Below are 57,671 nucleotides of genomic sequence, written 5' to 3'. Positions count from 1 at the left end.
AACTACTACGGTCAATACTTTTATTAGTCAATTTTATCTTTCGTAAATGTAGTGTTTGTTTTTATAAGCGTTTATGCATTTTAACTCATTTATATAGAATTCATATGCTTCATTATTAATTTAAATGTTATTTTAGTAACTTAATTTATAGATTTTTAAAAGTAGGCTTGATAGTAAAAAGGAAGAACTGTTGAATATAAAAAAAATATTAAGTTACTCGTTTGGGCCTTTTGGCGCAGCGCTAATAGGTTTTATTACATTACCTATTATGACTTGGTACTATACGCAAGAGGATGTTGGTAAGTATAATCTATTTCAAATAATGATATCTCTTTCAATAATAGTTGTTAGCTGTGGGATGCATCAATCTTATGTAAGAGAGTACCATGAATTAGAGAATAAGAATGAATTGATTAAGCCCTCTTTATTCCCTGGAACTTTAGCTATTATTTTATTAATTCTGGTTAGTTATTTTACAAAGTTCAGTCTTTCCTTTATTTTATTCGATGTTTACAATAAAGAGCTAGAGCTTTACTTATTTCTAGCTATAGTGTGTTCTTTTTATATAAACATCCTCACGCATATTTTAAGAATGAAAGAAAGGGCTATAGCTTTTTCTATGACTAAGTTACTTCCTAAAATAACTTTTTTTATAGCGTTAATTTTGATTGTAAGCTTTGATAATTATCGAAGCTATTTGGAACTTATTAAATTAACAGCTTTTACATTGCTTATTTCGCTTGTCATTTTTATTTATTTGTTACGGAAGGATTTAACTGCAGGTTTAAAAGCTTCATTTAGAAATGTTTTAATGATAAAAATGCTTAAATTTGGCTCACCGCTAATTATTGGTGGGTTAGCTTATTGGGCCTTAACAGCAGTAGATCGTATATTACTAAAGGAAATGTCAGGCTTTGAAGAAGTAGCAATCTACTCTGTTTCAACCAGTATTGTTAGTGCTCTCAGTATTTTAACAACAATATTCGCAAGTATTTGGCATCCAAAAATCTATCATTGGGCGAGAGAAGGGATTGATAAAGCGAAAATAGAACTGATTGTTAATACTACATGTATAACAGTGATTTTGATTTGGACTTTCGTTGGCATTTTTTCTTGGGTAGTTGACTGTTTTCTTCCTTCTGATTATTCTCAAGTTAGTAGTTTAATAATAGGGTGTGTTGCAATGCCATTAATCTATTTACTCTCTGAAACTACTGTAATTGGAATCGGAATATCTAAAAAAACAATCTACTCAGTTTACTGCTCTGTTACTGCATTTTTAATTAATATTGTACTCAATTATCTTCTTATTCCTGAATATATGGCTTTGGGGGCTGTAGTGGCCTCATTAATATCATTTTTAGTGCTCTTTATTCTTAGAACTGAGTTTAGTTGCTTAACGTGGATGTCTATAAAAAGAACTAAAGTTTATATTAGTGTATTATCACTATGTCTTATAACAATTATCCATATAAGTGATTTGATAGCTTATAAATATATGGTTGCAATTTGGATTATGAATTTATTAATGTCTATTTATTTCCACAAGAAAACAATAAAAGTTTTATATAAGGTCCTAATCAGTAAATATATTGGCCAAAATACATGAGTAAAAAAAATAAAGTTATGCATTTAAGTTCAAACTCTGGACTTTATCCAAATAAATTTGTTCCAGATTATTCAGAGTTTGTTATGAATAACATAAAAGGTTCAGTTCATCATTTCTATTATGTTGGAGACGGAATTGGTATAGAAAAACATCAAAAATGGCGCGTTTACAATAACTCATTCATGTCCGGTATTAAGCTTTTAATTTGTATGTGCTTTTATGATTTAATTGTTTTTCATTCTATTCCTTCGGCAAAGGTTACTCTAATCCTAGCTTTTTTTATTAAGTATTTTAAAAAATGTGATCTGGTTGTTTGGGGGGGGGAAATCCATCATCAAGCTGTTAGAAAAGCAGGAATTAGAGAGTGCCTACTCCCTTACTTTAACAAACAGTTTATTAAAGGATGTAAAGGGTATATTACGTATATAAAAGAAGACTTTGATTATATAAAAAATAATATAAACCCTAAAGCAAAATGGCTAGACTTAGGCGGTTTCTACCCAAGTAATATACTAAAAAGTTCAATTAGCAACTCATATGCAGAAAAGGTAACTGATGAAGCTATAAATATTCTTGTTGGTGTATCTGCACTGAAAAGGAATAACCACTTTGAAATTATAGACACGTTAGGAAAATCATTTTCACATGAATGCAAAATACATATCCCTCTCTCCTACGGAGATAAGGAATATGCTTATCAAGTAGAAAAGTATGCAAAAGAAATTTTAGGAGAAAAAAATGTATACGCTATCTATGAACATGTAGATTATGCTACCTACTTAGATTTTCTCAAAACTATTGATATCGCAGTATTTTCGCATGAAGGGCAGCAAGGAATGGGGAATATTAGAAATTTGATAGGTATGGGTAAAACTGTATATTTAAATCCTAAAAGTGTTACATGGAGTTATTTATATAACTTAGGTTTTGAAATTTATGACTATAAGACAATGAAAGACTTTGACTTCTACATATCAGAGAAAAATATTGAAATTGCGAGGAAAGAATTCTCTTTCGAATCAACCTTAACTACGCAAATAAAGTATTATACATTTAACTAAGCATTTATTGTTTAGAGGGTATAGTTCTTATTACTATATAAAGTTGAATTTATGTATCTGATATCTATAATTTTAATAATTTCATCATTGATTCTATTTAAGAGTCGATTTATTCAGTTGATATTGATCTTTATGATCTATCCTATCGTTATTTTAGCTTTTATTAATATTAATGGTGAAAGCTCTCGAATCATAGCTAGTGTAGGGGAAAGTTATTATTCTCAATATTTTGATTATGCATTCCAATGCCAAATTTTAATATATATTGCTATTTTAATACCTTTATTAACCATCAGAAAAAAAATATTTACTTGCTCACCTTTACCTATAGGTAATGGTATTCGCCTAATATTTTTGGGAGCTCTTTTTTTAACCTATCCAGTTGCTTATCCTGCAATTTTTGGTTTTAGTAATGATAGATTTGGGAGTGGAGGCAGTTTACTACTAATATTTAATGCAATACTAATTTTATCAAGGCAAAGTAAACTTAATATAATAGATTATTTGACTATCGCAATTAATCTATTTGCACTGTTTTCAGGTGAGCGAGCAGATACAATTTTAATTTTATTTTCATATTTTCTTCTGACATCTGATGGAACACACATTAAAGAGAAAAACTTATCAAACTTAAAGCTATTCTCAGCGTTATTAATTTTATTCATTGTAGGGTTAATTTCAGGGATTAATAGGGTCGGAGGGGAGTTTTCCCTAGGTTATTTAGCATATTATTTACTAAATCAAGGGACCGCAGTTGATGTAATTCATGTGTACTTGAGCTCCTTTTGGTATGTAGAGAATATAGGCTTCAATACAGACCCTTTGATTAACTTTATTTATAGCTTCTTCCCATTTAATTCAATTGGAGGGGCGTCGTCCGAATACAATGTTACCTCTATTTTACGAGAGCATATACCTAGCGTAGGCGGTGGCTTATTCTACACCGCTGGATATGTAAGTTTTGGATTGTTCGGTGCTATACTTTGTTCCTTCTTTTATGGTTTATATATTAAATTATGCTTTAACGCAGGTACAATATTGTCAACTTTATTTATAGCTATATTCATTCAGCAATTACGATTACAGTGGTATGGCCTAACGTATATGGGAAATGTAGTCTCATTTGGAATAATTGTTTTTTCAGTTATTTACTTTTTTAAAGTGTTTTTTAGTAAAAAAGGACGTTATGAATAAGTCTTATCCTAAAATTTCCGTTATATTGTGTGTTTATAATGGTGAGAAATATATTATTGATTGCTTGGAATCAATAAGTCAACAAACTTATGACGACTATGAAGTTATAATTATCAATGATGGCTCTAGTGATAAAACTCTCCATTTAATTGAAAGTTATTATGCTAATAAAAGTGAGAGCGTTACAGTAGTTAATCAGTCTAATCAAGGTTTAACTAAATCATTAAATATTGCAATTTCTATTTCTAAGGGCGAGTATATAGCAAGAGTTGATGCCGATGACATTTGTCATAAATTTAGATTTGAAAAAAGTATACAATTTATAGAAAGTAAAAAATTAGACTTCATAACTACAAGAGCAGAGCGATTCACAAGTACTAAATCTCAAGGCGTTGTCCCCAATTATATTAAACTAAAATCAGGCATCATTGAGTTTCTATTTTTACGGTATGGGAACCCCTTTGTACATGGAACTTTTTTTGGAAAAAAAAGAATTTTTACTTTATTAAAGTATGATGAAAGCTATCGCACGGCCCAAGATTTTGATTTTTTGTGCAGGCTGTTGAAAAATAAGATGTTTAAGGTTGGCTATCTAAATGAAGTAACTTATTACTTAAGAATATTAGAAAACTCACTTGGTAGGGCTAAAGGAAGTACTCAGAGAGATAACGCCCTAGCAATAGCGAGGAAACACTTTGGTACAGATAAGTATATGATTATAAAGTATGGAACTATTCCAAGGTTAATACTTTCTTTTCATAAGCGTCTTTTTTCATAACAGTATAGGTTGGAGTCTTAGATATCTATGGGTAAAAAAATATTAATTCTTTCTGATAATAATACAGGAGGGGCTGGGGTCGTTGCTGCAGAATCAAAGAGGGCTTTAGAGGAAGCAGGGTTTATTTGTGATTTTTTTTTCGCAAGCCAGTTTTTTAAATTTAATCCAATTAGATATTTGTATAATCATAAAGCACAAGTCCTGCTCAGGAATAAGTTGAACCTGTATAAGCCTGATTTTATAATGCTGCACAATTACGATAACCTTTTCAGTCCCTCAATCCTGTTTGAATTAAAAAAATATAAGCATAGAAATTCTACTCCAATAATAATGACACTTCATGATTACCATGTCGTATCAGCGTCAAATTCTTTAACTTATTTTGAAAAATCAAAGAAAATGTTTTTTAATGAGCTTCCTAACCTTTATACACTGCTTTCAAAAAAACTGGATAAAAGGAGTTATATACATGGGCTTGCCAGAATCTTGCAATGGTACATCTATTATAAGATTTTTAAGTTAGACAAAGAGATAGATGTTTTTTTATGCCCGAGTAAATTTATCGAAGGTTTTTTAATTGAGAGGATTGGAAAAAATAAAGCGTTATTTTTACCTAACCCTTGCCGTGTTGATTATAAACCTATTAGAAAACAATTAGATGTAATAAATGTAACTTTTGCTGGTAAGCTATATTATGAAAAAGGTATATATGAATTTTTAAAAGCGATTGAAGGTTATAAAAGTAGAAAGTTAATTAACATTAATATAGCAGGCGAAGGGGAGTATTATGATCTGGTTAAATCTCTTGCCTATATAATAAATAAAAATAAAAAGCTAAATGTTAATATTAACGTCTTGGGTCGTGTAAATAAAGAAAAGTTAATTGATTTGCTTGATATTTCTCATTTTATATTATTACCATCACTGTGCTATGAAAACTCCCCTCTAACTCTCATAGAAGGTGCTTATCGTTCATGTAGAATCATTACTATGAATTATGGAGGGATGAAAGAAATTGGTAACAATATTTCAGGCTCAATATTATTAGATCGTATTGATAAAGACTCCGTTAGAACAATGTTAGATGAAATTACTAGTCGCGATGATACTAGCTTTACTCATAATGAAAAAGATATGAAATTTTTAAATCTTTATTCTAGTAATTTGTATTCATTAAAGTTATTCGAAGTACTTAGGTCTAAGGGGAATTTTAATTTAGCTGAGAAATAACTTCGTCTGAAACGAGTAATGTATGCTACAACTGCTAACTGTTTCATTGGATAAAGCAGTACAATGAAATCTGATTACTTTATAATTAAGTGAAATTCAAATAGGCATAAATTTAATATGAGTGTTGCAATCACAGCTAATACTAGTTGGTATCTATATAACTTTAGAAAGAATACTATTTTAGAAATACTTAAGACTAGAAATAAGGTTTATGCTATAGCACCAAAGGATGGATATTCAAAAAAGCTTGAAGAACTAGGCTGTGAATTTATTAATATAAATATTGATAGTGGTGGTACAAACCCAATTAATGATTTAGGCACTTTTTATAATTTTTATAAAATATATAAAAACTATAAAATAGATGTGGTTTTAAACTTTACCCCTAAAAACAATATTTATAGCACTTTGGCAGCAAGACTTACAGGCGTTAAATCTATTAATAATATTGCTGGTTTAGGTACTTTATTTATAAGTGAAAGCTTTGCGTCAAAAATAGCTAGAGTTTTGTATAAATATAGCCAAAGCAAAGCTGACTTTATTTTTTTTCAAAATGAAGATGATAGAGCATTATTTAAGTCCCATAAAATAGCCCAGAATGTTAAGTCGGATAGACTCCCTGGTTCTGGCGCTGATTTATCCCGTTTTATTGTATCCCCAGCACCTGATGATGGTATTACTCGCTTTTTACTTATTGCTCGTATGCTTTTCGATAAAGGTATAGGGCAATACGTAGAAGCTGCGCGAGCACTTAAAAGAAAATATGGTAATAGTGTTGAGTTTAGGTTACTAGGCTTTTTAGATGTTGATAACCCTTCAGCGGTTTCAAAAGCACAAATGAATACTTGGGTAGATGAAGGTGTAGTTAATTATTTAGGTACTTCTGATAATGTTGAAGCTGAGATAGCGCAGGTTGATTGTATGGTTTTGCCATCGTATTACCGCGAAGGCGTTCCAAAGTCTCTGCTCGAAGCTGGCGCTATGGGCAAACCCATAGTGACAACCGATAATGTAGGTTGCAGAGAAACTGTTGATAATGGCTTTAATGGTTTTATTTGCGAACCAAGAAGCATTAAAAGCTTAACTGATGCCTTAGATAAAATAATAACCATGTCACATTCTGAACGCCTTAAATTTGGTATGAACAGTCGCTATAAAATTGAAAATGAATTTGACGAAAAAATAGTGATAAAAAAATACCTACTTGCTTTGAAAAGCCTTTAAAACCTAGTTATTAATTTTAGTAAGTACTTACCTACCTTAATATCGGAATACTATATGTTTTTAGATCTCTCGTTTACCTTTTTTATTGCTTTTGCCAGTTTGTTTTTAATGAGAAAAGCAGCTCGAAAAATAGGGTTAGTCGACAAGCCCTCTGGCCGTAAAATGCATACAGGTAATATACCTCTTGTTGGTGGTGTAGCTATATGTATTACCATAGTGCAATACATATATTCTCACCCAGGAATGATTAACCATGCTAACTTGTATATGTGCTGTATTGTAGGTTTAACAGCTGTTGGTGCATTAGACGATAGGTATGACTTAAGCGTAAAAATACGCATGCTGGTACAAACTATTATATCTATAGCTATGATTTACTTTGCTAAAGCAGAGCTTGTAACACTTGGAAATATATTGGGGTTTGGCGACATTAGCTTGGGCTATGGTTACGTAGGTGGCTTAATTACTATATTAGCTGTTATAGGCTGTATAAATGCCTTTAATATGGTTGATGGCATAGATGGTCTTTTAGGTGGGTTGTCGGTAGTTACATTTGGTGCCATTGGTATTTTGCTAAGTATAAGTAATGAGCAAAGTTTAAGTTACTTATGCCTCTTACTCGTCGTATGTATGATTCCTTATATCATTATGAACTTAGGCCTAATAGGTCGTGAGCGTAAAGTATTTATGGGTGATGCTGGTAGTATGATGATTGGCTTTACTGTTATTTGGCTATTAATTGGCGCAAGCCAAACCCCAGGGAACCCTATGATACGTCCAGTAACCGCATTATGGTTAATTGCATTACCATTAATGGATATGGTTGCAATAATGGTACGTCGTTTAAAGCAAGGTAAATCGCCTTTTAAGCCCGACCGCGAACATTTACACCATATTTGCCAGCGTCTAGGTTGTTCGCCAACACAAACACTTATTTTAATATGCTCAATTGCATCTGTATTTGCTGGTGTAGGTATAATTGGTGAGGTTTTTGTAATACCAGAATTTTTAATGTTTTATAGTTTTTTAGTTGTATTTGCAGGTTACTTACTTGTACTAATTAACTACTGTAAAATTATAAACTTTTTTAGACGTAAATTAGACTTACCAGAAAAACAATATTCTGCGAGTAAGTAAATTACATAAGCGCTAAGTAAATTCGCACCTTCAGGGGGTATTGTAGGTGAGGTTTTATACCTCGCTTTTATAAAGTTAGATTATTTGAACGCGAAGTAAATTTGCACTTACAAAGAGCGTTTTCATCAGGATATTCATCCACTTTTATTTTACAATTAAGCAAAAAATCTTAGGTAATTTACTCACAAATAAATTAAAGGGTTAATGCACTTTAAAAGCGCAGCTTAGGTAACGTTCTGAGGCCGTTGAGTAATATCATTCGATGTTACACTTTGGCTTGAGCCTTTTTGCCTAGAGCCTAATTTATAACTCTGGTAGAATCATTTTATTAATTATTGACTAATCTTAAAGGATTAATATGAAAATTGCCGTAGTAGGTACAGGCTATGTAGGCCTTTCTAACGCTATGTTGCTAGCCCAGCACAATGAAGTGGTTGCATTAGATATAGATGAACACAAAATAGCACTTTTAAATGATAAAAAATCACCGATTGTTGATACCGAAATTAGTGAGTTTTTAACACGTAGTGATTTAAATTTCACAGCAACTACCGATAAAGTAGCTGCCTATAAAAATGCTGATTTTGTAATTATTGCGACTCCAACCGATTATGATGTAGAAAATAATTACTTTAATACAAACTCAGTCGAAGCTGTAATTAAAGATGCCATAGCGCATAACCCAAATGCAGTTATGGTTATTAAATCAACTATACCAGTTGGTTTTACGCAAAGTATTAAAGAAAAACTTGGCATTAATAACTTAATGTTTTCACCTGAGTTTTTACGTGAAGGTAAAGCGCTACACGATAATTTATACCCATCACGTATTGTAGTAGGTGAGCAAAGTGAGCGCGCAACTGTTTTTGCTAACTTACTTAAGCAAGGTGCTATAAAAGAAGATATTGAAATTCTTTTTACTGATTCAACTGAAGCCGAGGCTATTAAGTTGTTCTCAAACACTTATTTAGCTATGCGCGTTGCTTATTTTAATGAGCTTGATAGCTACGCTGAAGCTCATGGCTTGAACAGTAAGCAAATTATACAGGGCGTTAGTTTAGATCCTCGAATAGGTAGCCATTACAATAACCCATCGTTTGGGTATGGCGGCTACTGCTTACCAAAAGACACTAAGCAGCTACGTGCAAACTATGCAAACGTACCTAATAATATTATTGGTGCAATTGTTGATGCTAATACTACACGTAAAGACTTTATTGCCGACTCAATAATTAAGCGCAGCCCTAAAGTGGTTGGAGTGTATCGTTTAGTAATGAAAACTGGGTCTGATAACTTTAGAGCCTCTGCTATTCAAGGCATTATGAAGCGTATTAAAGCTAAAGGTATTGAGGTAGTAGTTTACGAACCTGTGCTTGAAGAAAATGAGTTTTATCACTCACGTGTAATTAAAGACTTAAATGAGTTTAAGCAAATATCTGACGTTGTTGTGTCTAACCGCATGGTTGAAGAGCTCAGTGATATTGCTGACAAAGTTTATACTCGCGACTTATTTGGTAGTGATTAATAAACAAAGTTTAAAGGCTAGGTATAAGCTACTAGTAGTAGCTAAGCCTGCGCGGTGTTTTCTGAACTATTTTTGTGTCACTGAGTTTTTAGTAACTTATTCACAAAGAGGTTTAGAGGGCGCTGCGCTTTAGAGAAGCCAAAAGTAGGTAATATATTAGTTATAAATATTAAAAGCTGAGCTTTTCGGGTGAACAAGCTCGACGCCTGCAGGTAAAATTTGGCGCTGTGGTTAAATTTACTTGTAGACGCACAGCTTGCTGGCGTGACGAGCAAAGCTCGTAATTTCTATGCTTTAGTCTGTTCTCATTTACTCCTCTTTTGCTTCTCTTTGTGCAATAAAGTTTTAAGTAATTTATTCACAAAGAGGCTAAGAGGGTGCTGCGCTTTAGAGAATTAAAAACAATTATTTGAGAATATTCACTTTGTTCTTTCGTTAAATTTATCTTGTGCGAAAGGATTGAGTAAATTTATTCATAAAAATGTTTACATAGTACTTTGTCGTACTATGTAAAAGTAGCTATTTAGGTATCTACTCATATATCCCCATTTACTTCTGTTTGTGAAATAAATGCGGCTTAAATTTCGGAATTAAGGTGTTTATGAAATATTTAGTAACAGGTGCTGCTGGTTTTATTGGCGCGGCAACATGCCAAAAATTGTTAGCGGCCGGCCATGTTGTAGTCGGTATTGATAACCTTAACGACTATTACGATGTAAATTTAAAATTAGCTCGTTTAGCGCAATTTGAAAGCCATGAAGCGTTTACATTTATTAAGCTTGATATAAGTGAACGCCCAGCAATGAGCGAGTTATTTAAAACACAGCAGTTTGATAAAGTAATACATTTAGCGGCGCAAGCCGGTGTTAGGTATTCAATAGAAAACCCTGATGCTTATGCAGACTCTAATTTAGTAGGGCATTTAAACGTACTTGAAGGATGTCGTAATAATAAAGTTAAGCACTTGGTTTATGCTTCATCTAGCTCTGTATATGGCTTAAACGAAAAAACACCGTTTGAAACAACCGACAGTGTCGATCACCCCGTGTCGTTTTATGCTGCAACTAAAAAAGCGAATGAGCTAATGGCGCATAGCTATTCTCATTTATATAGATTACCTACAACAGGCTTACGCTTTTTTACTGTTTATGGCCCATGGGGTCGCCCAGATATGGCACCGTATATTTTTACTAAAAAAATACTTGCCGGCGACACTATTGATATAAACAACAACGGCGATATGTGGCGTGACTTTACTTACATTGATGACATTGTCGAAGGTGTTGTTCGTGCTGCCGATGTTATACCTGTTGCAAACCCTGACTGGAGGGTTGAATCTGGTTCGCCTGCTTCTAGCTCTGCTCCTTATGCGGTTTATAATATTGGTCACGGTAGCCCAATAAACCTAATGAAGTTTATTGAAGCCATTGAAGCTGAACTAGGTACTGAAGCTAAAAAGAACTTCCGTGAAATGCAAGCTGGCGATGTTTATAAAACTTATGCTGATACTACGGATTTATTTAATGCAACAGGCTATAAAGCGCAAGTTGGTGTTAAGCAAGGCGTAAGTGAGCTTATCAAGTGGTATAAAGACTTTTATAAATAAAGGTTACAATTTGTAAGTCATTTAAAAACACTGTTTTCATTTGAGACAGTGTTTTTTATTGGCTTAAATAAAGTAAGGTTAGATGAGCGCGGAATCAATTCGCACCTACAGGGTGCATATGTTGTAGGTGAGGTTTTACACCTCGCTTTTGGTAACGTTAGGTTAGATGAGTACGAAGTAAATTCGCGCTTACAGGGCGTGCATATTGTAGGTGAGGTTTTACACCTCGCTTTTTGTAAAGTTAAGTTAGATGAGCGCGAAATAAATTCGCACCTACGGGGTGTGTGTATGTTGTAGGTGAGGTTTTATCCCTCTCTCTCGTTGCTTTATAGAGTATTAAAAATTAGCAAATACACCTAACCTAGCAAACGTTTCCCCGTATACATCCTTTCCTTGATACAGCTCAGCTCCCCAACTTTTAGCGCCCATTATTGGTTTGCTTAATTTCCGCGTATAGGCTGTTTGTAACTCATAACTTGTTTTATAACCATCACGTTTATTTTCAAGCATACGAATAGTGGTATTTAAGCTCTCTATTTTACTTAATTGCCAATGCCAGTTTACGCTCATCGATTTAGCCGGTGTGTAATCGGTGTAGTCGTGCTCATCACCTAGCCAATGGCCTATAACATTACCTGAATTACGGTTACCATCTAGGTAAAGTCGATTGCCATACCAACTTTGTTGTAAGTTACTATGCTCAAAACGCAAGCTGTGATTATTGGCAATAAAAGGTAAGTAAAGACCAAAGCTGTATGCGTTATTGCGAGAGCCACCTAAGGTGTCTTCAAGCGCAACCTCGCCATAGAGTTCATAAGGGAGTGAGTAAATACTATTGTTATATGCGAATGTAATTGAACCAAGTTGATCCCCAAGCTCAAAATTTTCTCCAAGCTCATCAGCATCTTCTCTTCCTACGTTATCTTTGCTTCCAGGGCTAAAAAAACCTTCCGCAAAATCTTTTAAAGTAACGCTTCGCGGACCGCCACCAAACTGCATCAAACGGCTTAAGCCTATTGTTAAGTTATCGGTTGCTGCTAAGCTAGTGTGTAAGCCAAATAAATAAGGCTTACCTGGCTCATATACGTTAGCGACTCCTGTTTGTCTTCCTTCTTTTAAAATTCCGCTTTGCTCTGTCATTTTACTAATAAACATATCGTAACGAATATTAAAGCTGGTTATTGGCTCTACATTACTTAGCGTTATTGAAGGGGTTGTTTTAGCTTGTGTACTTAATAGCATCGCGCTGTCGTTAAAAGGTGAGTACCAATGTTCTCGGTAGCCTACATCTAACTGCGCATATTTATTACCAAGGTAAAAAAAGCTTTGTGTAGGTAATATTTCGTCTTCGTTGGCAATACCAGCAACACTTACACCAAAATAACGCCCGAAGTTAGCATAAGCGCCACCTTCAACAATTAAGTTGGTTTTAGTGGTTTGGCCGCGTTGGTTAGGCAGTGTTTTATCTTTTGTGCCAGCAGCGAGTGTTACTTTTGCAAATGCCCCCGCGTCGCTTTGAATGTAAGGGCTAAGTTGGTACGAAAGTGTTTGATATAACTCTGGATAAGTATGCCTTACTGTTTGCAGCACTCTATAAATATCGTGCGCTTTATAAGGCTTACTCATAATATGTGTATTTTTACTCACGGCTAAAAGTCGTTGTACTTGGTGCTCAAGTTCTGGGGCTTGATTTAAAGGTAAGTAAGGGGACACGCCACCTTTAGCAACAGCATTTGCACTGATTGCCATCCCGATAAACAGTGATATTTTTTTGAGCATAATTATTCCGTTAGCAAAAATTTGTTTAAGTAAAAACGTTAACGCGAGGTTAGCAATAAACGCCTAAGTAAGGAAGAAAAAAGCGATATATTAGTGGGGATATATAGGAGTAAGCTATCATTCGCAGGTGATAGACTACCCGTTAAATTCGAGCGCGTTTTGCATGTAGTGTTTTGCTATAAAGCAGGTGGCGAACGCATTTAATAAGTTATACCTACAAAAAATAGATTTGTAAGTTATTTATTCACAAAGAGGTTAAGAGGGCGCTGCGCTTTAGAGAAGTAAAAATACATAATTACTATTGTTTTAATGTCTTCTCATTTACTTCTCTTTGTGCAATAAGGTTTTTAGGTGATTTATTCACAAAGAGGCTAAGGGGGCTTTATTCTCTTCTCATTTACTCCTCTTTGTGCAATAAGGTTTTAAGGGATTTATTCACAAAGAGGTTAAGAGGGCGCTTCGCTTTAGAGAAGCCAAAAGTGGGTAAGTTATTAGTAATAAATATTAAAAACAGCGCTTTTCGCGTGAGCAAGCTTCACGCCTACCGGGAAAGTTTGACGCTGTGGGTAAATTTACTTGTAGACGCGCAGCTTGCTGGCGTGACGAGCAAAGCTCGTAATTTCAGTGCTTTATTCTCTTCTCATTTACTCCTCTTTTGCTTCTCTTTGTTCAACAAGGTTTTAAGTAATTTATTCACAAAGAGGTTAAGAGGGCGCTTCGCTTTAGAGAAGCCATAAGTAGGTAAGCTATTAGTAATAAATATTAAAAGCTGCGCTTTTCGCGTGAGCAAGCTTCACGCCTACCTGGAAAGTTTGATGCTGTGGTTAAATTTACTTGTAGACGCGCAGCTTGCTGGCGTGACGAGCAAAGCTCGTAATTTCTATGCTTTAATGTTTTCTCATTTACTCCTCTTTTACTTCTCTTTGTGCAATAGGGTTTTAAGTAATTTATTCACAAAGAGGTTAAGAGGGCGCTGCGCTTTAGTGAAGGCAAAAGTAGGTAATATAAATGTTTAAAATTGCGTTCTTACGTGAGTAAGAGCGGCGCTTACCGGTGAGGTTTTACACCTCACTTTTAAAGGTCTTATAAACAAAAAACCCGATGGTACTGTGTACCATCGGGGTTTTTTAATTGTTTTAATAAACTTAAACTTAAACTTAAACTTAAACTTAAACTTAAACTTAAACTTAAACTTTAAATTCGTCTACCGACAAGCGAAGCTCTTCAGCAAGTTTTGCTACTTCTGAACTTGAAATATTAGTTTGGTTTGCGCCTTCGGCTGTTTGCTCTGCGATGGCTACAATCGACTCAAGGCGTTCGCTAATTTCTTGTGCTACTTGCTGTTGCTCAAGTGCTGCAGTCGAAATTTCTTCACTTACGTCGTGAGCTTGCGAAACTGCAAATGTAATCGAATCAAGTGCGCTACTTGCTAGGTCGGTTTGTTCAACACACGATACCGCACGTTGCTTACCTTTGCTCATAGCCGTTACCGCAGCCTCTGCGCCTGTTTGTAGCGACTCAATCATTGATTGTATCTCTTGGGTCGACTCTTGAGTTTTACTCGCTAGAGAGCGTACTTCGTCAGCTACAACAGCAAAGCCTCGGCCGTATTCACCAGCTCGCGCAGCTTCAATTGCGGCATTTAGTGCAAGTAGGTTCGTTTGATCCGCTATTCCGCGTATTACATCTAAAATGCTGCCTATTGATGCGCTATCTTGATGCAGTTTATTAATGACTTGTGAGGCGTCGTCTACTTCACGTGCTAGCTGTTCAATCGTGGCTTTATTGTTATTCGAAATACCTTTAACGCGTTCAGCTTCTTTATCAGCATTTTTAATTTCGCTAAGCGCTTGTTGAGCGCTGTTACTAACTGTTTGCGATGTACTGCTCATTTCGGTTGTTGCAGTAGCTGCTTGTTCAACTTGTGCTTGCTGGTTACGAATTGCTTGGCTTGATTCTGAGGTAATGGCCGATGTTTGCTCTGATGCTGCTGCAAGCTGAGTAGAGCGCGAAATAATACCTTTAATTAGGCTACGTAGGCTGTCAATTAGTGTATTACAACTTTTAGATAGTTCGCCAAACTCGTCTTGAGCGCTGTCGTCTAAACGTTGTGTCATGTCGCCACTGGCAACAATATCTAAAATGCGATTCACTTCGGCAAGTGGTTTAGTAATGCGGCTAACAGTAATAATGGCAATCACAATTGCTAAAATGGTGGCTATAACCATACCAACCCAGGTCCATAAATTAGCTGAGTCTACATCGCTGCGCACACCTTGTTGTAATTTAAACGCAACGTCACTCGCTTGATTAACTAGCTCGTCAATTTGGTTAAGTGCCATTTTGGTGGCTTGCTCTGACTGTGCAAGCTCTGATTGCGTAAGCGTAATCGAATCAATTAAACGTTTTTTGTTTGCCGCTAAGCTGTTACTGCCCTTGATGTTATTTTCTAAAATATCAACATACTCTTTTAGGCTTGAATATAAGTCGCTATGCGTTTGCTCTATTGCTGGCTTAATTAAGTCAACGGTACGGATTACTTCTTCAAGGTAATACGTTTGTTCGTTTTTAACAATATCGAGAGTGTTAAGCGTTTTAACAGTCAGCATGTCGGTGCTGTTACTAACTACCGACATAAAGTTGTTTTCTAAATTATTTGCAGCTTGATAAGCGCGAGGGTGGTTTTGTTCAAACCCATCAATGTCGGTAATGTCGAGTACAACAGAGTTAGCATCTTCTGCACTTAGTTCTATATTTTCTAATTGTGCTTTTAATGTTTTATTTAATGCTAGTTGCTTGCCTTTGTCTTCTAATAAATTTTCAACGGTGCTTAAAAAGCTTAAATAAGTTTTTTCTACATTTTGGCTGCTTTGATTAAGTGCAGCATCGTTTTTTACTACATCTTGAAGCTCTCGGTGCAGCGTGTTGAACAATTGTTTTTGTTCAAGGACCTGTGCTTTTATTGGCGCAAGTTCACTGGCTGATGTCGTGTAAAAACTCGCTTGTGCGGCTTTACTCATTAAAATAAATTCGGCTTGTAGCTCAGAGCTTTTATTTAATGCTGGGAGTGATAGTTGGTTCACTTTTTGAGTGGAACGGTCAATATTTGCAATTTTTATTAAGGAATTACCACCAATTATTAATAATAATAGTGTGATAAATATAAAACCACCCCAAATACGCTGGCTTACTGTCAGGTTCATAAGATTTCCACTCAAAAAGTACTTCAATTAAGACTTATCGGCGTTTGTACCAATAAGTTAAGTAATTAAAATCAATTACTTTAATTAATTTTAACTATTAATTGATAAATCTAACAGATGTATTGTTTTTTTTCAGTTTATTTAGACGAAAGGTGGGATTTTTCTACAATTACTTTTTTAGTACTCAGCTCCATTAGGGTCATGGTGTTACCCCATACGCAGCCTGTATCTAGGGCGTGAACCCGTGAATTACCTGTTCTACCTTCAAGTGCGGCCCAGTGGCCAAAAATAATATCGTGTTTAGATTTAGCTATATTGGGGTGGTTAAACCAAGGAGTGAGGGTTTCGCTGTCGGTTATTGCGCCCTTTGCATTAAGCTCGAGTTTGTTATCACTTGTTAAAAAACGCATGCGGGTAAAGTAATTAACTATGTATCTAAACTTTGCAAAGTCATCAAGGGTGTTAGACCACTTTGCGGGGTGAGCCTGATACATGTGTTCAAAAAACGCTTTTGCGTTACTTGATTGATAACAGCTTTGTGCAAATTGAGCTTGTTTTAGCGCATCTTCAACAGGCCAATCGGGATTTAACCCCGCGTGAGATATAAAACAGTTATGTTTTATAAGCTCTAAAGCCAATGGCTGGGTTTGTAAAAAAGCGATGTAGTTAGCCAATTTAGGGCTTTCAAATATTGGGTTTAATTTATCTTTTGGATTAGTGGGTTTGTTAAGAAAGTAGCAGGCAACCATGTGAAGGTCGTGATTGCCTAAAGTGATGGTCATGCTATTTTGATGTTGGTAAATATAGTCTAAGCAGGCTAGGGAGTCTGGCCCGCGAGCAACTATGTCGCCAACTAAATATAGGTGATCTTTACTTGGGTTAAAATCAACCCGTTGTAAAAGGGTGTTAAATTCACTAAAACACCCTTGTAAATCACCTATCGCATAATCTGCCATCTAAGTGCTTAATGCAAAATGTTAGGGCAAGCCAAACGAAACACATTAATAGGCGCCTGAAACTCAGAGCCAAACTCGTTGCGTAATGTGTAATGGCCTTGCATAGTGCCTACAGGTGTATCTAAAATTGCACCGCTGGTGTATTTATAGCTTTCGCCTGGGCCAATATCTGGCATTTCGCCAACAACGCCTTCGCCTTCAACTTCTACTTGTTTGCCATTTGCATCGGTAATTAACCAATAGCGGCTCAGTAATTTTGCACTGCATAAACTATGGTTTTTAATTGTTACCGAGTAAGCAAATACGTATTTTTCAAGCTCAGGTTGAGATTGACCTTCTACGTAAAATGTTTCTACAGATACCTTTACAGGCGATCCAATGTTACTGCTTGTTGTCATAAATCCAGTTAGCTATATCAATAAATTGTTGTAAAGATAAGCGCTCAGCACGCAGCGTTATATCAATGCCAATGCTAGTTAGTTCTTCTGCGGTAAGTAAGTTACCTAAACTATTACGTAGCGTTTTGCGGCGCTGGTTAAATGCTTCTAAACACACGGTGTTTAAAATTTTAACGCTTTTTGCTGTACGTTGCTCTGGCTTTTTAGGTATTAAACGAATAACAGCAGAGTCAACTTTTGGCGCTGGTTTAAAGCACTCAGGTGGTACTTCAACAACCGGCATCGCATTACAGTAGTATTGAGTCATTACGCTTAAGCGGCCAAATGTTTTACTACCTGGGCCTGCTACCATGCGTTTTACTACTTCTTTTTGAAGCATAAAGTGCATGTGCTCAATATGATCTGAAAATTCAAAAAGATGAAACAATAACGGTGTCGAAATATTGTAAGGTAAGTTACCAAACACTTTTAATTTTTTGTCATCGCGAACCAAGCTTGCAAAGTCAAACGTCATTGCATCGCCTTGGTTAACGGTTAATTTAGGACCCAAAAATGGGTGTTCAATTAATCGTTGTGCTAAGTCTTTATCTAATTCAACAACCGTTAAATGGCCGCTTAAGTCGGCTACTGGCTCAGTAATTGCGCCAAGGCCGGGGCCAATTTCTACTAAGTTGTCTTCTGGTTTAGGATCAATCGCAGAGACTATTTTATCGATGATAGATTCATCAAATAAAAAGTTTTGCCCAAAACGCTTACGAGCGCGGTGTCCTAAATGTACTTTATCGGTCATTGATTTTGTGCTTTTTCTTGGGCGAGCTTAATTGCTTCGCGGATCGCTAATTCAAAACTGCCAACGTCAGCTGTACCAGTCCCTGCTAAATCGAGTGCAGTACCGTGGTCAACTGAGGTGCGGATAAATGGTAAGCCAAGGGTAATATTTACCGATTTACCAAATCCTTTGTATTTTAGCACAGGTAATCCCTGATCGTGATACATAGCAAGTACTGCATCTGCTTCAGACAGGTATTTATGTTGAAATAAGGTATCGGCCGGTAGTGGGCCAATTAAATTCATCCCTTCGCTTCTAAGTATTTCAAGCGTTGGGGTGATTGTTTCTATTTCTTCACGGCCTAAATGGCCATCTTCACCTGCATGTGGGTTTAAGCCACACACTAAAATACGTGGTTTTTCTATCCCAAACTTAGTTTGTAGGTCGTGATTTAAAATACCCGCTACTTTAGTTAAGCGCTCAGGAGTAATGGCACGCGATACATACGCAAGTGGAATATGCGTGGTTACAAGTGCAACGCGTAAACCTTCAGTTGCAAGCATCATAACTACATCTGCAGTATTTGATTGCTGCGCAAAATACTCAGTGTGTCCGCTAAATGAAATGCCCGCTTTGTTAATAATGCCTTTGTGAACAGGGCCCGTAACAACCGCATCGAACGTGCCATCCATGTTTTTTTCACTTGCTATACGCAAGGTATCTAACACGTATTGGCCGTTACCATCATTTAGTACGCCAAGCTCTACATCCGCACCTAAATCAACCTGATGAATATACAAACTGCCTGCAGGTGCTGCTATGGCGGGGGCATTATCATCAAATTCAATTAAATTTATTGTTAAGCCTAAATGCTTTGCACGCTCTTTTAATAGTTTGCCATCAGCAATCGCTATTAGTTGAGCGTCCCACGCTTGCTGAGCAAGCGTGAGTAGCAAATCTGGGCCAATACCGGCTGGTTCACCCGGTGTAATAGCAATTCTTAGAGTCATATTTATTGGTCTATAGGGAAAATTTCAACGTGAGCTTGCTCGCGCATTTCTTGCTGCCAGTTAAAACTTTCTTCCTTAAATTTACGGTTAAACAACATACCGTGAGCACGGTTACGTTTAGCTAGTTCAGTTTTATCAGCTACACGTTTGCCAAGTAACTGTACAATATGCCAACCAAACTGTGTTCTAAACGGTTCGCTTATTTCATTTTCTTTAAGAGAAAGTAATGTATCTTTAAACGCAGGTACGTAGGTAGTTGGATCTGTCCAATCGTACTCGCCACCTTTAAGTGCAGAGCCTGGATCTTCTGAGTACTCTTTAGCAAGTTCACCAAAGTCGGCTGTTCCTGCACGTAAGTCTTTTGCAAAGCCTGCAAGCATTGAGCGTGCTTTTTCTTCACTTAAAATAATTGAAGGTTTAATAAGTATATGGCGTGAACGTACTTCAGTTGTTTCTACAACTTGTAGACCACGAACGTCTTGTACTTTAATGATATGAAAACCAGCACCAGAGCGAAGTGGGCCAACAATAGCACCTTTCTTTTGGCCTTTTACTGCTTCAGCAAAAAGCGATGGCATTTCGTTAATGCCCATGTAACCAAGTTGTCCACCTTCAAGTGCTTTAGAGCCGCTTGATGATGAAATAGCAATACGCTTAAACTCTTGGCCATCGTTTAATAGCTCAATAACCTTATCTGCACGTGTTTTTGCATCAGCAATTTCGTCAGCTGTCGCATCGTTAGGGATATCTATTAAAATATGACCAATGTCGTACTCTTCAGCACTTTGACCTTGGGTTTCCATAATTTTTAAAAGGTTATCAACTTCTTGTTCGCTAATATAAATACGACGATCAACGCTTGCACGTGTTACTTGCTGCGTTGTGATTTCTTTACGAATTTCTTCACGGTAAGCTTGAAAGCTTTCGCCCGAACCTTCAATAGTGCGGCGTAAGTCGGCGATTGTTCCGCCTTGCTCTTTTGCCATGTTAGCGAGAGTTTGATCGAGTTGGCTGTCTGAGATTTGTAACCCCATACGCTCAGCCATTTGCATCATAAGCGCTTGATTAACTAAACGCTCTACAGCTTGTACACGAAGTGTTTCATCTTTTGGTAATTGCTGGCCTTGTTCTTGTGCTTGCTTTTTAACACGATCAATTATGGTGTCTACTTCGCTTTTTAAAATTACGCCTTGGTTTACAACGCCAATAACTTTATCTATTTCTACTGGTGCAGCCATTACACTTTGACAAAGGCTGGCACTTAAAACTGCTGATGTTAATAATTTTTTTAAATTCATATTCTTTTTACTACTCTTGCTGATAGTACTCTAGTTACTAAGAAAATACGGTCTACGATAGCCAAAAATACCTTGTTGTAATAATTTTTGTGCATCATAACGGCTTTTACTGCCAAGTCCTTTTAATACAAAATTCAAACTAATACCTGAATCAAAAGTTGCTTGTTCTTGTCCTATTGACTGATTTAAATCAGTTTCAATTTGGCGATGGCCAGTAATTTGGATAGCCCAACAGCATGATTCATACTGTAATCCGCTCAATACTTCGATACTTCTGTTGTTTTCAAGATCTCGATGATAGCTCGCAATAAATTGCCATTCGTCGCTAATAGGAATACTTGTAAATACACCTGCTTGCTCGATTGTATTTCCTGAGACATCATTTGCATAGCGATGGTTCAATTGTACTAGCTGATTATTATCACCTTTATAATCAAGCGTTACATTTGACTGTACCATTTGCTTGCCGTCTGTATCATATTGAATACCTCCAGCGAGGTACCAACGGCGGTGCCAATGTAACATGGTTTGAGCTGCAAATAGTGCATTATAATTAGTGTCTGAGTTTAAGCCTTGCTCTGTTGGCTTAGCATCGTCACTTAAATAAAATATTTGGCCCGCACTAAAGTTAAACACTTCTTCTTGTTTTTTATCAAATAAGCGCGTTGTAGCACCTAAAGTAAACTGATTAGCAGCTGCTATACGGTCAACACCCGAAAAGCGCACGTCTCTAAATAAACCATAATAATCATCTTGCAGTTTGGTTGTATCAAACAAGCCAATATCTGACTGATCTTTATTAGGTGTATATAAATACTGAATTTGTGGCTCTAGTGTTTGTATACCATCTTCAAAAAAGTAAGATGCGTCACGCTCAAAATTAAGCTGAGAATACAAACGTACTTTAGGAATAGTACGCGATACGGTATCGCTATATTGCGTGCCGGTTAAGTTTCCGCTTTGCTTATAATTAGTTTGTAATAAGCTCACTTCAGACAAAAATGACCACGCATGCGTAGCGTAGTTGTAGCGTGCTTTTGGCTCTACGTGTACACGAGTTGCGCTGTCTATGGCCACTTCTGATGAATCATTAGTAAAATGGCTGATTTCGCCCGACACACTAAAGTCAAAATTATCAAAACGCCAAGGCGCTGTTTGCGTAAAATTAACTTGTGGTATTGCAGTGTATGACTCTAAGTGATCGCCGAGTACTTCAAAGTTTTGCACTTTAATATCGGTGCGCCATGTATCACCTAAATGGGTAAGTGAACCAGTACGATACAATTGAGTATCGGTTTTACTTGCGTAGTTTGAAGTTAAGTCGGTGATGTAGTTATCATCGCTCACATTGGTTACATCAACGTTTGCGCGCCAGTTTTCACCTAGGTAGCTTTGCTGTTGCCAATGAAACATGTAGCGTTCATTTAAATCAGGCTCAGAATCATCACTATCTAAGTATTCAATTCCTACTAAGCCTTCGTGTTGCTCTGTTAGGTATCTAAACTCTGTTTGTAATTGCAGCCCTTTGTTAGACATATAACGAGGCGTAATAGTGGCATCAAAATTAGGTGCGATATTTAAATAATATGGCGTAATTGTTTCAAGTCCGTATTTGTCAGAGCTTGAAATAGTCGGGGTAAGTAAGCCCGATTTACGGCGCTCATCCAGCGGGAATGTAAAATAAGGTAAATATAAAACCGGTGTATCTAAAATACGCAATACGGCGTTATATGTTTCGCCCCAGCCTTCTTCGCGTGAAAGGTTTATTTCGTCAGCTTCAATTTCCCATGCTGGGGTGTCACTTGGGCAAGTAGTAAAGCTTGCATTCATGAGTAATAGGCCAGACTGATTAACAGTGAGCTTTTCAGCGCCGCCTTTACCTTGTTGTTCGGTTAGGCTGTAGTCGGCGCCTAACAAACTGACTTCTGAATTATTTAAATCGGCATTTAATCCGGTGCTGTTTACTTTACTTACGTAGTCTTGATAAGTAATTGGCCCCGTTGCATTTAATAAACCACGCTGTTTGTCTATCAACGCAGTTTGTGCGGACAAACTCATCTTAAGGGTGTTAATATCAACATTGCCGGTAAATTCAGCGCTTTGAGTGCCAAGTAGCTCAACATCATCAGCTTGGATATCAACTTCACCAAGGTTAAGGCCTTCAAGTGGTTGCCAAGCTCTGGTTTGCATTGAAATGCCACAAAGGTTGTGTGCCAGTTCAGTTTCGGCAAGCGATGGTGCGCTAACTACGCTTAGCATCAATATGCCCCAGGTTTTGCTCATTTATCGACCTTAATACTTTGTGTTTAATATAATATACACATAATAAAGGAAAATAATGGCAATTACAGTAATTGACCTATAAAAATAGATATCTAATAAAATGACACGCTTTGAGAATTTACAACAATTTATAAACACACACCTTAATGCCAAGTCGCATACTTTAAACGCGATCACGGGTGATGCTAGCTTTCGCCGTTATTATCGTTTAAATCACGATAATAAACATTTAATAGTGATGGACTCAGATCCAAAAAAAGTGAATAACGAACCTTACATTTCGCTAAACCAGGTGTTTGTTGAGCAAGGTTTTTTACTTCCCACTATTATTGCAAGCGATGAGAAACAGGGCTTTTTTATTCTCAGTGATTTAGGCAGTACGCACCTAGCTGACATGCTTGATGATGCAAATCGCACCGAGCATTACCAAGCATTAATTAATTTAAGTGCTCAGTGGGCAAAAACGCCCACAGCTTCTGCTATGCAAGCGTATAACGAAGATTTTATAAAGCTAGAGCTTGATATATTTAGCCAGTGGTTAGTAAGCGACTTTATTAATGAGTCACTCAGTACCGAACAAAAAATAATGTGGCAAACAAGTTCAGAGCTATTAATAAAGGCGATGCTTGAGCAACCTACGGTTACCGTTCATCGTGATTACCATAGCCGTAATATTATGAATAGTGACGGCCAGTGGGCCATTATAGATTATCAAGATGCTGTACGCGGGCCGCTTTGCTACGATTTAGTATCGCTACTGCGCGATTGCTACTTTAAATTGCCAGAGCAAGAATTAACAAGTTTACTTGATTTTGCTTATCAAGAATTTACAGCTCAAAATTTACTGACTAACACTTCATTCGATGAGTTTAAATATTGGTTTGATTTAACCGGATTACAGCGCCACTTAAAAGCTGCGGGTATATTTTGTCGGTTGTATTTACGCGATGGTAAAACAGGTTATTTAGATAATATTTTACCGACGCTTGATTACATTATTGAAGTAGCAGCTAATTACCCAGAGCTTAAAGCATTGAGTGAGTGGACAAAAAATATCATAGTGCCAAAAGTGACTGAAAAGTTGGCAAAGGAGCGCTCATGAAAGCGATGATTTTAGCTGCAGGGCGCGGACAGCGTATGATGCCGCTTACGCAAAATATGCCAAAGCCAATGTTAAAAGTGGCTGAAAAACCACTTATTGAGCACCATATAAATAACCTTAAAGCAGCCGGCATTACCGATATTGTAATAAACCTTGCGTGGCAGGGTGATAAAATAAAAGACTACTTTAAAGATGGCAGTCAATTTGGCGTAAATATACTTTATAGCCAAGAAGTTGAAGGTGGCCTTGAAACAGCCGGCGGTATTATTGAAGCGTTACCGTTGTTGGGTGAATCGTTCATTGTAATAAATGGCGATGTATACACCGACTACGATGTAAGTGCGCTAATGCAGCTTCATTTACAACCCGGTGAGGCGCACATAGTGCTTATAGAAAACCCGCCACACAATCCAGATGGCGACTTTGCATTGAGCCATTTATCGGCCGAGAGTCAAAAATATACCTTTTCGGGGATTGGCCGATATCAGGCTGATTTTTTTAAAGGATTAACGCAAGGTATTCGCCCTTTAGGGCCTATTTTACGTGAAAAGCTAAATGAACATTTAGTCTCTACTGAGCTCTATATAGGGCAGTGGGATGACATTGGTACACCAGAGCGTTTAAACCAATTAAACACGCGCCTTGAGGCGTAACAACTCAATTTTTAAGAAGGCAGTATTATAGATGTGGGGAAAAATTCTCGGTTTTTGTTTTGGCTTTATGTTTGGCAAAATATTTGGTGCTATTTTAGGTTTATACCTAGGTCATTTATTTGATAAAAGCTTAAAAAATAACTTTGATAAAGCAGGCGGTTTTTCTAGCTTATTTAGTGGTGACGATGTTCACGAGCGCCAAGCTTTATTCTTTTCAAGCTGCTTTGCTGTTATGGGGCACATTGCAAAATCGAATGGCCGAGTGAGCGAAATACACATAAAAGCGGCTAACTTGTTCATGGACGAAATGGGCTTAAAGGGCGAAGAACGCCGCGAAGCACAACATGCATTTCAGTCAGGTAAAGAGAGCGACTTTTCACTTAAAGAAACAGTACACGATTTTAAAGAACGCTTTGCTAAACGAAACGATCTAATACAGTTGTTTTTAGAAATACAAATTCAAATGGCGTTTTCTGACGGGGTATTAGCCGAACAAGAAAAGCAATTATTAGCAGAAGTAAGTAAACAGCTAGGCATTTCTAAAACACACTTTGCATTTGTATTAAAACGTTATCAAGCTGAGTTTAACTTTAGAAAGCAACAACAGCGCTTTAATCAACAGCAACAAAGCCAAGGTCAAAGTAGTAGCTATCGTGAGGGTTCTGGCCATCATGTACCGCCAAATAATAATATGAACCGTGCGCAAGCATTGGCTTTATTAGGCTTAAATAGCGATGCAACGCAGCGTGATATAAAAGTAGCGTACCGTAAACTTATGTCGCAACATCATCCAGATAAATTAGTATCGCAAGGTTTACCAAAGCACATGATGGAATTGGCTGTTAAAAAGAGCCAAGATATTCAAGCCGCTTATGAGTATTTAAAAAAGTCGGCGTAAAAAACCGTCTATTTCTTTTGTTAGGCGTGCGTGTTGACCTGGTTGATCGCGCAGGCCAAACAATTGGCGTTGGCGGTAATCAAACTTTGCATTTCGCTCAACCCAGCGCTGACGACTTTTAAGGCTCATTAAAATGTCTGTGCTGTCATTTGCGTAGTAAATATCAAGCAAGGCGGGTGTAACAAGTGACGCTGTTTGGCTCAAACTTTCGTTACGCTTAGTATTAGGTAAGTAACTGCTTAAACTTATAAACGCATCTAGTCTCTCATCTGGAAAATCTGCATAGTACTCCAACAACACACCCGCACTAGTACCTTGTGCAATAACCACTATATTACTCGAATCTTCCATAGCGTTTTGATACAGCGCATTAAACCGAGAAATGAGATTTATTTTATAGTTATCAAGTATGTCGTCAGTTACTTTTTCAATTGCCTTTACGTAATGAGGTTCTTCTTTGATTTTTGCAGGCTGTGATTGTGCGTTTGTTGCTGTGTCGGGTGATGCAGGTTCATCGGCTTTACTAGGCGCAGCTTCGGTTTCGCTGGGCATTGCTTCGCCCAGTTTACTTGCTTGCCAATCAATGTCGGGTACTGTCATTGCGTAGGTGCTGTAGCCTAAATTATTAAGCTCTTTACGCAAGTAGCCCATACCTGAGTTATTGGTAGGTGAAGAATGCCAATCGGGTATAAGTATTACGATACCTCTAAAATTACTACTCATATATTCGCTGTAAAGGCTTAAAAATTCTGTTTCTCCCGCTAATATTGGCTTTATTTCATCACTTGGAAGTAGTCGCTCTATATCGCTATTTTCAATACTTGATAGACTAGGTGGGGCAATATGTTCAGCCGCGCAGGCAGGGTTAGCTAAAAGTAGGGCACAGCTGAGCTGTATATAAAAAGCCCTTTTTAAAAACCGTGTAAATAGCATAACGCACCTAACTAATGACAATTAGTTAGGTATCGGCAAGGTTATCTAAAAGTTTAATAATTTACGAAGTATTTGCGCCGGTTAAAATTCTGGCTCAGCTTCAAAAGTAAGTACTTGCTCAGTTACGGGGTGCTTTAATTGCAGCATTTGTGCATGTAACTGTAAGCGAGGAGCCGCAGCAAGTGCCTCTTTATGGGCGTAAAGCCTGTCACCTAAAATAGGGTGACCCAAGCTTAACATATGCACACGTAACTGATGCGAGCGACCAGTGATGGGGGTTAGCTCTACACGGGTTGCATTTTCTTCACGCTCAAGTATTTTAAAATGCGTAAGTGAAGGTTTACCTCTGTCGTGATCAACCATTTGTTTAGGGCGATTAGGCCAATCACAAATAAGGGGTAGATCTACTGATCCTGTTTCAGCTTCAAGGTGTCCGAATATACGTGCTATGTAACGTTTAGCTGTTTCGCGCTCTTGAAACTGCATACTTAAATGTCTGTGCGCTGCTTTATTCATGGCAAGGCACAGTATGCCAGAAGTCGCCATATCTAAGCGGTGCACTATTCTTGCTGTTGGAAAAACACGATTAACACGATTAATTAAGCTGTCGGCATGTTTAGGATCTTTACCTGGGACAGTTAATAACTCACTTGGTTTATTAACTATCAGTAAGTCGTCATCCTGAAAAAGTATCGTTAAATACGGACTCATAGGGGGATTGTAGTTAACTAACACGGCCGACCTTAGTAATTTTGAAGGGCGCTATTTTAGTAGAGCAAGCCAACAGGCTCAAGTAAAAGTTTGGCTATATTGTTTTAACTAATAGTCCAAGCCTTAGGCTTCTTTAAAGCGCTTTTATAACTTAATTTCTTCGGGTGTTAATAATCGATATTCACCACTAGCCAAGTTTTCATCTAGGGTAATCCCTGCAATCTGCTCGCGATGTAACTCAACCACTTTGTTATCTACCGCGTAAAGCATACGCTTAACTTGATGATACTTACCTTCACTTATTGATAAACGCAGTCCGTAATTAGCAAGTCGCTCGGCAATAGCTGGGCGGGTTAAATCTTTTTCGTTATGCAGCATGACACCTGTACGTAATTGCTCAAGTGCTTCATCGGTAATAGGCTCTTGAGTTTCTACTAGGTAGGTTTTAAATTTATTGCTTTTAGGCGACGTAATTTTATGTGACCAATCGCCATCATTAGTAATAATAACTAACCCTGTGGTATCTATATCAAGGCGGCCTGCCACGTGAAAATCGCTCATATTTGGCTCATCAAGTAAGTCAAAAACGGTTTTATGTAGCTCATCGCTGTTAGCGCATACATAGCCAACAGGTTTATTTAGCATGTAATAGCGCTTACCTAAAAATACCAAAGGCGTACCTTGGTGCAGTACTTCATCTTGTTGGGCTAGCTGAAAATTATGTGATGTGATTATTTCGCCATTCACGCTTACTTCTTTTCGCTTAATACTAGCGCGAGCTTGGGTGCGCGGTATTTCAGCTAAGTGGCTAATAAATTTATCTAAGCGGCAAGGGAATTTCATTTTGGTTCACATTTTTAGTCGGCTACAATGGGCGCGATTATAGCCGATAGTGAAATACCATGACAGTGCACAGCACACAAATTTTAAGCCTTTACCAAGCAAAAATAGACACGGGTGAACTGTGTTTTGATGCAGCGCAGCAAAATGCGGTGGAAGCTTTAAATACGCTAAGCGAGCAACTTCAAGCTCACACATCATGGTGGCAAAAAGCGCCCTTAATAAAAGGCATTTATTTATATGGACCCGTAGGGCGTGGTAAATCCATGTTAATGGATTTATTTTATAAAAACCTACCTATTGAGCAAAAGCAGCGACTGCATTTTCATCATTTTATAGCACAAGTGCATACCCAACTTTCACAGCTACAAGGTCAAAAAAATCCACTTATTCTAATTGCAAAACAGTGGGCTAAAAATATTCGAGTACTGTGTTTTGACGAGTTTTTTGTGAGCGACATTGGCGATGCCATGATTATGGCCAGATTGTTTAATGCGTTGTTTGAACAAGGTGTTGTGCTGGTGGCCACATCGAACGCAAAGCCAGAGCAGCTTTATTACAACGGCCTGCAACGGGCGCGATTTTTACCTACGATTGATTTAATTAATAACCATTGCCATATAATTAACGTGGCAGGGGAGGACGATCACCGCTTTAGATATGGTAAAAACAGTCGTCACTATTTTATTAATTTATCAAATCACGATTTTGAAAGTAAGTTTTTAGCTTCGTATCCGGCTGTAACATGCAGCAATACAGTTAGTGTGCATGGGCGCGATTTACCTTATTTATTAAAAGCAGAAAACGCCTTGATGATTGATTTTATGGCGTTATGCTCAGGCCCTCGTAGTGCTAACGATTATATGTTTTTAGCAACGCAATTTGATGTGTTATATGTATCGAATGTGCCGCAAATGGGTGTTAAAGCAACGGGTAAAGTTATTGTTCACGGTATAGAAGATAGTTATCAACGCGAAAAACAAACGCTTGATGAGCACACTTTTGACGACGAAGCACGGCGCTTCATTGCCTTAGTCGATGAATTTTACGATTGCCATAAATTGCTGGTGATAAATGCGCAAACCGACATTGAACATTTATATAAAGGTAAAAAGTTGAGCTTTGAATATGCGCGCACGCAATCACGCATAGTCGAAATGCAAAATTGGTAACGCTTTAATATATATTGTAAACGAGCTTGCTCACGCGAAAAGCGCAGCTTTTAATATTTATAACTGATTACTTTGCTACTTATTGGTTTCTCTAAAGCGAAGCGCCCTCTAAACCTCTTTGTGAATAAATCACTTAAAACCTTATTGCACAAAGAGAAGTAAAAGAGGAGTAAATGAGAAGACATTAAAACATAGAAATTACGAGCTTTGCTCGTCACGCCAGCAAGCTGTGCGTCTACAAGTAAATTTAACCACGGCGTCAAATTTTACCGGTAGGCGTTTAGCTTGCTCACGCGAAAAGCACAGCTTTTAATATTTATAACTGATTACTTTGCTACTTATTGGTTTCTCTAAAGCGCAGCGCCCTCTAAACCTCTTTGTGAATAAATCCCTTAAGATCTTATTGCACAAAGAGAAGCAAAAGAGGAGTAAATGAGAAGACATTAAAACATAGAAATTACGAGCTTTGCTCGTTACGCCAGCAAGCTGCGCGTCTACACGTAATTTAACCACAGCGTTAAGTTTTAATTGTAGGCGTTTAGCTTGCTCACGCGAAAAGCGCAGCTTTTAATATACATAACTGATTACTTTGCTTACTTATTGGTTTCTCTAAAGCGCAGCGCCTTCTCAACCTCTTTGTGAATAAATCACTTAAGATCTTATTTCACAAAGAGGAGTAAATGAGAAAACATTAAAGCATAGAAATTACGAGCTTTGCTCGTCACGCCAGCAAGTTGTGCGTCTACAAGTCAGTTTAACCACGGTGTTAAACTTACCCTTCTTGGCGTACTATATTCTCAAGGGCGCGAATATTAGTAATTAAATCCTGGCGTTGTGGGTTGGCTTGTAATGCTTTTCTAAGATGCTTTAGCGCACTCGGGTAGTCTTTAGAGTCAATTGCTATTTGCGATAATCCAAGCCACGCCGATAGTTGGTAATCAGGTAGAGCTTGTGCACGAACATACATAAGTTTAGCTTGGGTAAGTTGACCTTTACTACGATATATACTTGCTAAACTAAGTAGGGCATCACCTAAATTCGGGTTTATTTTAAGTGCGTTATTTAAGCTTTTAAGAGCACGTTTAGTATTACCTTGTTGCATAGCAATTTGTGCGCTGTATACAGAAAACTGGGCCTGTTCATCACGGGGTAGTTGCTTAGTTAATCTTCTTGCGCTGCCTATTAGATCTTTAGCTAAATCCCATTTTTGTTGAGATACAAGCCAGCCTAAAGTTTGCATCGTGGTATTAATAACCTCAACTTGCTGCTGTTTAGTGGCGTGTTTTAAACCTTGCTTTAATAAACTCACAGCGCGTTCAGTGCTGCCTTCAGTTAAATGCAGCTGGGCTGCTAAAAGCTGGTTACTGGTATCTTTAGGGTTGAGTTTTAAGGCCACTTCAATAGCAGCAAGCGCTTGCTTTTTTTGATCAAGTTGTAACGCTATTTGTGCACGTTGCAACCAAAGTTCAGCTTTATCAGGGGTTTTATTGAGTAATTCTTTTAATAATGCACTTGCCTGGCTTAAATCACCCGATTCAATTAACGCAAACAATAGCCCTTGTTGATATTGGCTTGTTTCTGGCGCTAGCATCAGTGCTTGGCGGTACGCCGCTACTGCGCTCCAAGGTTGGCTATGCTGCACGTGTATATAAGCAAGTTGCGCATAACTTTGTGCATCAGCTTGGCCAAGTTCAATAGTGCGTACTAAGTGTGTTTGTGCTTTGTCATACTTTGCTTGTTGCATGTATAAAAGGCTCAAACCTTGGTGTGCTTTTACTAAATCAGGTGAGGCTTTTAAACACGCTAAGTAAGCTAGTTCAGCGTTATTAAAGTCTTTTGTTGAAAGCAGTACTTGTGCACGTAATAAGTTTAAAGCAGTGCTATCTTGGCTTATATCACGGCCTTTAAATAGCGCAGCGACTTCACTGTAATTACCTGCTTGTAAAAGTGGTTGCACTTGGCGAGCAAAACCGCGCTCGGTCGGTTCAATAAGGACCTCTGTAGGGCCTAGTAATTTATTATTTATAGCCAACTGCCATGTTGGATCGCTAGGCGATAACGTTACTTTTAGTGGCGCACTTTTTAATGGCGTACTAGCAGCGCTTGCATGCACGCTACTTACACCTAATAAAGGGAGTGAGCACATTAAAGTAGTGATAACTGCGCGAGTTAATGGTTTTAGCGTTTTAAATATATTCATATTTTTCATTTTAATAGGCTTAAGGTTTAAATTCGATTGGCCAAATAAAGCGAGCGCGTACGGTTTCACCTTCTTTTTTAGGTGCACTAAAGCGGCTTTGTTTAATAATTTTGTCGATAGCTGGTTTAAGTTCAGGGTATGGGTTTTGTACTACCTCAATTAAACTTAACTTGCCACTTTCATCAATAAATACATCGAGTTTTACAGTAAATACATCAACACCTCGGCGGGTTAAGCTTTTTGGTAAAACGGCTTTGACGGGAGTAAGTAAAGTGGGGAGACCATCGAGTTGATTTAAGCTAAATGCATCCCAATTTACACTCATTGATTGCCATTGTGGCGCGCTTACTTTTACGTTAGGTGTATCGGGTTTTACAATACTTATATCACTCTTTATCTTAATTTTTACGGCTTGAATTGACGCGCCGGCACCTTCTACCGCTAAGCTTTGCATTGGCTCATTTGTTTGCTGTTGCGATATTGATGGAGGTGGCGGAGGTGGCAGTGCCACCATGGCAATCTCACGTACAACCACTTTGTCTTGTATATGATGCTCTGCAAGTTGCCCAAGCCATAAAAGCAGTAATGCAGCACTAAGCACAATGAGGCTAAGGCCAAATGCAAACAGCGGATGGCGATTGTTTTTTGTTTTTTGAAGCGGGTTAATCGTGTGCATATTATTGTTTCGTAGCTAAGTTAACTTGCGCTGCGCCTGCCAGCTTTGCTTCGTCAATTACTTGAACAAGTAACTCAGTAGGTACTGTTTTATCAGCTTGAATAACCACAGGGCGTTGTTGCTGTTTTAACATTTGCTCGACACTACTACGCACACCAGCAACACCAATTTGGCTGCCATCAAAAAATACCTGTTGGTTGTCGGTTATTGCTAAAAATATAACTTGCTGCTCAAGACGACTGGCCGATACGGCTTGTGGTTTATCAACCTCAACGCCGCTTTCGCGCACAAATACGGTTGTAACAATAAAAAATATTAGCAATATAAATACCACATCAAGTAGCGGCGACATATCAATATGTTGCCCCGCTTCTTGCTCTAGCTTGTGCTTTAATCGTGATTGCATAGTGTTACCCTAACTGTTTACTTAACGTATGTAATTTAGGATTACGCTGCGAATATGCTAAGTAAGCTTGCATTAACCACGCAGGAATAGCGCACACAAGGCCCAATTGAGTTGTTAGCAATGCGTCACCAATGGCGTCGCTCATTAACTCGTTATGGCCCAGCGCCATTACTTTAAATGTATCAAGCAAACCAACAATGGTGCCTAATAAACCAAGTAGCGGAAGCGCTGCAATTAAAATAGAGCTAACTTCTTGCCAATAACCTTTGCGCTGCGCTTGGTATTGTTTAAGGTGCAGTAAGTCATGAAAAATCAGCTGGTATACAAATAAAGCGAGTAAAAGAATACACCAGCAAATAGGGTTACTAACTATTTTTTCAAACATTGTTATCTCCTTTTTCTAGTTGGCTTAGCTGTAATGCAAAGCCTTCTAGTTGGCTGTAATACGCTTTTGCTTTACGCGATAACAGCGCATTTAAAACGAGTGCTGGTATGGCCACGACTAAACCCAGTTCGGTTGTTATAAGTGCTTGTGCAATACCGCCCGATACAACTTCTGGGTCGCCTGAGCCAAACAAGGTCATCATTTTAAAAGTTTCGATCATGCCACTAACAGTGCCTAATAACCCGAGTAGTGGGGCTACTGCTGCAGTAACTGCAATAGCGCCAATAAAGTTATCGAGTTTATGCTTATCATGAATTAACTGATTAAATAATTGATCGTCTCGTACTTGGCCTTTTTCGCTTTGCAGCGTTAAGTTAAATAGCTGCTGCTGCATGCCTGCAAATTCACTGCTATTTTCAGCTTTAAAAAGTTGCTGTAATTGCATTTGAGAGTGCATTTTAATTTTACTTAAACGTAGTAGCTGTGCGGCTTTTAATAGTGCAATGGTAAGTGCAAAGCAGGCAAATAAAATAATAGGGATAGCCCATAAACCGCCTTTTTCTAGGTGTTCAAGCGGACTTTCTTGTTGGGCTTGGCTAGTTACTAAGTGCGTTAAACTAGGATCAAAAGTAAGTAATGTAGAGCCTACACCGTTTTGCTTTAAAGTATTATCGAGTGGGTTGTCGTCACTTGTTGATTGTACTAACGCTACTTTTAATGCATTAGATTCATCATCTAAATTTAATAAACCCATAAGTTTAGGTGTTTGCGTACTAAACCATGCAACAGGCCCGACTTGAAGGGTATTAGCTTGGCTTAATTCGCCATTACTTAGCACAACCGATTGTTTTTTTAACTGTGGATAAAGTGCCTGCTCTTGATTATTAATTAGCGATACAACACGGCTTAATAACTCGTTTTGGCTATTAGCCGACTCGTTACTGCTAGCACTATTGCTGGTGTTTTGGCGTACAAAACGGCTAAGTAAGTTTAATTGATATTGCTGCTGCTGTTGCCAAGTGTCTAATCGGGTTTGTAACTGATCAAGGCTTAATGTGTTTTCGTCAGCTAGGCGGCGATTAACGGCGGCTTGTTCGCGTAATTTACTGAGCGATTGCTGCTTGGTAAAAATTTGCTTTGCAAGGGTAGCTTGCTCTTTTGAAATACTATTTTGAGTTTTACTTAGAGTACGTTGTGCTGTTTTAATATCACTTAAAATACTTTGTTTAGCATCATCACTGCTAGCTGCAAAAGATATGTTTGCACTAAAAAGTAAAACTGTGGCGCTAAATACTTTAATTATGCTGTTAGTAGCCATTATTTAGCCCCTTGCTGGTTTTTATTTACATAACTTAATATTGGGAGTGTTACCCAATCAGCAGCGCGCTTTTTTTGCTGTACAGCAATACCCAGTGCAACTTGTTCTGCATTAATGCTTGAATCAAACTCCCACTGCCAACCTAAATCACTTGGAAAACCAATACCTACATAACTTAAGTCTTCACTTACAAACCATGCTTGAGCTGCACCTAAATAAAGCTGCTTAACCCATACTTCTTGCCCGTCAGGATGTTTAATAGCCATTTCGTGAATAGAAATACGTTGTTGAAAATCATTAAGTAGAGTCAGCATTTTTAGTGCTGTTTGTAATTTGTCAGTTGTACTGAGTTTTGAATCGCTTAAATCACCGGCGTTTTTCCAACTACTCAAAAGTGGCGGGGGGAGCTGCACTTGTAATGAAAGTAATTGCCCAGAAATACGTGCTAGTTGATCATTTAATTGCTGTTGATCATTTTCAAGTTCTGATTGCTGAGTTACAAGCTGTTCGCGTTTTTGGGCAAGCTCACTGGTGCTTTTTTTTCTACGCTGATTAAGCTCGCTAAGTTGCTGCTGCTCGGCATTAAGAAGCGTTAAGGTTTGCTCCATACTGCTTTTTTGTTCAAGCCAATGAGTATTTAATTCTGTGTTTTGATTTTCTATTTGTAGCCATTTATTAACGAGTTGTTCTAGCTCACTAACAGTGTCGGCTTTTACTGCCATAGTGCTACAAAGCGCGATAACTACGCTAATTGGTTTAATTAAGCTTCGCATTACTTAACAACAATCCTGAAAGTTACGACGAGCAATTACAAGGACGTAATTACTGTTAATTTTTGAGTGTGTATACAATATAGGAATTCACATAACAATGCAATTGATAACAGTTATCGTTTACATTGCGTTGTTTGAGTGGTAGGATTTCGCCGAAATTAAATATGTACCTTAAATTAACAATAGTTAAGTGCTTAATAAAAACTACGGAGTAACCATGAGTAAGCCATCGAATAAAGGAAATGCGTACGTGAAGCCAATTGCAGCGGTTGTTACAGCTACGCTTTCAACTTGGGCAAGTGCACAGGATGTTCAAGAACTATCGGTAACCAAAGCAGAAACTAAAACTGAGTCTAGTTATGTTGTAGAAAAATCAACGTCGCATAAATACACTCAACCGCTACTTGATACAGCTAAAACGGTAACAGTAATCAACCAAGCGGTAATGAAAGACAGAAACGTAGATAGCCTACGTGATGCTTTGCGTAATGTTTCAGGTATTTCTTTAGCAGCAGGTGAGGGTGGCTCACCTACTGGCGATAGCATGTCGATTCGTGGTTTTAGTGCAACAAATGATATTTTTGTTGATGGTATTCGCGATGTTGCAGGTTACACACGTGATATTTACAACATTGAAGCCGTTGAAGTTGCAAAAGGCCCAGGCTCTGCAGTTTCTGGTCGTGGCGCAACAGGTGGTAGTGTTAATTTAGAAAGTAAAAAGGCGAAGTTAGACAACTTTAACGACGTTTCTCTACGTTTAGGTACAGAAAACGATTACCGTGGTCGTTTTGATACTAACATTCAAGTAAACGATACAAGCGCACTACGTATTAATCTTCTGACTGATAAAGGTGATGTTGCAGGTCGTGACCATGTTGAAAACGAAACAAATGCTGTTGCGTTTGCATTTGCAACAGGGCTTGGTACAAACAGCCGTTTTGATTTAAACCTAGAGTATCAACGCCAAGACAATTTACCAGATTATGGTATTCCTTGGGTTTACAGTGATACGCCAGTAGCTGAACTTGCCGATAGTGCACGCTCACCTTCTCCTGTCGACTTTGATAACTTTTACGGTAATATTTACCGTGATTACGAAGATATTGAAGCTTACTCAACAACAGCTCGTTATGAGTATGATTTTTCTCAAAATACTACGTTACGTGTGCAAGGTCGTTTAGGTAAAGTTAAGCGTGAGTCAGTAACAACTGCACCGCGTTATTTCTCGGTTACAACAGACACTGACATTACCTTTGCGGATGAAAAAACACGTGATACAGAAAATTCACTTGCTGCACTTCAAGTTGATTTAATTGGTAACTATGAATTTGCTGGCTTTACTCACGACGTAGTAGTGGGTGTTGAACTTGCAAATGAAACGTTTACACGCCATAACTTTGTTGCCACTACGCCTGATAACCTAATTGAAGATGGAATACGTAATGACTTATACAACCCTGATGCAACAATTGCATTTACGGGTGTGTACGGCCGTGATGGTACAAGCATTGAAGCTAAAGCTAAAAACCAAGCTATTTATGCATTTGATACAGTGACGCTTAACAAGCAATGGGAAGTTACAGGTGGAATTCGCTTTGATAGCTTCACTACGGATTATCACAACGATTACAATGATCCAAGCGCTTTAATTTCTACAAGTGACGATTTATTTAGCTGGAATGCAGCTGTAGTTTATAAACCTACAGAAAACGGCAGTGTATATTTAGGCGCAGGTAATTCATTCAATCCATCAGCGGAAAGCCTAACGGTATCTACGCGTTCAAATGCAGCTGATTTAGACGCAGAAGAAAGTCGCAGTTATGAATTAGGAACTAAATGGAGCCTAATGGATGGTCGCCTGCAAACTAATGCTGCACTTTTCCGTACTGAAAAAACCAATGCTCGTACTGATGACCCATTTGCAGATAGCTCAAGTGACGAAATACTCGGTGGTGAACAGCGCGTTCAAGGTTTAGAGCTTTCAGCAACGGGCCTAATTACTAAAGAGTGGACTGTAATTGCTTCATACACTTACCAAGATAGCGAAGTAACTGAAGCATTAGGCGACGACGCAACTCAAATTGGTAACGAGCTTGCTCGTACGCCTAAAAATAGCGCAAGTGTTTGGACTACGTACGATATGTCAGATAAGTTATCGTTTGGTTTAGGTGCGCAGTATGTAGGTGAGCGTTACAACGGCACTACGTCAACACGCTCTCGTGCGCCAGGTTATACTATTTTTGACCTGATGGTTGCGTATGACATATCAAAAGATTTGAGCCTGCAGCTTAATGGTGAAAACCTAGGTGATAAAGATTACGTTGATCAGTTAGGTGGTGGACACTTTGTACCAGGTGATGGTCGCAAGTTTAGTTTAACAGCGAGCTACTCTTTTTAATTTTAAAACAAATTAAAAAATAAAAGTAAGCATAAGGGCAGGCCTATTACCTGCCCTTAATTATTTGATGAAAATGTGAGAGGGCGCACATGATAGTTAAAATTCCAGAGCTATTAACGAAAGAAGAAGTGGCGTATTGCCATGAGGTTTTGCTTAAAGCGCAGTGGGCCGATGGCAGTATTACCGCAGGTCATCAATCAACCAAAGCAAAAAATAACTTACAGCTACCTGAAAATAGCCCTGAATGCCAAGAGCTTGGCGATATTATTATGGCAGCACTTGCGCGTAGTAATTTGTTTATGTCGGCAGCGCTTCCTGCAAAAATTTTTCCTCCGTTATTTAATTGCTATCAAGGCGGGCAATCGTTTGGTGTACATGTAGATAATGCAATTAGACAAGTGCCGGGTACACCAGTAAAAATTCGTACAGATGTATCAATGACGTTATTTATTAATGACCCCGAAGACTATGAGGGCGGAGAACTTGTTATTGAAGACACTTATGGCTCACACAGTGTAAAGCTGCCCGCAGGCAGTATGGTGTTATACCCTTCAACGAGTTTACATCGTGTAATGCCTGTAACGAGTGGGCGCAGATTAGCCTCATTTTTTTGGCTGCAAAGCATGGTAAACAGCGACGAAAAACGTGGTTTATTATTTGATTTAGATATGTCGATTCAAAGTTTGCGCAGCAAAGTAGAAGATAGCCCAGAGATTATTCAATTAACAGGTGTGTACCATAACTTACTAAGACAGTGGGCACAGACATAACGAATATACTCGTTATTAAATACTGGATATAAGTATTTAAATATAAGTAATTAAAAGCTGCGCTTTTCGCGAGAGCAAGCGCTACGCCTACAGCCAAAACTTAACGCTATGGTTTAATTACCTGTAGACGCGCAGCTTGCTGGCGTGACGAGCGAAGCTCGTAATTTCTATGTTTTGGTCTCTTCTCATTTATTCCTCTTTTACTTCTCTTTGTGCAATAAGATTTTAAGTGATTTATTCACAAAGAGGTTAAGAGGGCGCTGCGCTTTAGAGAAGTAAAAAGTAAGTAACAATCAATTTTAAAAGCTGCGCTTTTCGCTTGAGCAAGCGCTACGCCTACAGCCAAAACTTAACGCTATGGTTAAATTACCTGTAGACGCACAGCTTGCTGGCGTGACGAGCGAAGCTCGTAATTTCTATGTTTTCTCACTTGCGCTTTTTACTTAACCCTTATAACCGTTAGGGTTATTTGACTGCCAGCGCCAGGTATCTTGCATCATTTCATCAATACCGCGCACTGCTTCCCAGCCAAGTTCATTAAGTGCTTTTTCTGGCGCTGCATAACACGCTGCAATATCACCAGGGCGGCGAGGTGAAACCTGATAGGGTACATCCTGATCGCTTGCTTTAATAAATGCATTAACCATTTGTAGTACAGAGTAACCATTACCAGTACCTAGGTTATAAACTAATGCCCCCGTGCTGCTGGCAATTTTATCAAGCGCTTTTAAGTGGCCAATCGCTAAATCTACAACATGTATATAGTCGCGCACACCAGTGCCATCAACTGTGTCGTAGTCATCACCAAATACAGCGAGTTGCTTTAATTTACCTACCGCTACTTGTGCGATAAAAGGTAAAAGGTTGTTTGGAATACCATTAGGATCTTCACCAATTAAGCCCGACTCATGTGCACCCACTGGGTTAAAGTAACGCAAAATAGCAAACGCAAAGCGCTCATCTGATTTAGCGATATCTTGTAGCATCATTTCAACCATTAACTTAGATGTGCCGTAAGGGTTAGTAGTACCGCCTACAGGAAAGTCTTCTTTGATTGGTAAGCTTGCAGGGTCGCCGTAAACCGTGGCTGACGAGCTAAATACCAATTTAAATACACCCGCATCGCGCATCGCATCAACAAGTGTAAGCGTACCTTGAACGTTGTTTTGATAGTACTCAACTGGCTTTGCAACCGACTCGCCTACTGATTTTAAACCCGCAAAATGTATAACACTATCAACCGTATGTTTTGCAAATACAGAATCTAAAAAGGGTTTATCGAGAATATCGCCTTGGTAAAAAGTGGCTTCTTTACCTGTTATATTTTTTACGCGCGCAAGTGATTCTTGTGATGAGTTACTTAAATTATCAATAACAACAACATCGTTACCTTGCTGTAAAAGTTCTAAAACAGTGTGCGAGCCAACATAGCCTGCGCCACCGGTTACTAAAATAGTCATGAAAGCTCCGTGGGTACCTTTTATCAATTAAGTTAATTTCACCATAAATAGAGGTGATTTACATGTTTTATCTGTAATTTATATGATTTTAATCGTATTTTTTTGATATCAGCACATTAAATACGTTTGATTACATTTTGTGCAAAACAAGTAACACTTGATTCGTAAGATTAAGTTATAGTTAATAAACAAGTGCTAAAATAGCTTTAGTAATAGCTAATGCTAGGTTTACTCCAATCCACACTTTTGTGATTGGTTACCTCTTTGGAGAAAGATATGAATTTAGTTAAAAAAATAGCAACAACAATGTGTATCGCATTACCTGCGCTTGCCCATGCTGGTGAGTCTGTTGTTAAATGGAATGACTTTAATGATTATCGTGATGTGCGAGCGTCTAACCAAGCTAAGGGCTCGTATCACAAAAGTATTGCGGCAAGTTTTGAAAAACATATGTCTAAATTAGCTGAGCAACTACCAAAAGGTTATAAGTTAAACGTAGAGTTTACTGATTTAGATTTAGCGGGAGATGTGCGTTATGGTGGTATGGAGGAAATTCGTGTAGTAAAACCAATATACTTTCCACGCATTAAGCTTAATTATTCGTTAACCGATAACGACGGTACAGTGCTTAGTAAAGATACTGATGTGGAGCTCAAAGATATGGGCTTTATGGATAAAATTAAAATGGGCCGCGACGAATCACTTTATTACGAAAAACGCTTATTAACGCAGTGGTTTGGTGAGCAAATATTACCAAGTTTAGATTAACTTAAAATAAAAATGCCGCTAAATAGCGGCATTTTTGCTTTTTAATCTTTACTTAAAAGTAGCTAACAGCGTGAGTATTTGTTGTAACTTAATAACGGTTGTTTTAAGTTTTTCTTCATCAAAACCATCGTTAGATAAGCTTTCAACGTCAGCGGCTACGTCAAGAACGTACGGCTTAAAACGTTTAGCTTCAAAGCTAAAACCAGCATCTTGTGCAAATAAGGCTTTAAATTTGCCATGGCCTTGCTGTTGTAGTTCATCGAGTTTTTTGTCGGCATCAAGCGCCTGACGATAAACAATTTTTAAATTAGTATTGAGTTGTTCAATAATTGAATCCATGGTTTTCCTAAAGCTTTGTACTGCATGGCCGACATAATACTTGGATTACATTTAAAAGTCAGGTTTGTTATATGAATATATCAGGCACAAGTTTACCCGCTGTTTCTGGCTCAGGCCAAGGCAGTGAGCTTTATAGCGCTGCTTTATCTAAAAAGCAGCAACTAGCAGATGGCGCGGCGGCTCTTGCACTTATTGAAGGTGCTGCACAATCGTCAAGTGCGCAAACACCGGCTAAATCGGTAACTGCATCATTGGGTAACAACGTAAATATATACGTTTAAATGCTGTTTTAAATTAGCTTAAGATCGATAGGTGTTTTGCTTTTTTGACCACCTATTTCTCTCACTAACTTAGGCACTAAAAATCCAGGCAGGGCTTTTAATAGCTCTGCCATTATTTTTATAGCGTCTTCTTCGTTAATATCAAAGTGGCTGGCCCCTTCAACTTTATCGAGCAAATACAAATAATACGGTAATACGTCTGCGTCAAATAACGCTTCGCTTAAATTTATTTGCGCATCGAGCGTATCGTTCACATCTTTTAAAATTACAGCTTGGTTTAAAAGCGTTACGTTTGCTTGTTTAAGCTTTTGCATGGCTGCTTTAAAGTCAGCGTCTATTTCGTTGGCGTGGTTTATATGATTAATAAAAATAATTTTTAATGGCGATTTTGCTAATCTCTCACATAACTCATCGGTAACCCGCGTGGGTATAACTACTGGCAAGCGGCTATGAATTCGCATTCGTTTTATTTGTGGTAATTGCTCAAGCTCATCTAAAAACCAACTTATTGCATCGTCTTTGGCCATCAGTGGATCGCCACCACTTAAAATCACTTCGTTTATATTGCTATCTGATTTTATATAGCTCAGTGTTTCTAGCAGACTTTTTTTATTGAGTTGGTTTTCTTGATACGGAAAATGCCTTCTAAAGCAGTAACGACAATTGACTGCACAGCCGGTTTTAAACATTACTAAAACACGTGATTTATACTTATGTAAAAGGCCGGGTTGTTCGTTATCTTGCTCAAGTAGGGGATCTTTATTAAAACCCGACTTAGTTAAAAATTCTTGATGGCGTGGCATAACTTGTAGCAAAAGAGGATCGTTTGGATCGCCTTTGCGTATTTTTTTTATAAAAGGGATAGGCACGCGTACCGGAAATAAACTACGGGCTTTTAGGTCGTTTTCATGGACTTGGCTCGATAAACCGACCATTTCAAGCAAGGTTTTTGGGCAGGTAACTACATTTGCTAATTCTTTTTGCCAGTTTTTATGCAAATTTGCTTCATTTCTTTGTATCATTGGCATGTAGATTACTCGAAAAAATATAAATAGAGGAAACGATGGCGAATTATAGCACCAACGAGTTCAAGGGCGGCCTAAAAATTATGATGGACGGCGAGCCTTGCAGTATCTTAGAAAATGAAATGGTAAAACCTGGTAAAGGCCAGGCGTTCAACCGTGTTCGTATCCGTAAACTTATCTCTGGTAAGGTGCTTGAAAAAACCTTTAAATCGGGTGAATCAGTTGAAGGTGCTGATGTAATGGATACAGATTTAGCGTATCTATACACAGACGGCGAATTTTGGCATTTCATGAACAACGAAACATTTGAGCAAATTGCTGCTGACGAAAAAGCACTAGGCGATGCAGTTAAATGGTTAGTTGAAAATGATTTATGTACAATCACATTATGGAACGGCAGCCCTATTGCTGTTACACCACCTAACTTTGTTGAGCTTGAGATCACTGAAACAGATCCTGGCCTTAAGGGTGACACAGCGGGTACTGGTGGTAAACCAGCAACGCTTAGCACAGGCGCTGTAGTACGAGTTCCATTATTTGTACAAATTGGCGAAGTAATTAAAGTAGACACTCGTAACGGTGAATACGTAAGCCGTGTTAAGTAAGCTTTAACATTGTTTATAAAATCCCAGCTTAAGCTGGGATTTTTTTTGGAGAAAATATGTCAGCAGATCTTTGGGCCCCAAGCGCAAGCATTGAAACGCTAAAACAACGTGCAGCGATATTACGTAGCATTCGTGAGTTTTTTTATACGCGTAATGTAATGGAAGTAGAAACGCCGAGCTTAAGTGCTGCCAGTGTAACCGATGTGCACTTAGCCAGTTTTAACACCACATTTGTAGGTCCAGGGCACGCAGGTGGGCTTCCTCTTTTTTTACAAACATCTCCAGAGTTTGCTATGAAACGCTTGTTAGCAGCAGGCTCAGGCGCTATTTTTCAGCTTTGTAAGGCATTTAGAAATGAAGAAGCGGGTAGCCATCATAATCCTGAATTTACTATGCTGGAATGGTATCGCCCAGGCTTTGATGAGTTTGCACTTATGGATGAAATGGATGAACTAATGCGGCTTGTTTTAGATGTTGAGCCGGCAACAAGGCTTACTTATCAGCAAGCGTTTGAACAAGCACTTGGGCTCGATCCGCTAACAGCGAACATAGAGCAATTAAAGCAACTAGCGTGTGAGCATGGATTTGCTGATATAGCCCAAAATGAAACGCATAAAGATACCTTACTGCAATTATTATTTTGTATGAAAGTGGAGCCCACAATAGGACAAAATAAGCCATGTTTTGTGTATCACTTTCCAGCTTCTCAAGCGGCACTTGCACAAATTTGTGAACACGATACACGCGTAGCAGGGCGCTTTGAGCTTTATTACAAAAATATGGAATTGGCGAATGGCTTTAACGAACTCACAAATGCCAGCGAGCAAGCTAAACGTTTTAATGAAGATAACGCATACCGCGCTGAAAACGGTTTAAAGCAAGTGCCAATGGATACGCGTTTAATTAAAGCGCTGGAGCATGGATTACCTCAGTGCGCAGGGGTGGCTTTGGGTATAGATAGGCTTGTAATGCTCGCAACAAATAAAGAAAAAATTAAAGACGTAATCGCGTTTGATATGCAAAGAGCGTGATGCTTGGCTTGTAGGCGTAGGTGGAAAACCTGTAGGTGCGAATTTATTTCGCGCTCATGTAAATTAACTTTATAAATAAGCGAGGTATAAAACCTCACCTACAATAAACATCAACCCCAACAACCTACGGCAAACTTGTAGGTGCGAATTTACTTCGCGCTCGTGTAATTTAACTTTATAAAAAGCGAGGTATAAAACCTCACCTACAAATAAAAAACACCGCGTTTAAATTAAACGCGGTGTTTTTTATTGCTTGCTGTAGCTTTCATTTGAAAGCCAACGGCTATGCTTTACAGATTAAGTGTGAACGTAACACCTGCTACGCGAGGCTCACCTAATTGTGTATAGGTATGCGTTGCGTAACCATCTTGTGGGTCATTACCAAATTCAAAACCACGTGTAGGGACTGTTTCGTCAAACACGTTACGAGCCCATGCGCGAACTGCCCACATGTCTGCTTCGTAGCCAAAGCTTAAGTTAACTAAGTTGCTGCTTGGTGCTTGTGAATTGTGACTATCTGAGAAGTAGTAATCGTCCTTACCTTCAATACCAACCATGCCGTAAAATGCGTTAGTAAAGTTGTAACGTGCAGTAAACGCATACTGGTATTTAGGTGACTGTGCTTGTTCGCGACCGTCTTGATTTAAGCCTGATTGTGTTACAAAGTCGTCAATTTCAGTGTTTAAGTAACCAGCACTACCTGTTAAAAATAGATTATCAGTTAGTTGGTAACTACCTTCAACTTCAAGTCCGTAGTTGCTACCAGAACTTGCGTTATCAACATAACCGGTAAATTGCTGGCCTTCTACTTGCCATGCTTTTAACTGAATATCGTCGCGGTGCATGTAAAATGCAGCTAAGCGAAGTGTAAATTTGTCATCAAGTGATGAGCCTTTAACACCAAACTCACCACTCCATAAATATTCAGGGTCAAAACTGGTGTGTTGCTGGAAAAAATCAGCGCTTAGGTTTAAGCCTTCATCTTTCGCTTTAGCTAGTGCTTCTGAGTTAATACCGCCAGCTTTGTAGCCACGCGTGATACTGGTATAGATCATCGTACGATCAATTACTTGATATTCAAGTGCTATTTTACCGCCAACCATTACGTCGTCAGTATCTTGTATAAAGCCATTACTATCGGTGTAGTCGCCTTGGTATTGCTCTACACGTAAACCTGTAATTAATGTTGTTTTAGGGCCAATTGGAGTTGCTACTTGACCATATACAGCAACGTTACTCGTTTCGTAAGTTGAAGAAAATGGGCTTGCTAGCCATGTGTATTGGCGCTCTAAGTCAACGTCACGGTTTTGGTAATAAATACCCGCAACCCAGTTACCTGTTTTAGAATTAAACTGTAAATCTACAGACTGATCGTCGCGATCGCGGCTGTAAAGATCGGTTGAGCTGTATCCATCTGGATGTAAGCCTGCAGCACATAACTTTGGCTCACTTGTATCGTTACATACCCAGTCTTCGTCAAAGCTGTAAAGTAATTCGGTATCGATAGCCGAGAGGTTTAGATTTACATCAAAAGCGTCAAAACCCGTGTAAGTATTATTAACACCGATTGCGTAGCTTTGTTGATTATCTTGCCCTGGCTCATCGGCAACACTATTGCGGCTGTTATCAAGCGTAAATGCATCGTAACCGTTGTTTATATCAATATAGTGAAGGTTTAACTCAGTATTTAAATGCTTTGTAAGCTGACTGTTTATTTTAAAGCGGGCTACTTGTTCGTCTTGATTTTGTGTTTCGTCATTTAAGTACAAGTTATCTACGTAACCGTCTGACTTTCTGCGAAAGTAGCTAACGCGTGCGCTAGTGTCATCTGTTAAGCCTGTGCTTGCTGCAATGCCTGCTTCACGTGTGTTGTATGTGCCAGCACCTACTTGTAATTTTAAACTTGGATCGCTCGTGGCTTTAGCTGAACCCATTTGGATCATACCCGCCATGCCGTCTGCGCCAAAGCGTGTACCTTGTGGGCCACGATAAATTTCTACTTGGTCTATATCAAATAATAATGAGCTGCCACCAAGACCAGAATAGTTAATGCCATCAATTACTAAGCCTACAGATGGATTAATAGGGTCTACAAATTGTGAGCGAAGTCCCACGCCACGAATTTGGATGTAACGACCACGCGACGCACCAGATGCAAAATTTACATTGGCGGCACTGCCTAACATTTCGTCTAAGTAACTTGCACCACGTTGATTAATTTCATCTTCGCTGAATAAGCTCGCACTCGCGCTTAAAGTTTGAATGCTTTCGCGCTGAAAATCGCCGGTTACAACAATTCTTTCTAGGTCGCTATCATCAGCGTTAGCTGCAATTGGTGCACCAAGCAGCGGTAAAAGTGCGGCAGTAATTAAAGACAAACGTAAGTTCATTGGGTTACTTAACTCCATTTTAGGGACTCGTATGGTAGCAATTATTTAAACACATGTGCTATAAACGCGGCAATTATACGTTAAATAATCAGGATTACTAATATGACCTTTAAAGTTGACTTCAAAGTACGTGATTACGAATGTGACTTACAAGGTATCGTAAATAACAGTGTTTATTTTAATTATTTAGAGCATGCTCGCCATGAATTTTTGTACGCACACGGTATTGATTTTGCTCAATTAGCGAAAGATAAAATTAACCTAGTCGTGATGCGCAGCGAAATGGACTATAAACATTCACTATTACCTGGGGATGAATTTTATGTGGCTGTAGAGCCGCAGCGTATTAGTCGTTTAAAATTTGCGTTTAAGCAAACGGTTATACGTAAAAACGATGAAAAAGTAATGCTCAATGCACTGGTTATAGGAACGTCCGTTAATGAAAAAGGTAGGCCGTTTTTACCAGAGCAAATAGATAACGTATTCAAAACTACAACTTAGTGCTTAATTGTATAACTTTTAAACTATCATAGAACAAAAATTTACATTTAAAACATGCATTTTTAACGGATAAAGGGCATAAATATTGTTACAATTATATTAATTAGACAATTAGTTAGTAGTAGCATGAAATTAGCAGCAATACCGATGCTTATAGTCGGTTTATGTGTTGGTTGCGCATCAACAGGGACGGTTACCAGTGAGCAGCTTAAATACACCCAATGGCAATTATCACGTGTTGATGGTTTAGCAATTCCACCTTCGTTTAATGCATCAATGAGCTTTATTGAGGCACTGCAAGTAAACGGTTTTGCTGGCTGTAACAAATTTTTTGGTGAGGGCTCGCTTGAAGAAAGTAACCTTACCGTAAGTAAATTAGGAATGACGCGCAAGTCGTGCGGCGAAGACCTTGATGAGTTTGAGCAGCAGCTATTGCAAGCCTTAAAGCAAGGTGCCGAGCTTAAAATGCAAGACCAGCAATTAGTCATGCAAGGCGAGCAAACATTTGTGTTTATCCCTAAATAATTTTAAGTTTTTGAAAAACAGCCCCTTGCGGGCAGTTTTTAACTGACGTACACTCAGTGCAGATTTGTTGGGTAATACCTTCAAATCAATGAACAGAATTTATATATCAATACTTGTCGGAGTGCCAAAGCTAAGTAATTAGTTTGTGGCTGAGATCGCGAAAGCGGGATCCGTGAACCTGATCAGGTTAATACCTGCGTAGGGAACAAGCTGCCTAAATCAGGACGCTTGTGCGTCTTTTTTTATGCGCACAATAAAGTGATTTTGTTTTTTTAGGCTGCAAAGTAGCATGTACGCTACTTTACGATCTTTCTCTATTCCTCGGAATATCTGACAAGACAACCCTTAAGCAATGAGGCAAGTCATGTCAAATACTACAAATAAAGCGTCACGCCGAGAAACTCGTGCTGCCGCGTCTGAATATATTTATAACTTAACGGGTCAACCGTTCCCAAATTCTCATAAAGTATACGTTGAAGGTATCCAGCCTGGCGTGCGCGTTGGTATGCGTGAAATCACATTAAGTGATACGTTTATTGGCGGCACAGATGAATACCCTGTTTATGAGTCAAATGATCCGCTACGTGTTTACGATACGTCGGGTCCTTATACAGATCCTAATTTTGAACTTGATGTACGCAAAGGCTTACCAAAATTTCGTGAGCAATGGATTGAAAACCGTGGTGACACCGAGGTTTTAGAGTCAGTGACGTCACAGTTTTCGCAGCAGCGCATGGCAGATGAAGGACTGGATCATATTCGGTTTGATCACCTTCCAAAAATTCGCCGTGGTATCGCGGGTAAAAACGTAACGCAAATGCACTACGCACGCCAAGGGATTATAACTCCTGAAATGGAATACGTAGCCGTTCGCGAAAATATGGGACGTGCAGAAATTCGTAAAGAATTACTAGCCGCTCAGCATAAAGGCGAGTCGTTTGGTGCGAGTATTCCTGAATTTATTACCCCAGAATTTGTACGCGACGAAATAGCCCGTGGTCGCGCTATTTTACCAAATAATATAAACCATCCAGAAACAGAGCCTATGATTGTAGGTCGTAACTTTTTAGTAAAAGTTAACGCCAACATTGGTAACTCATCGGTCAGCTCATCTATTGAAGAAGAAGTAGAAAAAATGGTGTGGTCTACCCGCTGGGGTGCAGACACCGTGATGGACTTATCAACGGGGCGTTACATTCACGAAACGCGCGAATGGGTTGTACGTAACTCGCCTGTCCCTATTGGCACAGTACCGATTTATCAAGCGCTTGAAAAAGTAAACGGTGTGGCTGAGGATTTAACGTGGGAAATTTTCCGCGATACGCTTATAGAGCAAGCCGAGCAGGGCGTTGATTACTTTACTATTCACGCGGGTGTATTACTTCGTTACGTACCAATGACGGCTAAACGCGTGACCGGTATTGTATCGCGCGGTGGCTCAATTATGGCTAAGTGGTGTTTGGCGCATCATAAAGAAAATTTTTTATACACGCACTTTGAAGACATTTGCGAAATTTTAAAACAATACGATGTGTGTTTTTCATTGGGTGATGGACTTCGCCCAGGCTCTATTGCTGATGCTAACGATGAGGCGCAGTTTAGTGAGCTACGCACATTAGGTGAACTGACTAAAATTGCGTGGAAGCACGATGTACAGGTATTTATTGAAGGCCCTGGTCATGTGCCAATGCACATGATTAAAGCCAATATGGATGAGCAATTAAAGCATTGCGACGAAGCGCCATTTTACACTTTAGGCCCGTTAACGACCGATATTGCACCAGGGTACGATCATATCACCTCTGGTATTGGGGCGGCTCAAATAGCATGGTACGGCTGTGCAATGCTGTGTTATGTAACACCTAAAGAGCATTTAGGTCTGCCAAATAAAGAAGATGTTAAAGAAGGCTTAATTACCTACAAAATTGCAGCGCATGCCGCTGATTTAGCAAAAGGGCACCCAGGCGCGCAAGAGCGCGATAACGCCTTATCAAAAGCACGCTTTGAGTTTAGATGGCATGACCAATTTAATATTGGTTTAGACCCTGACCGTGCTCGTGAATATCACGATGAAACCTTGCCGCAAGAATCAGGCAAAGTAGCTCACTTTTGCTCTATGTGTGGTCCTAAATTTTGCTCTATGAAAATTAGCCAAGAAGTACGCGATTACGCTAAAGATTTAGAAACACGCGGTATTGATCCAAATGATGCTGGCGAGGCTATTGAAATCAAAATGGTTGATGTAGAAGCCGAGATGAAAGCTAAATCAGCTGAGTTTAAGCAAACAGGCTCAGAGATTTACCACAAAGCGGTATAAAACAATTATTGCAAGAGATGCAGACGTAGGTGAGGTGTTATACCTCGCTTTCTTAAAAGTTGAAGAAGTGCGAGTGAATTCGCACCTACTAATAACTGCTTTTGGAGGTTTTCATGTCTTATAACATTGCGGTGGTGGGTTTTGGTTTAGCTGGGCGCTTAGCTGCGCTTGAATTAAGTAAACAGCACTATGTCACTGTTTTTGAAGCAGACGATGAGCATACACAAAATAGCGCAGGTAAAGTGGCAGCAGCAATGCTTGCCCCGCTTGCTGAGTCGGTTTTGTGCGAGGCTGATTTAGCTTTAATGGGTCTTGATTCAATGAAGCGCTGGCCCAGCATTATTGCAGAACTTGAAAGTGAGGTTTTTTTTCAGCAGCAAGGCACTTTGGTCATTGCGCACCAACAGGACAAAGGCGATTTACAAAGCTTTGCACAGCGTATAAAACCGCTAGCTGATCATACTGCCGAGCATATAAATGCTCAGCAAATTACAATGCTTGAACCTGAACTTGCAGCAGGGCGCTTTAATCAAGGTTTATTTTTACCCTGCGAGGGGCAAATAGATAACCAAGCATTTTATAAAGCCAGCTTTGCACAGCTCAACAAACGCAAAGTAAAGTTTGTATTTAATCAGCGCGTAACTATTAGCGACAACAAAATAAATAATCGACCATTCGATTACATTATTGATTGCCGTGGGCTTGGTGCTAAAAATACTCAAGTTGATAAACCGCTTAGAGGTGTGCGCGGCGAAGTAGCAAGGTTATACGCACCAGAGGTAAGTTTAACGCGACCAGTGCGTTTAATGCACCCGCGTTATCCAATTTATATAGCGCCTAAACCCAATAATGAATATGTAATTGGTGCGACCGAAATCGAATCGCAAGACAGCGGCGCGGCAACAGTGCGCTCAACCCTTGAATTACTTTCAGCCGCTTATACCGTACATAGCGGGTTTGCCGAAGCACGACTACTTAATATTCAAACTGGATTACGCCCCGCATTTAGCGATAACCGCCCAGAAGTATCACAAGTTGGTAATGTAATTAGCATTAACGGCTTATATCGACATGGTTATATGTTGGCGCCGGCATTAGTGGCGCAAGCAGTTTCACGAATAGAGTGAGAATAAAATGAACATTACAATTAATGGCGAGCTACTTAATGTTAATAGCAAAGCGCTCGTTGAGGTACTTCAAAGTTTTGGTGCAGCCGCGCCTTTTGCTGTTGCTGTTAATAGCGAATTTATTCCACAAAGTCAGCACAGTAACTATGTACTTAATGAAGGCGACAGTGTTGAGTTACTGTCCCCCATTCAAGGCGGATAAAGCTCATGCAAACTAAAGACTGTTTAACTATTTATGGAGAGCAAATTAAGAGTCGTTTGTTAATAGGCTCTGCGCTTTATCCGTCGCCCGATATTATGACCCAATCAATAGTCGCCTCTGGGGCTGAAATAGTAACCGTGTCGCTTAGGCGCCAACAAAGTGCAGCGGCAGGTGATGACTTTTGGCAGTTAATAAAAAACACCGGTTTAAAAATACTGCCTAATACCGCAGGGTGCCACAGTGTTAAAGAGGCCATAACGCTTGCAAAAATGTGCCGAGAGGTATTTGCCACCGATTGGATAAAGCTAGAGCTGATTGGCGATGATTACAATTTACAGCCTGACCCTTTTGCGCTACTTGAAGCGACAAAAATATTAATTAATGATGGCTTTAAAGTACTGCCTTATTGCACCGATGACTTAGTACTTTGCCAGCGCTTAAATGAGCTAGGGTGTGAGGTGCTTATGCCGTGGGGGGCGCCAATAGGCACCGGTAAAGGCTTGTTAAATAGCTATAATTTAAAAACTATTCGAGAGCGTTTACCCGATACCACATTAATAGTAGATGCAGGTTTAGGTTTGCCATCGCATGCCTGCCAAGCACTCGAAATGGGGTATGATGCGGTATTATTAAATTCAGCCATTGCAGGGGCGGGCTGCCCAATTACTATGAGCCGCGCATTTAAAGCCGCAGTTGAAGCAGGGCGCTTTGCATATCAAGCAAAAGCAATGCCTGAAAAAGACGTTGCAGCCCCATCAACCCCAACAATGGGTATGCCATTTTGGCATCAGCAGTGAAGGAAAGAATATGAATAACGTAGTGTGGACAATTGCCGGATCTGATTCGGGCGGCGGTGCAGGTATTCAAGCAGATATAAAAGCAATGCAAAGTTTTGGTGTACATGGCTGCACGGCAATTACGGCGCTTACTGCACAAAATAGTTTAGGCGTAGAGGCTATTAATGCAGTGTCTACCGATATTATTGAATCGCAGTTACTTGCGCTTGAAAAAGACATGAAAGCTAAAGTTATAAAAATTGGCATGTTAGCCAATGTGCAGCAAATTCAGTTGATCAGCGAGCATATAAGCCACTATAAAGCTAAGTGGTCTGTGCCTCCCGTTATTGTATATGACCCTGTTGCTATTGCCTCAAGCGGTGACTTACTAACAGAAGAAGACACGGTAAGTGCAATAAAAGAATGTTTACTGCCGCTAGTGGATGTAATAACCCCAAACACCCACGAAACACAGTTATTAACTGGTGTGTATTTAATTGGCCCAGCTGCAATAAAAGAAGCGGCTAATAAGCTATTAAGCTGGGGGGCAAAAGCTGTTGTTATTAAAGGCGGACATTGGGATTACCCAAGTGGCTACTGCATTGATTATTGTATTGATAGTAATACACAAAATGGCGAAGAATATTGGTTAGGTAATCAAAAAATACAAACACCGCATAACCACGGCACCGGATGTAGCATGGCTTCGGTCATTGCTGCGTGTTTAGCTAAAGACTACCCATTAAAAGATGCCTTTATTTTAGCTAAAGCATATATAAACCAAGGGCTAAAACAGTCGGTACGCTATGGCGAAGGGATTGGACCGGTTGCTCATACATCGTTCCCCACTAATTTAGCTGACTACCCACAAGTAATTGAGCCAGGGAGCTGGCTGGGTGATGAATTAGATTTTGATGTGCCGCTTGATTTTAATATGGCTGCTGATTTTGCACCTTGTGAAAGTAAGTCGCTTGGCTTATATGCGGTTGTAGATAGCACAGATTGGTTAGAAAAATGCTTACAACAAGGCATTAAAACAGCGCAGTTACGCGTTAAAAATAAAACGCAAGATGAGCTTGATGGGCTCATTAAGCAAGCTGTTGAGCTGAGCAAGAAATACAACGCACAGGTATTTATAAACGACTACTGGCAGTTAGCTATTAAGCACGGTGCATATGGCGTGCATTTAGGGCAAGAGGATTTAGAGATTGCCAATTTAGCGGCAATTAAAGATGCTGGGTTAAGGCTTGGGCTTTCTACTCATGGTTTTTATGAAATGCTGCGTGCGCATAATTATCGCCCTAGTTATATGGCATTTGGTGCTATTTACCCAACCACAACAAAAGATATGACAGGCCAAATACAAGGCCTTGAAAAGCTGATTAAGTTTGTACCACTTATGCAAAGCTACCCAACAGTAGCAATAGGCGGGATTGATTTAAGCCGTGCTGAGCAGGTAGCTAAAACAGGCGTGGGCAGTGTTGCCGTAGTGCGTGCGATTACCGAAGCTGATAATTACGTAGAGGCTATAAGCGCTCTGCAAGTGGCCATAAGCAGTGCCAATTAAAACTAACAAGGGTAATACTATCAAGGGTAAAACTAACAAGGTTGATAAACGTGAGTGAGCTAAGCGATAAAGAAACCCTGCGTTACAGCCGCCATTTATTGCTTGAAGAAGTTGGGCTTGAAGGGCAATTAGTACTTAAATCCTCAACGGTTGCAGTAGTGGGGGCTGGTGGTCTAGGTAGCCCAGCGCTTTTATATTTAGCCGCTGCAGGTATTGGAACGCTTATTTTAATTGACGATGATGAGGTGGAGCTTTCAAACTTACAACGCCAAGTGCTTTATAAAATAAATCACTTAGGACAAAGCAAGGTCGCTGCAGCGGGTAAAGTATTAGCGAGTCTTAATAATCAAATAAACATAGTAACGCATTGTCAAAAGCTAGATGAGAGTAATGCAGCTAACATGCTCAAAGGTGCTGACATCGTACTTGATTGCTCTGATAACTTTAGTACTCGCTATAGTGTAAACCGTTATTGTATTAGCAATAAAACACCGTTAATTTCGGGTGCTGCACTCGCAACCAAAGGGCAATTAATGGGCTTTGATTTTAGGCAAAGTGATAGCCCATGTTATGGCTGTGTTTTTCCACAAAGCGAAGCTACACAGGTTATAAATTGCAGTAACGCAGGAGTAATTAGCCCGCTACTTGGTGTAATAGGCTCTATGCAGGCGCAACTTACGCTCAATTTATTGCTGGGGCATGCAGAGGGGTGTGTGTTTATAACCTTTGATGCGCTTACTTTAAAGCAGCAGCATTTCAAAGTGATTAAAGATTCAGAGTGTAAAGAGTGTGGTAAATAGGTTCTTGAGGGAGTTGTGCCTTTTATTAAATGTAGCGTTAAAGAATTAAAAGCTGCGCTTTTCGCGTGAGAAAGCTCTACGTCTTGTATCTCTCATTGATAAATGATTAGCTATCATTTATCACATCGAAGTCAGTGAGCTTGCCTTTACGTCTAGTATTTAATACTGCGCTGTAGATAAAGCCCTACAACATATCAAACTTTTGCACCAAGCTTGTTGACGCACAGCTTGCTGGCGTGACGAGCAAAGCTCGTAATTTCTATGCTTTGGTGTCTTCTCATTTACTCCTATTTGTGCAATAAGATCTTAAGTGATTTATTCACAAAGAGGTTAAGAGGGCGCTTCGCTTTAGAGAAGTAAAAATAAATAATTACTATGTTTTATGTCTTCTCATTTACTCCTCTTTTGCTTCTCTTTGTGCAATAAGATTTTAAGTAATTTATTCACAAAGAGGCTAAGAGGGCGCTGCGCTTTTCGCGTGAGCAGGCTTTACGCCTACAAAAATAAAAAACCGCGTTTAAATAAACGCGGTTTTTTAATTTCAAATTAACGATTGATTTTAGTCGTTAATTTTTGCAAACGCAGTACCTAAGCGAGTAACCACTTCAGGTAGTTGATCTTCCAATATTTCAGCTTTATCAGCACCCCATGCTAGTACCACAGTAGAGCCTAATTTAAAGCGACCCATTTCTTCACCCTTTTTAAGCGTGATAGCGTTATCGCCAGTGGTTGGGTATTTCCAACTAAATACATCGCTACCTGCTGGTGGCGTGACAGTACCTGCCCAAATAGTTTCTATGCTGGCTACAATTGTTGCGCCAACAAGTACCATAGCAAGCGGACCAATCTCAGTTTCAAAAATTGCTACTACTCGTTCGTTACGTGCAAACAAGTTAGGCACGTTTTGCGCTGTAAGTGGGTTTACTGAAAATAAATCACCTGGCACGTAAATCATTTTGCTTAGTGTGCCATCAATTGGCATGTGAATACGGTGGTAATCTTTAGGCGCTAAATAAATAGTGGCAAACTTACCGCCTAAAAATGGTGTTGTATCATCTTGTGAGCCGCCTAGTAGCGCTTGTAAGCTGTAATCGTGACCTTTAGCTTGTATTAGCTGTCCGTCAACAATATCGCCTAGCTGGCTGATTGCGCCATCCACTGGATGAATGATTATATTGCTATCTTCTACCATTGGGCGCATGCCGTCTTTTAAAGGGCGAGTAAAAAATTCATTAAAGCTTTTATAATGAGCCGGATCTGGGTATTGGGCTTCGCTCATATCTACTTTATATTGCTTAATAAATAGTTTAATTAAAGTCGTTGTTAAAGCACCTGCTTTAGCTGCGGCTAATTTACCCACTACGCGTGAAATAAAGTGTTTTGGCATTGCGTACTGCATTGCGATTTTAAATTTGTCTAAACTCACAGTATTTATCCTAAATTATACGCGAGGCGCACGGGCGCCTGCACGGCCATCGGCCATTGTTTCTAAAATTCGGTGGTAGCTGTCAAAGCGCAATTGAGAAATTTTGCCATCTGCTACAGCTTCTTTAACTATACAGCCCGGATCGTTTAAATGTTTACAGTCTCTAAAGCGGCATCCGCCTATAAATTCTCTAAACTCTTTAAAGCACCAGGTTACACGCTCAACATCTAAATGCCATAAACCAAATTCGCGAATTCCTGGCGAGTCGATTAGGTTACCGCCACTTGGTAAATGGTGAAGGCGTGAAACAGTTGTTGTGTGCTGGCCTAGGCCGCTGTTTTCAGATACTTCTTTAGTTAATATTTCAGCGTTAGGTAATACAGTATTAACGAGGGTTGATTTACCCACACCACTTTGACCAACAAAAATGTTATTTTTACCAACAAGTACTTCTTTTAATTCATCAATACCATTACCCGATATATTACTAACAAGGAGTACTTGGTAATCAAGTTTACGATAGATATCGAGAACTTTTTGTATTTCGCTAAGACCTGCGTCATCAATTAAATCTATTTTATTGAGTACTAAAATCGGCTCAATACCCATATCTTCACAGGCTATTAAATAGCGGTCGATAATACTTGGGGTAAACTCAGGTAATACCGCCGATACCATAAGTATTTGATCAATGTTAGCTGCAATAACTTTTACGCCGTCGTAAAAGTCAGGACGGGTAAGTTGCGAGCGACGCTCTTGCGTGGCTTCAATTACTCCGGCTAAATCACCTTCACTCACTTTGGCACGGCGAAACAATACCTCATCACCACACACTAAATTTGACACGGTACGTCGTATATTACAACGAAGTACATCGCCATTTTCAGTTTCGACATCGGCGTGTTGACCAAAACGACTGATCACAATTGCGCTCTCGACCTGACCTAAGTTATCGGTTTGCCACTCTTGCGCGCCTTTTTTTGCTGGTCTTGAGTCTGCGCTATTAATGCGCTTTTGGTGGTTGGCCTTGATCTGACGCGATTGGCCTTTACTTAATTTTTTCTGTTTTGCCACTGGAGGCCTATAACCTTAGTTAAATGTCGCTTTTCCTAAAAAAAGCTTTAGCTCGACGGTTGATGCTAATATGATATATCGAAATGCGTTGGATCTAAAGGAAAGCACCGCTTAGGTAATTATGACTATTAATAAATCAAATTTAATTTGGCTCGATCTTGAAATGACAGGACTCGAACCAGAGACCGATAAAATACTCGAAATTGCGACGGTTGTCACTGACGCAGACCTGAATATATTAGCTGAAGGGCCAACCATAGCTATTCATCAAAGTGATGAATTACTAAATGGTATGGACGAGTGGTGTACTACGCAGCATGGTAAGTCGGGTTTAACAGCGCGCTGTAAAGCAAGTACATTCGATGAAGAGTATGCCGTGGAACAAACGTTAGATTTTTTAAAACAGTGGGTGCCTGCAGGTGTATCACCAATGTGTGGTAATTCAATTGGGCAAGACCGCCGCTTTATGAATAAATACATGCGTGAACTTGAAGATTTTTTTCATTACCGCAATCTTGACGTGAGTACTATTAAAGAATTAGCACGTCGTTGGAAACCTGAAGTGCTTGCAAAAGTGAACAAAAAAGGTTCGCACCTTGCTTTGGATGACATTAAAGATTCGATTATGGAATTAAAAGTCTATAGAGAAAATTTCTTTAATTTGTAAAAAACACTTGCAAACACATCGGATTATTGTAGAATCCTGCCCCGCTCAAGACGATAACCCACGCGGGGTTAGTGTGTTTGAGTGATTGAATTACCATCAATAAATGTGGTGCTAGCTCAGTTTCTAGAATGTTGAACGCGACCTGTCGCGCTTAAGCGTAAAATAACTGAAGAAGTGAAAATGCGGTACTAGCTCAGTTGGTAGAGCGCGACCTTGCCAAGGTCGAGGTCACGAGTTCGAGCCTCGTGTACCGCTCCAATTTCTAACCAAAAGAAATTGTAGTGTTGAAGAAATAAAAAATGCGGTACTAGCTCAGTTGGTAGAGCGCGACCTTGCCAAGGTCGAGGTCACGAGTTCGAGCCTCGTGTACCGCTCCAATTTCTAACCAAAAGAAATTGTAGTGTTGAATGAAAATGTAATGCGGTACTAGCTCAGTTGGTAGAGCGCGACCTTGCCAAGGTCGAGGTCACGAGTTCGAGCCTCGTGTACCGCTCC

General features: G+C 39.0%; 51 protein-coding genes, 3 tRNA genes and 1 riboswitch. Of the genes, 31 read left to right on the top strand and 23 right to left on the bottom strand.

Annotation, left to right across the window (positions count from 1 at the left end; translation table 11 throughout):
• The first annotated feature begins 190 nt into the window (after positions 1-190).
• The 9 genes from QMA08_RS12875 to QMA08_RS12835 all read left to right on the top strand — a co-directional run bounded on the left by QMA08_RS12875 (position 191) and on the right by QMA08_RS12835 (position 11,364).
• Complete coding sequence (locus QMA08_RS12875; RefSeq protein ID WP_290174651.1) at positions 191-1,609, top strand: oligosaccharide flippase family protein; 1,419 nt, start codon at positions 191-193, stop codon at positions 1,607-1,609.
• A complete protein-coding gene (locus QMA08_RS12870; protein WP_290174650.1) occupies positions 1,606-2,670 on the top strand; it encodes a TDP-N-acetylfucosamine:lipid II N-acetylfucosaminyltransferase in 1,065 nt (354 codons plus the stop codon). Before QMA08_RS12875 ends, QMA08_RS12870 begins: the two co-directional genes overlap by 4 nt.
• A 132-nt stretch (positions 2,671-2,802) precedes the next feature.
• A complete protein-coding gene (locus QMA08_RS12865; protein WP_290174649.1) occupies positions 2,803-3,864 on the top strand; it encodes a hypothetical protein in 1,062 nt (353 codons plus the stop codon).
• On the top strand, positions 3,857-4,642 hold the full coding sequence (locus QMA08_RS12860; RefSeq protein WP_290174648.1) for a glycosyltransferase family 2 protein: 786 nt from the start codon (positions 3,857-3,859) through the stop codon (positions 4,640-4,642). The genes QMA08_RS12865 and QMA08_RS12860 overlap by 8 nt, the downstream gene beginning before the upstream one ends.
• Before the next feature lie 27 nt (positions 4,643-4,669).
• Positions 4,670-5,872 carry a glycosyltransferase family 4 protein gene (locus QMA08_RS12855; protein WP_290174647.1) on the top strand — a complete coding sequence of 401 codons (1,203 nt, stop codon included), beginning with the start codon at positions 4,670-4,672 and terminating at the stop codon, positions 5,870-5,872.
• Between the two features lie 117 nt (positions 5,873-5,989).
• A complete protein-coding gene (locus QMA08_RS12850) occupies positions 5,990-7,096 on the top strand; it encodes a glycosyltransferase family 4 protein (RefSeq protein ID WP_290174646.1) in 1,107 nt (368 codons plus the stop codon).
• 54 nt (positions 7,097-7,150) lie between these two features.
• Complete coding sequence (gene wecA, locus QMA08_RS12845) at positions 7,151-8,233, top strand: UDP-N-acetylglucosamine--undecaprenyl-phosphate N-acetylglucosaminephosphotransferase (protein WP_290174645.1); 1,083 nt, start codon at positions 7,151-7,153, stop codon at positions 8,231-8,233.
• 358 nt (positions 8,234-8,591) lie between these two features.
• Positions 8,592-9,758, top strand: a complete 1,167-nt coding sequence (locus QMA08_RS12840; RefSeq protein WP_290174644.1) for a nucleotide sugar dehydrogenase — start codon at positions 8,592-8,594, stop codon at positions 9,756-9,758.
• Between the two features lie 601 nt (positions 9,759-10,359).
• Complete coding sequence (locus QMA08_RS12835) at positions 10,360-11,364, top strand: NAD-dependent epimerase (RefSeq protein WP_290174643.1); 1,005 nt, start codon at positions 10,360-10,362, stop codon at positions 11,362-11,364.
• A 336-nt stretch (positions 11,365-11,700) separates the two neighbouring features.
• On the opposite strand, the gene QMA08_RS12830 is transcribed toward QMA08_RS12835, so the two are convergent.
• The 8 genes from QMA08_RS12830 to lptD form a co-directional block, all read right to left on the bottom strand.
• Entirely contained in the window at positions 11,701-13,143 is a 1,443-nt protein-coding gene (locus QMA08_RS12830) for a capsule assembly Wzi family protein (protein ID WP_290174642.1), read from the bottom strand.
• A gap of 1,187 nt (positions 13,144-14,330) precedes the next feature.
• Positions 14,331-16,346 carry a methyl-accepting chemotaxis protein gene (locus QMA08_RS12825; protein WP_290174641.1) on the bottom strand — a complete coding sequence of 672 codons (2,016 nt, stop codon included), beginning with the start codon at positions 16,344-16,346 and terminating at the stop codon, positions 14,331-14,333.
• A gap of 137 nt (positions 16,347-16,483) precedes the next feature.
• Positions 16,484-17,302: a symmetrical bis(5'-nucleosyl)-tetraphosphatase gene (locus QMA08_RS12820; RefSeq protein ID WP_290174640.1), complete on the bottom strand. Its 819-nt coding sequence runs from the start codon at positions 17,300-17,302 to the stop codon at positions 16,484-16,486.
• An 8-nt stretch (positions 17,303-17,310) separates the two neighbouring features.
• A complete protein-coding gene (gene apaG / locus QMA08_RS12815) occupies positions 17,311-17,700 on the bottom strand; it encodes a Co2+/Mg2+ efflux protein ApaG (protein ID WP_002960839.1) in 390 nt (129 codons plus the stop codon).
• Positions 17,684-18,490: a 16S rRNA (adenine(1518)-N(6)/adenine(1519)-N(6))-dimethyltransferase RsmA gene (rsmA, locus tag QMA08_RS12810; RefSeq protein WP_002960838.1), complete on the bottom strand. Its 807-nt coding sequence runs from the start codon at positions 18,488-18,490 to the stop codon at positions 17,684-17,686. Before rsmA ends, apaG begins: the two co-directional genes overlap by 17 nt.
• The gene (pdxA, locus tag QMA08_RS12805; protein ID WP_024589800.1) at positions 18,487-19,479 is read right to left on the bottom strand and encodes a 4-hydroxythreonine-4-phosphate dehydrogenase PdxA; all 993 of its coding nucleotides are present in this window, start codon (positions 19,477-19,479) and stop codon (positions 18,487-18,489) included. The genes rsmA and pdxA overlap by 4 nt, the downstream gene beginning before the upstream one ends.
• A 2-nt stretch (positions 19,480-19,481) precedes the next feature.
• A complete protein-coding gene (surA, locus tag QMA08_RS12800; protein WP_002960833.1) occupies positions 19,482-20,777 on the bottom strand; it encodes a peptidylprolyl isomerase SurA in 1,296 nt (431 codons plus the stop codon).
• A 30-nt stretch (positions 20,778-20,807) separates the two neighbouring features.
• A complete protein-coding gene (lptD, locus tag QMA08_RS12795; protein ID WP_039485527.1) occupies positions 20,808-23,060 on the bottom strand; it encodes an LPS assembly protein LptD in 2,253 nt (750 codons plus the stop codon).
• 100 nt (positions 23,061-23,160) lie between these two features.
• On the opposite strand from lptD, the gene QMA08_RS12790 reads away from it, so the two are divergent.
• The 3 genes from QMA08_RS12790 to djlA are packed head-to-tail and all read left to right on the top strand — an operon-like array spanning position 23,161 to position 25,713.
• Positions 23,161-24,162 (top strand): phosphotransferase, encoded by a 1,002-nt coding sequence (locus QMA08_RS12790; protein WP_272451072.1) that lies wholly within the window; start codon positions 23,161-23,163, stop codon positions 24,160-24,162.
• Entirely contained in the window at positions 24,159-24,815 is a 657-nt protein-coding gene (gene murU, locus QMA08_RS12785) for an N-acetylmuramate alpha-1-phosphate uridylyltransferase MurU (RefSeq protein ID WP_272451073.1), read from the top strand. Before QMA08_RS12790 ends, murU begins: the two co-directional genes overlap by 4 nt.
• A gap of 31 nt (positions 24,816-24,846) precedes the next feature.
• The gene (gene djlA / locus QMA08_RS12780) at positions 24,847-25,713 is read left to right on the top strand and encodes a co-chaperone DjlA (protein WP_002960826.1); all 867 of its coding nucleotides are present in this window, start codon (positions 24,847-24,849) and stop codon (positions 25,711-25,713) included.
• Here the strand turns inward: djlA and QMA08_RS12775 are convergent.
• The 3 genes from QMA08_RS12775 to rsuA all read right to left on the bottom strand — a co-directional run bounded on the left by QMA08_RS12775 (position 25,696) and on the right by rsuA (position 28,200).
• Entirely contained in the window at positions 25,696-26,646 is a 951-nt protein-coding gene (locus QMA08_RS12775; protein WP_290174639.1) for a DUF3530 family protein, read from the bottom strand. The genes djlA and QMA08_RS12775 overlap by 18 nt on opposite strands.
• Positions 26,647-26,727: 81 nt before the next feature.
• Positions 26,728-27,381, bottom strand: a complete 654-nt coding sequence (rluA, locus tag QMA08_RS12770; protein ID WP_272451076.1) for a bifunctional tRNA pseudouridine(32) synthase/23S rRNA pseudouridine(746) synthase RluA — start codon at positions 27,379-27,381, stop codon at positions 26,728-26,730.
• A gap of 120 nt (positions 27,382-27,501) precedes the next feature.
• A complete protein-coding gene (gene rsuA, locus QMA08_RS12765; protein WP_039485514.1) occupies positions 27,502-28,200 on the bottom strand; it encodes a 16S rRNA pseudouridine(516) synthase RsuA in 699 nt (232 codons plus the stop codon).
• Between the two features lie 59 nt (positions 28,201-28,259).
• Between rsuA and zapE the strand changes: the two genes are divergently transcribed.
• Positions 28,260-29,369, top strand: coding sequence for a cell division protein ZapE (zapE, locus tag QMA08_RS12760; protein ID WP_290174638.1), 1,110 nt, complete (start codon positions 28,260-28,262; stop codon positions 29,367-29,369).
• Positions 29,370-30,141: 772 nt separating this feature from the next.
• Here the strand turns inward: zapE and QMA08_RS12755 are convergent.
• Genes QMA08_RS12755 through QMA08_RS12730 form a run of 6 tightly spaced genes read right to left on the bottom strand, consistent with a single transcriptional unit; the run spans position 30,142 to position 35,127 of the window.
• A complete protein-coding gene (locus QMA08_RS12755; protein ID WP_290174637.1) occupies positions 30,142-31,569 on the bottom strand; it encodes a tetratricopeptide repeat protein in 1,428 nt (475 codons plus the stop codon).
• Between the two features lie 19 nt (positions 31,570-31,588).
• A complete protein-coding gene (locus QMA08_RS12750) occupies positions 31,589-32,245 on the bottom strand; it encodes an energy transducer TonB (RefSeq protein ID WP_193225839.1) in 657 nt (218 codons plus the stop codon).
• A 1-nt stretch (position 32,246) separates the two neighbouring features.
• Entirely contained in the window at positions 32,247-32,651 is a 405-nt protein-coding gene (locus tag QMA08_RS12745) for a biopolymer transporter ExbD (protein WP_036981164.1), read from the bottom strand.
• Positions 32,652-32,655: 4 nt separating this feature from the next.
• Complete coding sequence (locus QMA08_RS12740) at positions 32,656-33,036, bottom strand: MotA/TolQ/ExbB proton channel family protein (protein WP_290174636.1); 381 nt, start codon at positions 33,034-33,036, stop codon at positions 32,656-32,658.
• Positions 33,029-34,354 (bottom strand): MotA/TolQ/ExbB proton channel family protein, encoded by a 1,326-nt coding sequence (locus QMA08_RS12735; protein ID WP_182670967.1) that lies wholly within the window; start codon positions 34,352-34,354, stop codon positions 33,029-33,031. Before QMA08_RS12735 ends, QMA08_RS12740 begins: the two co-directional genes overlap by 8 nt.
• Positions 34,354-35,127 (bottom strand): DUF3450 family protein, encoded by a 774-nt coding sequence (locus QMA08_RS12730; RefSeq protein ID WP_024596704.1) that lies wholly within the window; start codon positions 35,125-35,127, stop codon positions 34,354-34,356. Before QMA08_RS12730 ends, QMA08_RS12735 begins: the two co-directional genes overlap by 1 nt.
• 217 nt (positions 35,128-35,344) lie before the next feature.
• Here QMA08_RS12730 and QMA08_RS12725 point away from each other — a divergent pair, with 217 nt between their 5' ends.
• Together QMA08_RS12725 and QMA08_RS12720 are read left to right on the top strand one after the other, a co-directional pair.
• The gene (locus tag QMA08_RS12725; protein ID WP_138488523.1) at positions 35,345-37,525 is read left to right on the top strand and encodes a TonB-dependent siderophore receptor; all 2,181 of its coding nucleotides are present in this window, start codon (positions 35,345-35,347) and stop codon (positions 37,523-37,525) included.
• Between the two features lie 89 nt (positions 37,526-37,614).
• Positions 37,615-38,295: a Fe2+-dependent dioxygenase gene (locus QMA08_RS12720; protein ID WP_002960803.1), complete on the top strand. Its 681-nt coding sequence runs from the start codon at positions 37,615-37,617 to the stop codon at positions 38,293-38,295.
• Between the two features lie 443 nt (positions 38,296-38,738).
• On the opposite strand, the gene galE is transcribed toward QMA08_RS12720, so the two are convergent.
• Positions 38,739-39,755, bottom strand: coding sequence for a UDP-glucose 4-epimerase GalE (gene galE, locus QMA08_RS12715; RefSeq protein WP_290174635.1), 1,017 nt, complete (start codon positions 39,753-39,755; stop codon positions 38,739-38,741).
• 276 nt (positions 39,756-40,031) lie between these two features.
• Between galE and QMA08_RS12710 the strand changes: the two genes are divergently transcribed.
• Entirely contained in the window at positions 40,032-40,523 is a 492-nt protein-coding gene (locus QMA08_RS12710) for a DUF3016 domain-containing protein (RefSeq protein ID WP_290174633.1), read from the top strand.
• A gap of 48 nt (positions 40,524-40,571) precedes the next feature.
• Here the strand turns inward: QMA08_RS12710 and QMA08_RS12705 are convergent, their stop codons facing one another.
• Positions 40,572-40,862, bottom strand: a complete 291-nt coding sequence (locus QMA08_RS12705) for a hypothetical protein (RefSeq protein ID WP_002960798.1) — start codon at positions 40,860-40,862, stop codon at positions 40,572-40,574.
• A 71-nt stretch (positions 40,863-40,933) separates the two neighbouring features.
• Here QMA08_RS12705 and QMA08_RS12700 point away from each other — a divergent pair, with 71 nt between their 5' ends.
• Entirely contained in the window at positions 40,934-41,143 is a 210-nt protein-coding gene (locus QMA08_RS12700) for a hypothetical protein (RefSeq protein ID WP_002960797.1), read from the top strand.
• An 8-nt stretch (positions 41,144-41,151) separates the two neighbouring features.
• Here QMA08_RS12700 and epmB read toward each other — a convergent pair whose 3' ends face one another.
• Positions 41,152-42,165: an EF-P beta-lysylation protein EpmB gene (gene epmB / locus QMA08_RS12695; protein WP_278382805.1), complete on the bottom strand. Its 1,014-nt coding sequence runs from the start codon at positions 42,163-42,165 to the stop codon at positions 41,152-41,154.
• Positions 42,166-42,206: 41 nt separating this feature from the next.
• Between epmB and efp the strand changes: the two genes are divergently transcribed.
• Entirely contained in the window at positions 42,207-42,773 is a 567-nt protein-coding gene (gene efp, locus QMA08_RS12690) for an elongation factor P (protein WP_024596699.1), read from the top strand.
• A 56-nt stretch (positions 42,774-42,829) separates the two neighbouring features.
• A complete protein-coding gene (gene epmA / locus QMA08_RS12685; RefSeq protein ID WP_290174632.1) occupies positions 42,830-43,804 on the top strand; it encodes an elongation factor P--(R)-beta-lysine ligase in 975 nt (324 codons plus the stop codon).
• A 290-nt stretch (positions 43,805-44,094) separates the two neighbouring features.
• Here the strand turns inward: epmA and QMA08_RS12680 are convergent, their stop codons facing one another.
• The gene (locus QMA08_RS12680) at positions 44,095-46,212 is read right to left on the bottom strand and encodes a TonB-dependent receptor (protein WP_290174631.1); all 2,118 of its coding nucleotides are present in this window, start codon (positions 46,210-46,212) and stop codon (positions 44,095-44,097) included.
• Between the two features lie 84 nt (positions 46,213-46,296).
• On the opposite strand from QMA08_RS12680, the gene QMA08_RS12675 reads away from it, so the two are divergent.
• The 8 genes from QMA08_RS12675 (at position 46,297) to QMA08_RS12640 (ending at position 54,009) form a co-directional block, all read left to right on the top strand.
• Complete coding sequence (locus tag QMA08_RS12675) at positions 46,297-46,695, top strand: acyl-CoA thioesterase (RefSeq protein ID WP_182681684.1); 399 nt, start codon at positions 46,297-46,299, stop codon at positions 46,693-46,695.
• Between the two features lie 126 nt (positions 46,696-46,821).
• A complete protein-coding gene (locus tag QMA08_RS12670) occupies positions 46,822-47,220 on the top strand; it encodes an META domain-containing protein (RefSeq protein WP_010555269.1) in 399 nt (132 codons plus the stop codon).
• Between the two features lie 107 nt (positions 47,221-47,327).
• Positions 47,328-47,442: riboswitch (TPP riboswitch) on the top strand.
• Between the two features lie 142 nt (positions 47,443-47,584).
• Positions 47,585-49,537, top strand: a complete 1,953-nt coding sequence (gene thiC / locus QMA08_RS12665; RefSeq protein WP_290174630.1) for a phosphomethylpyrimidine synthase ThiC — start codon at positions 47,585-47,587, stop codon at positions 49,535-49,537.
• A gap of 113 nt (positions 49,538-49,650) precedes the next feature.
• Positions 49,651-50,664 (top strand): FAD-dependent oxidoreductase, encoded by a 1,014-nt coding sequence (locus tag QMA08_RS12660; RefSeq protein WP_290174629.1) that lies wholly within the window; start codon positions 49,651-49,653, stop codon positions 50,662-50,664.
• Between the two features lie 7 nt (positions 50,665-50,671).
• Positions 50,672-50,866 carry a sulfur carrier protein ThiS gene (thiS, locus tag QMA08_RS12655; RefSeq protein WP_024606375.1) on the top strand — a complete coding sequence of 65 codons (195 nt, stop codon included), beginning with the start codon at positions 50,672-50,674 and terminating at the stop codon, positions 50,864-50,866.
• Between the two features lie 5 nt (positions 50,867-50,871).
• Positions 50,872-51,663: a thiazole synthase gene (locus QMA08_RS12650; RefSeq protein ID WP_024592345.1), complete on the top strand. Its 792-nt coding sequence runs from the start codon at positions 50,872-50,874 to the stop codon at positions 51,661-51,663.
• A gap of 10 nt (positions 51,664-51,673) precedes the next feature.
• Complete coding sequence (thiE, locus tag QMA08_RS12645) at positions 51,674-53,209, top strand: thiamine phosphate synthase (protein ID WP_290174628.1); 1,536 nt, start codon at positions 51,674-51,676, stop codon at positions 53,207-53,209.
• Between the two features lie 50 nt (positions 53,210-53,259).
• Positions 53,260-54,009: a HesA/MoeB/ThiF family protein gene (locus QMA08_RS12640; RefSeq protein WP_290174627.1), complete on the top strand. Its 750-nt coding sequence runs from the start codon at positions 53,260-53,262 to the stop codon at positions 54,007-54,009.
• A 559-nt stretch (positions 54,010-54,568) separates the two neighbouring features.
• Here QMA08_RS12640 and asd read toward each other — a convergent pair.
• Positions 54,569-55,435, bottom strand: coding sequence for an archaetidylserine decarboxylase (asd, locus tag QMA08_RS12635; protein WP_182736730.1), 867 nt, complete (start codon positions 55,433-55,435; stop codon positions 54,569-54,571).
• A gap of 15 nt (positions 55,436-55,450) precedes the next feature.
• Positions 55,451-56,509 (bottom strand): small ribosomal subunit biogenesis GTPase RsgA, encoded by a 1,059-nt coding sequence (gene rsgA / locus QMA08_RS12630; protein WP_004336055.1) that lies wholly within the window; start codon positions 56,507-56,509, stop codon positions 55,451-55,453.
• Between the two features lie 121 nt (positions 56,510-56,630).
• Between rsgA and orn the strand changes: the two genes are divergently transcribed.
• From orn to QMA08_RS12610, 4 genes are all read left to right on the top strand, one after another.
• A complete protein-coding gene (gene orn, locus QMA08_RS12625; RefSeq protein WP_290174626.1) occupies positions 56,631-57,176 on the top strand; it encodes an oligoribonuclease in 546 nt (181 codons plus the stop codon).
• A gap of 182 nt (positions 57,177-57,358) precedes the next feature.
• Positions 57,359-57,434, top strand: a tRNA-Gly gene (locus QMA08_RS12620).
• 43 nt (positions 57,435-57,477) lie between these two features.
• Positions 57,478-57,553, top strand: a tRNA-Gly gene (locus QMA08_RS12615).
• Positions 57,554-57,596: 43 nt separating this feature from the next.
• A tRNA-Gly gene (locus tag QMA08_RS12610) sits at positions 57,597-57,669 on the top strand.
• The last annotated feature ends 2 nt before the right edge of the window (positions 57,670-57,671 follow it).

The organism is Pseudoalteromonas sp. APC 3355 (genome assembly GCF_030407615.1).
GTDB lineage: Bacteria > Pseudomonadota > Gammaproteobacteria > Enterobacterales > Alteromonadaceae > Pseudoalteromonas > Pseudoalteromonas distincta.
This window is presented reverse-complemented; position numbering and strand designations above follow the sequence as displayed.

What these genes read in the sequence shown, in the direction of transcription:
- QMA08_RS12865 (WP_290174649.1), top strand. Translation starts at nt 2,803, where the DNA reads ATGATCTATCCTATCGTTATTTTAGCTTTTATTAATATTAATGGTGAA.
- QMA08_RS12710 (WP_290174633.1), top strand. Translation starts at nt 40,032, where the DNA reads ATGAATTTAGTTAAAAAAATAGCAACAACAATGTGTATCGCATTACCT.
- QMA08_RS12730 (WP_024596704.1), bottom strand. Translation starts at nt 35,127, where the DNA reads ATGCGAAGCTTAATTAAACCAATTAGCGTAGTTATCGCGCTTTGTAGC.
- QMA08_RS12825 (WP_290174641.1), bottom strand. Translation starts at nt 16,346, where the DNA reads ATGAACCTGACAGTAAGCCAGCGTATTTGGGGTGGTTTTATATTTATC.
- epmA (WP_290174632.1), top strand. Translation starts at nt 42,830, where the DNA reads ATGTCAGCAGATCTTTGGGCCCCAAGCGCAAGCATTGAAACGCTAAAA.
- QMA08_RS12855 (WP_290174647.1), top strand. Translation starts at nt 4,670, where the DNA reads ATGGGTAAAAAAATATTAATTCTTTCTGATAATAATACAGGAGGGGCT.
- pdxA (WP_024589800.1), bottom strand. Translation starts at nt 19,479, where the DNA reads ATGACTCTAAGAATTGCTATTACACCGGGTGAACCAGCCGGTATTGGC.
- murU (WP_272451073.1), top strand. Translation starts at nt 24,159, where the DNA reads ATGAAAGCGATGATTTTAGCTGCAGGGCGCGGACAGCGTATGATGCCG.
- thiE (WP_290174628.1), top strand. Translation starts at nt 51,674, where the DNA reads ATGAATAACGTAGTGTGGACAATTGCCGGATCTGATTCGGGCGGCGGT.
- QMA08_RS12820 (WP_290174640.1), bottom strand. Translation starts at nt 17,302, where the DNA reads ATGGCAGATTATGCGATAGGTGATTTACAAGGGTGTTTTAGTGAATTT.
- lptD (WP_039485527.1), bottom strand. Translation starts at nt 23,060, where the DNA reads ATGAGCAAAACCTGGGGCATATTGATGCTAAGCGTAGTTAGCGCACCA.
- QMA08_RS12670 (WP_010555269.1), top strand. Translation starts at nt 46,822, where the DNA reads ATGAAATTAGCAGCAATACCGATGCTTATAGTCGGTTTATGTGTTGGT.
- QMA08_RS12790 (WP_272451072.1), top strand. Translation starts at nt 23,161, where the DNA reads ATGACACGCTTTGAGAATTTACAACAATTTATAAACACACACCTTAAT.
- surA (WP_002960833.1), bottom strand. Translation starts at nt 20,777, where the DNA reads ATGAATTTAAAAAAATTATTAACATCAGCAGTTTTAAGTGCCAGCCTT.
- QMA08_RS12740 (WP_290174636.1), bottom strand. Translation starts at nt 33,036, where the DNA reads ATGTTTGAAAAAATAGTTAGTAACCCTATTTGCTGGTGTATTCTTTTA.
- QMA08_RS12750 (WP_193225839.1), bottom strand. Translation starts at nt 32,245, where the DNA reads ATGCACACGATTAACCCGCTTCAAAAAACAAAAAACAATCGCCATCCG.
- zapE (WP_290174638.1), top strand. Translation starts at nt 28,260, where the DNA reads ATGACAGTGCACAGCACACAAATTTTAAGCCTTTACCAAGCAAAAATA.
- QMA08_RS12705 (WP_002960798.1), bottom strand. Translation starts at nt 40,862, where the DNA reads ATGGATTCAATTATTGAACAACTCAATACTAATTTAAAAATTGTTTAT.
- QMA08_RS12650 (WP_024592345.1), top strand. Translation starts at nt 50,872, where the DNA reads ATGCAAACTAAAGACTGTTTAACTATTTATGGAGAGCAAATTAAGAGT.
- orn (WP_290174626.1), top strand. Translation starts at nt 56,631, where the DNA reads ATGACTATTAATAAATCAAATTTAATTTGGCTCGATCTTGAAATGACA.
- thiC (WP_290174630.1), top strand. Translation starts at nt 47,585, where the DNA reads ATGTCAAATACTACAAATAAAGCGTCACGCCGAGAAACTCGTGCTGCC.
- QMA08_RS12680 (WP_290174631.1), bottom strand. Translation starts at nt 46,212, where the DNA reads ATGGAGTTAAGTAACCCAATGAACTTACGTTTGTCTTTAATTACTGCC.
- djlA (WP_002960826.1), top strand. Translation starts at nt 24,847, where the DNA reads ATGTGGGGAAAAATTCTCGGTTTTTGTTTTGGCTTTATGTTTGGCAAA.
- epmB (WP_278382805.1), bottom strand. Translation starts at nt 42,165, where the DNA reads ATGATACAAAGAAATGAAGCAAATTTGCATAAAAACTGGCAAAAAGAA.
- QMA08_RS12835 (WP_290174643.1), top strand. Translation starts at nt 10,360, where the DNA reads ATGAAATATTTAGTAACAGGTGCTGCTGGTTTTATTGGCGCGGCAACA.
- QMA08_RS12870 (WP_290174650.1), top strand. Translation starts at nt 1,606, where the DNA reads ATGAGTAAAAAAAATAAAGTTATGCATTTAAGTTCAAACTCTGGACTT.
- thiS (WP_024606375.1), top strand. Translation starts at nt 50,672, where the DNA reads ATGAACATTACAATTAATGGCGAGCTACTTAATGTTAATAGCAAAGCG.
- QMA08_RS12735 (WP_182670967.1), bottom strand. Translation starts at nt 34,354, where the DNA reads ATGGCTACTAACAGCATAATTAAAGTATTTAGCGCCACAGTTTTACTT.
- QMA08_RS12775 (WP_290174639.1), bottom strand. Translation starts at nt 26,646, where the DNA reads ATGCTATTTACACGGTTTTTAAAAAGGGCTTTTTATATACAGCTCAGC.
- rsmA (WP_002960838.1), bottom strand. Translation starts at nt 18,490, where the DNA reads ATGACCGATAAAGTACATTTAGGACACCGCGCTCGTAAGCGTTTTGGG.
- QMA08_RS12745 (WP_036981164.1), bottom strand. Translation starts at nt 32,651, where the DNA reads ATGCAATCACGATTAAAGCACAAGCTAGAGCAAGAAGCGGGGCAACAT.
- QMA08_RS12725 (WP_138488523.1), top strand. Translation starts at nt 35,345, where the DNA reads ATGAGTAAGCCATCGAATAAAGGAAATGCGTACGTGAAGCCAATTGCA.
- QMA08_RS12660 (WP_290174629.1), top strand. Translation starts at nt 49,651, where the DNA reads ATGTCTTATAACATTGCGGTGGTGGGTTTTGGTTTAGCTGGGCGCTTA.
- QMA08_RS12675 (WP_182681684.1), top strand. Translation starts at nt 46,297, where the DNA reads ATGACCTTTAAAGTTGACTTCAAAGTACGTGATTACGAATGTGACTTA.
- wecA (WP_290174645.1), top strand. Translation starts at nt 7,151, where the DNA reads ATGTTTTTAGATCTCTCGTTTACCTTTTTTATTGCTTTTGCCAGTTTG.
- efp (WP_024596699.1), top strand. Translation starts at nt 42,207, where the DNA reads ATGGCGAATTATAGCACCAACGAGTTCAAGGGCGGCCTAAAAATTATG.
- QMA08_RS12860 (WP_290174648.1), top strand. Translation starts at nt 3,857, where the DNA reads ATGAATAAGTCTTATCCTAAAATTTCCGTTATATTGTGTGTTTATAAT.
- QMA08_RS12755 (WP_290174637.1), bottom strand. Translation starts at nt 31,569, where the DNA reads ATGAATATATTTAAAACGCTAAAACCATTAACTCGCGCAGTTATCACT.
- QMA08_RS12700 (WP_002960797.1), top strand. Translation starts at nt 40,934, where the DNA reads ATGAATATATCAGGCACAAGTTTACCCGCTGTTTCTGGCTCAGGCCAA.
- QMA08_RS12720 (WP_002960803.1), top strand. Translation starts at nt 37,615, where the DNA reads ATGATAGTTAAAATTCCAGAGCTATTAACGAAAGAAGAAGTGGCGTAT.
- galE (WP_290174635.1), bottom strand. Translation starts at nt 39,755, where the DNA reads ATGACTATTTTAGTAACCGGTGGCGCAGGCTATGTTGGCTCGCACACT.
- QMA08_RS12850 (WP_290174646.1), top strand. Translation starts at nt 5,990, where the DNA reads ATGAGTGTTGCAATCACAGCTAATACTAGTTGGTATCTATATAACTTT.
- rsuA (WP_039485514.1), bottom strand. Translation starts at nt 28,200, where the DNA reads ATGAAATTCCCTTGCCGCTTAGATAAATTTATTAGCCACTTAGCTGAA.
- apaG (WP_002960839.1), bottom strand. Translation starts at nt 17,700, where the DNA reads ATGACAACAAGCAGTAACATTGGATCGCCTGTAAAGGTATCTGTAGAA.
- QMA08_RS12840 (WP_290174644.1), top strand. Translation starts at nt 8,592, where the DNA reads ATGAAAATTGCCGTAGTAGGTACAGGCTATGTAGGCCTTTCTAACGCT.
- QMA08_RS12830 (WP_290174642.1), bottom strand. Translation starts at nt 13,143, where the DNA reads ATGCTCAAAAAAATATCACTGTTTATCGGGATGGCAATCAGTGCAAAT.